Source organism: Cupriavidus phytohabitans (genome assembly GCF_017815025.1).
Taxonomy (GTDB): Bacteria; Pseudomonadota; Gammaproteobacteria; order Burkholderiales; family Burkholderiaceae; genus Cupriavidus.
On sequence record NZ_JAGIQB010000014.1, the window covers coordinates 1 to 55844 of the forward strand.

57 protein-coding genes and 1 pseudogene (1 of these 58 running past the window's edge) are annotated in these 55844 nt (G+C 67.4%); 38 read left to right on the forward strand and 20 right to left on the reverse strand.

Translation table 11 applies throughout. The features are described 5' to 3' along the window. Both J8I34_RS11735 and J8I34_RS11740 read right to left on the reverse strand, forming a co-directional pair. Positions 1 to 641 (reverse strand): acyl-CoA dehydrogenase family protein (locus J8I34_RS11735; RefSeq protein WP_209806107.1); only part of this gene is annotated, 641 nt, incomplete at its 3' end. A gap of 45 nt (positions 642 to 686) precedes the next feature. Beyond that, positions 687 to 2423 (reverse strand): AMP-binding protein, encoded by a 1737-nt coding sequence (locus J8I34_RS11740; RefSeq protein WP_209806108.1) that lies wholly within the window; start codon positions 2421 to 2423, stop codon positions 687 to 689. Between the two features lie 286 nt (positions 2424 to 2709). Between J8I34_RS11740 and J8I34_RS11745 the strand changes: the two genes are divergently transcribed. Then, positions 2710 to 3405: a TetR/AcrR family transcriptional regulator gene (locus J8I34_RS11745; protein WP_029049612.1), complete on the forward strand. Its 696-nt coding sequence runs from the start codon at positions 2710 to 2712 to the stop codon at positions 3403 to 3405. Between the two features lie 94 nt (positions 3406 to 3499). On the opposite strand, the gene J8I34_RS11750 is transcribed toward J8I34_RS11745, so the two are convergent. Beyond that, positions 3500 to 4240 (reverse strand): SDR family oxidoreductase, encoded by a 741-nt coding sequence (locus tag J8I34_RS11750; protein ID WP_029049611.1) that lies wholly within the window; start codon positions 4238 to 4240, stop codon positions 3500 to 3502. 111 nt (positions 4241 to 4351) lie between these two features. Between J8I34_RS11750 and J8I34_RS11755 the strand changes: the two genes are divergently transcribed. From J8I34_RS11755 to J8I34_RS11780, 6 genes are all read left to right on the forward strand, one after another. After that, a complete protein-coding gene (locus J8I34_RS11755; protein ID WP_029049610.1) occupies positions 4352 to 5290 on the forward strand; it encodes a LysR family transcriptional regulator in 939 nt (312 codons plus the stop codon). Positions 5291 to 5494: 204 nt separating this feature from the next. Beyond that, the gene (locus tag J8I34_RS11760; RefSeq protein WP_209806109.1) at positions 5495 to 6901 is read left to right on the forward strand and encodes a selenium-binding protein SBP56-related protein; all 1407 of its coding nucleotides are present in this window, start codon (positions 5495 to 5497) and stop codon (positions 6899 to 6901) included. After that, positions 6898 to 7578 (forward strand): hypothetical protein, encoded by a 681-nt coding sequence (locus J8I34_RS11765; protein WP_029049608.1) that lies wholly within the window; start codon positions 6898 to 6900, stop codon positions 7576 to 7578. Before J8I34_RS11760 ends, J8I34_RS11765 begins: the two co-directional genes overlap by 4 nt. A gap of 470 nt (positions 7579 to 8048) precedes the next feature. Next, positions 8049 to 8504 carry a universal stress protein gene (locus J8I34_RS11770; RefSeq protein WP_029049607.1) on the forward strand — a complete coding sequence of 152 codons (456 nt, stop codon included), beginning with the start codon at positions 8049 to 8051 and terminating at the stop codon, positions 8502 to 8504. 31 nt (positions 8505 to 8535) lie between these two features. After that, entirely contained in the window at positions 8536 to 9546 is a 1011-nt protein-coding gene (locus J8I34_RS11775; RefSeq protein WP_209770367.1) for a zinc-dependent alcohol dehydrogenase family protein, read from the forward strand. Positions 9547 to 9562: 16 nt separating this feature from the next. Then, positions 9563 to 10885, forward strand: coding sequence for a phosphoribosyltransferase family protein (locus J8I34_RS11780; protein WP_209806110.1), 1323 nt, complete (start codon positions 9563 to 9565; stop codon positions 10883 to 10885). Positions 10886 to 10954: 69 nt separating this feature from the next. Here the strand turns inward: J8I34_RS11780 and garD are convergent, their stop codons facing one another. Beyond that, on the reverse strand, positions 10955 to 12514 hold the full coding sequence (gene garD, locus J8I34_RS11785; protein ID WP_209806111.1) for a galactarate dehydratase: 1560 nt from the start codon (positions 12512 to 12514) through the stop codon (positions 10955 to 10957). Positions 12515 to 12858: 344 nt separating this feature from the next. Between garD and J8I34_RS11790 the strand changes: the two genes are divergently transcribed. The 7 genes from J8I34_RS11790 to J8I34_RS11820 all read left to right on the forward strand — a co-directional run bounded on the left by J8I34_RS11790 (position 12859) and on the right by J8I34_RS11820 (position 20738). Next, positions 12859 to 13671: an IclR family transcriptional regulator gene (locus J8I34_RS11790; RefSeq protein ID WP_209806112.1), complete on the forward strand. Its 813-nt coding sequence runs from the start codon at positions 12859 to 12861 to the stop codon at positions 13669 to 13671. A 1-nt stretch (position 13672) separates the two neighbouring features. After that, positions 13673 to 14728, forward strand: coding sequence for a cyclase family protein (locus tag J8I34_RS11795; protein ID WP_209806113.1), 1056 nt, complete (start codon positions 13673 to 13675; stop codon positions 14726 to 14728). A gap of 36 nt (positions 14729 to 14764) precedes the next feature. Then, positions 14765 to 16012, forward strand: a complete 1248-nt coding sequence (locus J8I34_RS11800; RefSeq protein ID WP_209806114.1) for an ABC transporter substrate-binding protein — start codon at positions 14765 to 14767, stop codon at positions 16010 to 16012. Position 16013: 1 nt separating this feature from the next. Then, positions 16014 to 17156: a thiolase family protein gene (locus J8I34_RS11805; RefSeq protein ID WP_029049600.1), complete on the forward strand. Its 1143-nt coding sequence runs from the start codon at positions 16014 to 16016 to the stop codon at positions 17154 to 17156. Further along, positions 17153 to 17506 (forward strand): Zn-ribbon domain-containing OB-fold protein, encoded by a 354-nt coding sequence (locus J8I34_RS11810; RefSeq protein WP_029049599.1) that lies wholly within the window; start codon positions 17153 to 17155, stop codon positions 17504 to 17506. Before J8I34_RS11805 ends, J8I34_RS11810 begins: the two co-directional genes overlap by 4 nt. A gap of 76 nt (positions 17507 to 17582) precedes the next feature. Then, positions 17583 to 18569 carry a tripartite tricarboxylate transporter substrate binding protein gene (locus J8I34_RS11815; RefSeq protein WP_209806115.1) on the forward strand — a complete coding sequence of 329 codons (987 nt, stop codon included), beginning with the start codon at positions 17583 to 17585 and terminating at the stop codon, positions 18567 to 18569. A gap of 51 nt (positions 18570 to 18620) precedes the next feature. After that, a complete protein-coding gene (locus J8I34_RS11820; protein ID WP_209806116.1) occupies positions 18621 to 20738 on the forward strand; it encodes an acetate--CoA ligase family protein in 2118 nt (705 codons plus the stop codon). Here the strand turns inward: J8I34_RS11820 and J8I34_RS11825 are convergent. Further along, complete coding sequence (locus tag J8I34_RS11825; RefSeq protein ID WP_371748068.1) at positions 20735 to 21763, reverse strand: YeiH family protein; 1029 nt, start codon at positions 21761 to 21763, stop codon at positions 20735 to 20737. The two genes, J8I34_RS11820 and J8I34_RS11825, sit on opposite strands and share 4 nt — an antisense overlap. Before the next feature lie 409 nt (positions 21764 to 22172). Between J8I34_RS11825 and J8I34_RS11830 the strand changes: the two genes are divergently transcribed. Both J8I34_RS11830 and J8I34_RS11835 read left to right on the forward strand, forming a co-directional pair. Continuing rightward, the gene (locus tag J8I34_RS11830) at positions 22173 to 22850 is read left to right on the forward strand and encodes a membrane protein (protein WP_029049595.1); all 678 of its coding nucleotides are present in this window, start codon (positions 22173 to 22175) and stop codon (positions 22848 to 22850) included. A 17-nt stretch (positions 22851 to 22867) separates the two neighbouring features. Next, a complete protein-coding gene (locus tag J8I34_RS11835; protein ID WP_245175895.1) occupies positions 22868 to 23545 on the forward strand; it encodes a hypothetical protein in 678 nt (225 codons plus the stop codon). 27 nt (positions 23546 to 23572) lie between these two features. Here J8I34_RS11835 and J8I34_RS11840 read toward each other — a convergent pair whose 3' ends face one another. Further along, on the reverse strand, positions 23573 to 24136 hold the full coding sequence (locus J8I34_RS11840) for a GNAT family N-acetyltransferase (RefSeq protein WP_209806118.1): 564 nt from the start codon (positions 24134 to 24136) through the stop codon (positions 23573 to 23575). Positions 24137 to 24338: 202 nt separating this feature from the next. Between J8I34_RS11840 and J8I34_RS11845 the strand changes: the two genes are divergently transcribed. Continuing rightward, complete coding sequence (locus J8I34_RS11845) at positions 24339 to 24698, forward strand: EF-hand domain-containing protein (protein ID WP_029049592.1); 360 nt, start codon at positions 24339 to 24341, stop codon at positions 24696 to 24698. A gap of 362 nt (positions 24699 to 25060) precedes the next feature. Here the strand turns inward: J8I34_RS11845 and fabI are convergent, their stop codons facing one another. The 5 genes from fabI to J8I34_RS11870 all read right to left on the reverse strand — a co-directional run bounded on the left by fabI (position 25061) and on the right by J8I34_RS11870 (position 31174). Further along, on the reverse strand, positions 25061 to 25843 hold the full coding sequence (gene fabI / locus J8I34_RS11850; protein ID WP_209806119.1) for an enoyl-ACP reductase FabI: 783 nt from the start codon (positions 25841 to 25843) through the stop codon (positions 25061 to 25063). 71 nt (positions 25844 to 25914) lie between these two features. Continuing rightward, the gene (locus tag J8I34_RS11855; protein ID WP_209806120.1) at positions 25915 to 27105 is read right to left on the reverse strand and encodes an acetate/propionate family kinase; all 1191 of its coding nucleotides are present in this window, start codon (positions 27103 to 27105) and stop codon (positions 25915 to 25917) included. 4 nt (positions 27106 to 27109) lie between these two features. Then, on the reverse strand, positions 27110 to 28048 hold the full coding sequence (locus J8I34_RS11860; RefSeq protein WP_029044490.1) for a phosphate acetyltransferase: 939 nt from the start codon (positions 28046 to 28048) through the stop codon (positions 27110 to 27112). A gap of 66 nt (positions 28049 to 28114) precedes the next feature. Further along, a complete protein-coding gene (locus tag J8I34_RS11865; protein ID WP_209806121.1) occupies positions 28115 to 30436 on the reverse strand; it encodes a DUF3141 domain-containing protein in 2322 nt (773 codons plus the stop codon). 150 nt (positions 30437 to 30586) lie between these two features. Then, complete coding sequence (locus J8I34_RS11870) at positions 30587 to 31174, reverse strand: hypothetical protein (RefSeq protein WP_209806122.1); 588 nt, start codon at positions 31172 to 31174, stop codon at positions 30587 to 30589. Positions 31175 to 31493: 319 nt separating this feature from the next. On the opposite strand from J8I34_RS11870, the gene J8I34_RS11875 reads away from it, so the two are divergent. From J8I34_RS11875 to J8I34_RS11895, 5 genes are all read left to right on the forward strand, one after another. Then, entirely contained in the window at positions 31494 to 32015 is a 522-nt protein-coding gene (locus J8I34_RS11875; protein WP_209806123.1) for a hypothetical protein, read from the forward strand. Between the two features lie 221 nt (positions 32016 to 32236). Then, on the forward strand, positions 32237 to 32569 hold the full coding sequence (locus J8I34_RS11880) for a hypothetical protein (RefSeq protein WP_209806124.1): 333 nt from the start codon (positions 32237 to 32239) through the stop codon (positions 32567 to 32569). 94 nt (positions 32570 to 32663) lie between these two features. Next, positions 32664 to 32957, forward strand: a complete 294-nt coding sequence (locus J8I34_RS11885) for a CppA family protein (RefSeq protein WP_029044495.1) — start codon at positions 32664 to 32666, stop codon at positions 32955 to 32957. Positions 32958 to 33133: 176 nt separating this feature from the next. Further along, positions 33134 to 34042, forward strand: a complete 909-nt coding sequence (locus J8I34_RS11890; RefSeq protein WP_029044496.1) for a 2-hydroxy-3-oxopropionate reductase — start codon at positions 33134 to 33136, stop codon at positions 34040 to 34042. Between the two features lie 44 nt (positions 34043 to 34086). Beyond that, positions 34087 to 34971, forward strand: a complete 885-nt coding sequence (locus tag J8I34_RS11895) for a DMT family transporter (RefSeq protein ID WP_209770345.1) — start codon at positions 34087 to 34089, stop codon at positions 34969 to 34971. A gap of 158 nt (positions 34972 to 35129) precedes the next feature. Here J8I34_RS11895 and J8I34_RS11900 read toward each other — a convergent pair whose 3' ends face one another. Both J8I34_RS11900 and J8I34_RS11905 read right to left on the reverse strand, forming a co-directional pair. Further along, a complete protein-coding gene (locus tag J8I34_RS11900; protein WP_209770344.1) occupies positions 35130 to 35723 on the reverse strand; it encodes a flavin reductase family protein in 594 nt (197 codons plus the stop codon). Further along, positions 35720 to 36898 (reverse strand): acyl-CoA dehydrogenase family protein, encoded by a 1179-nt coding sequence (locus tag J8I34_RS11905; RefSeq protein ID WP_209770343.1) that lies wholly within the window; start codon positions 36896 to 36898, stop codon positions 35720 to 35722. The genes J8I34_RS11900 and J8I34_RS11905 overlap by 4 nt, the downstream gene beginning before the upstream one ends. Positions 36899 to 37045: 147 nt before the next feature. Here J8I34_RS11905 and J8I34_RS11910 point away from each other — a divergent pair, with 147 nt between their 5' ends. Beyond that, positions 37046 to 38050, forward strand: a complete 1005-nt coding sequence (locus tag J8I34_RS11910) for an AraC family transcriptional regulator (RefSeq protein ID WP_209770342.1) — start codon at positions 37046 to 37048, stop codon at positions 38048 to 38050. 90 nt (positions 38051 to 38140) lie between these two features. Here the strand turns inward: J8I34_RS11910 and J8I34_RS11915 are convergent, their stop codons facing one another. Continuing rightward, positions 38141 to 38284: an entericidin A/B family lipoprotein gene (locus J8I34_RS11915; protein ID WP_029044501.1), complete on the reverse strand. Its 144-nt coding sequence runs from the start codon at positions 38282 to 38284 to the stop codon at positions 38141 to 38143. A gap of 262 nt (positions 38285 to 38546) precedes the next feature. Here J8I34_RS11915 and J8I34_RS11920 point away from each other — a divergent pair, with 262 nt between their 5' ends. From J8I34_RS11920 to J8I34_RS11935, 4 genes are all read left to right on the forward strand, one after another. Continuing rightward, positions 38547 to 38834: a DUF2188 domain-containing protein gene (locus tag J8I34_RS11920; protein WP_209806125.1), complete on the forward strand. Its 288-nt coding sequence runs from the start codon at positions 38547 to 38549 to the stop codon at positions 38832 to 38834. Between the two features lie 191 nt (positions 38835 to 39025). Then, the gene (locus tag J8I34_RS11925; RefSeq protein WP_029044503.1) at positions 39026 to 39223 is read left to right on the forward strand and encodes a hypothetical protein; all 198 of its coding nucleotides are present in this window, start codon (positions 39026 to 39028) and stop codon (positions 39221 to 39223) included. Positions 39224 to 39367: 144 nt separating this feature from the next. After that, the gene (locus J8I34_RS11930) at positions 39368 to 39697 is read left to right on the forward strand and encodes a hypothetical protein (RefSeq protein WP_064737416.1); all 330 of its coding nucleotides are present in this window, start codon (positions 39368 to 39370) and stop codon (positions 39695 to 39697) included. 358 nt (positions 39698 to 40055) lie between these two features. Beyond that, complete coding sequence (locus J8I34_RS11935) at positions 40056 to 42251, forward strand: VTT domain-containing protein (protein WP_371748069.1); 2196 nt, start codon at positions 40056 to 40058, stop codon at positions 42249 to 42251. A 21-nt stretch (positions 42252 to 42272) separates the two neighbouring features. On the opposite strand, the gene J8I34_RS11940 is transcribed toward J8I34_RS11935, so the two are convergent. Continuing rightward, a complete protein-coding gene (locus J8I34_RS11940; RefSeq protein ID WP_209770334.1) occupies positions 42273 to 42755 on the reverse strand; it encodes a DUF1579 domain-containing protein in 483 nt (160 codons plus the stop codon). A 166-nt stretch (positions 42756 to 42921) separates the two neighbouring features. Then, complete coding sequence (locus tag J8I34_RS11945; RefSeq protein ID WP_029044507.1) at positions 42922 to 43287, reverse strand: DUF2880 domain-containing protein; 366 nt, start codon at positions 43285 to 43287, stop codon at positions 42922 to 42924. 156 nt (positions 43288 to 43443) lie between these two features. On the opposite strand from J8I34_RS11945, the gene J8I34_RS11950 reads away from it, so the two are divergent. The 3 genes from J8I34_RS11950 (at position 43444) to J8I34_RS11960 (ending at position 45254) form a co-directional block, all read left to right on the forward strand. Further along, a complete protein-coding gene (locus tag J8I34_RS11950; protein ID WP_029044508.1) occupies positions 43444 to 43935 on the forward strand; it encodes a flavodoxin family protein in 492 nt (163 codons plus the stop codon). An 83-nt stretch (positions 43936 to 44018) separates the two neighbouring features. Then, positions 44019 to 44291 (forward strand): hypothetical protein, encoded by a 273-nt coding sequence (locus J8I34_RS11955; RefSeq protein ID WP_029044509.1) that lies wholly within the window; start codon positions 44019 to 44021, stop codon positions 44289 to 44291. An 84-nt stretch (positions 44292 to 44375) separates the two neighbouring features. Next, positions 44376 to 45254 carry an SDR family NAD(P)-dependent oxidoreductase gene (locus J8I34_RS11960; protein WP_348635708.1) on the forward strand — a complete coding sequence of 293 codons (879 nt, stop codon included), beginning with the start codon at positions 44376 to 44378 and terminating at the stop codon, positions 45252 to 45254. Positions 45255 to 45326: 72 nt separating this feature from the next. Here J8I34_RS11960 and J8I34_RS11965 read toward each other — a convergent pair whose 3' ends face one another. Both J8I34_RS11965 and J8I34_RS11970 read right to left on the reverse strand, forming a co-directional pair. Then, complete coding sequence (locus J8I34_RS11965) at positions 45327 to 46277, reverse strand: BON domain-containing protein (protein WP_209806126.1); 951 nt, start codon at positions 46275 to 46277, stop codon at positions 45327 to 45329. A 263-nt stretch (positions 46278 to 46540) separates the two neighbouring features. Continuing rightward, positions 46541 to 46753: a hypothetical protein gene (locus J8I34_RS11970; protein WP_029044511.1), complete on the reverse strand. Its 213-nt coding sequence runs from the start codon at positions 46751 to 46753 to the stop codon at positions 46541 to 46543. 195 nt (positions 46754 to 46948) lie between these two features. Between J8I34_RS11970 and flhC the strand changes: the two genes are divergently transcribed. The 3 genes from flhC (at position 46949) to J8I34_RS11985 (ending at position 49323) form a co-directional block, all read left to right on the forward strand. Further along, entirely contained in the window at positions 46949 to 47533 is a 585-nt protein-coding gene (flhC, locus tag J8I34_RS11975) for a flagellar transcriptional regulator FlhC (protein ID WP_209770323.1), read from the forward strand. Between the two features lie 133 nt (positions 47534 to 47666). Continuing rightward, positions 47667 to 48047: a hypothetical protein gene (locus J8I34_RS11980; protein WP_029044513.1), complete on the forward strand. Its 381-nt coding sequence runs from the start codon at positions 47667 to 47669 to the stop codon at positions 48045 to 48047. 397 nt (positions 48048 to 48444) lie between these two features. Beyond that, positions 48445 to 49323: a lipid A biosynthesis lauroyl acyltransferase gene (locus J8I34_RS11985; RefSeq protein WP_209806127.1), complete on the forward strand. Its 879-nt coding sequence runs from the start codon at positions 48445 to 48447 to the stop codon at positions 49321 to 49323. Positions 49324 to 49331: 8 nt separating this feature from the next. Here the strand turns inward: J8I34_RS11985 and J8I34_RS11990 are convergent, their stop codons facing one another. Continuing rightward, on the reverse strand, positions 49332 to 50180 hold the full coding sequence (locus J8I34_RS11990) for an IclR family transcriptional regulator (RefSeq protein WP_209806128.1): 849 nt from the start codon (positions 50178 to 50180) through the stop codon (positions 49332 to 49334). Positions 50181 to 50293: 113 nt separating this feature from the next. Between J8I34_RS11990 and J8I34_RS11995 the strand changes: the two genes are divergently transcribed. The 4 genes and pseudogenes from J8I34_RS11995 (at position 50294) to J8I34_RS35490 (ending at position 54526) form a co-directional block, all read left to right on the forward strand. Next, complete coding sequence (locus J8I34_RS11995) at positions 50294 to 51064, forward strand: enoyl-CoA hydratase/isomerase family protein (RefSeq protein ID WP_209806129.1); 771 nt, start codon at positions 50294 to 50296, stop codon at positions 51062 to 51064. A 10-nt stretch (positions 51065 to 51074) separates the two neighbouring features. Then, on the forward strand, positions 51075 to 52289 hold the full coding sequence (locus J8I34_RS12000) for a CaiB/BaiF CoA transferase family protein (RefSeq protein ID WP_209806130.1): 1215 nt from the start codon (positions 51075 to 51077) through the stop codon (positions 52287 to 52289). Positions 52290 to 52302: 13 nt separating this feature from the next. Further along, positions 52303 to 53469: an acyl-CoA dehydrogenase family protein gene (locus tag J8I34_RS12005; protein ID WP_209806131.1), complete on the forward strand. Its 1167-nt coding sequence runs from the start codon at positions 52303 to 52305 to the stop codon at positions 53467 to 53469. A 63-nt stretch (positions 53470 to 53532) separates the two neighbouring features. After that, a pseudogene (locus tag J8I34_RS35490) lies at positions 53533 to 54526 on the forward strand (Bug family tripartite tricarboxylate transporter substrate binding protein). Positions 54527 to 54541: 15 nt separating this feature from the next. Here the strand turns inward: J8I34_RS35490 and J8I34_RS12015 are convergent. Beyond that, the gene (locus J8I34_RS12015) at positions 54542 to 55426 is read right to left on the reverse strand and encodes a LysR family transcriptional regulator (RefSeq protein WP_029044520.1); all 885 of its coding nucleotides are present in this window, start codon (positions 55424 to 55426) and stop codon (positions 54542 to 54544) included. A gap of 119 nt (positions 55427 to 55545) precedes the next feature. Here J8I34_RS12015 and J8I34_RS12020 point away from each other — a divergent pair, with 119 nt between their 5' ends. Beyond that, positions 55546 to 55844, forward strand: the 5' end (the start) of a protein-coding gene (locus J8I34_RS12020; RefSeq protein WP_209806132.1) for an AMP-binding protein. 1255 nt of this gene lie beyond the right edge of the window; only the first 299 of its 1554 coding nucleotides appear in the window; the start codon lies at positions 55546 to 55548; its stop codon lies beyond the right edge, outside the window.

Consider the following 55844-nt stretch of genomic DNA (forward strand, 5'->3'; position numbering starts at 1 on the left):
TGCGAGCCGCGCATGCCCAGCTTGTCCAGCTTCTGTGCCACCGAGAAGCCCTTCATGCCCTTCTCGACGATGAAGGCGGTCATGCCGCGCGCGCCCAGCTCGGGCTCGGTCTTGGCGTAAACCACCAGCACGTCGCAGTCCGGGCCGTTGGTGATCCACATCTTGGTGCCGTTCAGCACGTAGCGATCGCCCTTGAATTCGGCGCGCAGCTTCATGCTGACCACGTCCGAACCCGCGTTGGGCTCGCTCATCGCCAGCGCGCCGATCCACTCGCCCGACACCAGTTTCGGCAGGTACTTCGCCTTCTGCGCTGGCGTGCCGTTGCGGTGGATCTGGTTCACGCACAGGTTCGAATGCGCGCCGTACGACAGGCCCACCGACGCCGAGGCGCGGCTGATCTCTTCCATCGCGATCATGTGCGCCAGGTAGCCCATGTTGGCGCCGCCGTATTCCTCGGCCACGGTGATGCCGAGCACGCCGAGGTCGCCCATCTTCTTCCAGGCGTCCATCGGGAACTGGTCGGTGCGGTCGATCTCGCCCGCGCGCGGGGCCAGTTCGGCCTGGGCCCACGTGCGCACGGAATCGCGCAGCATCTCGATGTCTTCGCCGAGGTCGAATTTCAGGCCGGGCAAGGTAGTCATGGCAGTGTCTTCTTGAAAAATCTATGTCGTACTAGGGCGGCGCGATCAGGCCGTCTTCGATTCGCTGAGGTTCAGGTCGCGCACCATCTGGTCGCGCATCACGAATTTCTGCACCTTGCCGGTCACGGTCAGGGGCATCTCGTTCACGAAGCGGATGTAGCGCGGAATCTTGTAGTGGGCGATCTGGTTGCGGCAGAACTCGCGGATCTCTTCCTCGGTGACGCTCTCGCCCGGCTTGAGCACGATCCACGCGCACACTTCCTCGCCGTACTTCTGGTCCGGCACACCGAACACCTGCACGGCCTGCACCTTGGGATGGCGGAACAGGAATTCCTCGATCTCGCGCGGGTAGATGTTCTCGCCGCCGCGGATCAGCATGTCCTTCACGCGGCCGACGATATTGCAGTAGCCTTCCTCGTCGATGGTGGCGAGGTCGCCGGTATGCATCCAGCCATCGCGGATGGTCTCGGCGGTGCGGGCGTCGTCGTCCCAGTAGCCCAGCATGACCGAGTAGCCGCGCGTGCACAGCTCGCCCTTCTCGCCCACCGGCACCGTGGCGCCGGTGGCGTCCACCAGCTTGACCTCGAGGTGCGGCTGGATGCGTCCCACCGTGGCGGTGCGCTTGTCCAGCGGATCGGTGGTGCTGCTCTGGAACGAGACCGGGCTGGTCTCGGTCATGCCGTAGGCGATCGTCACCTCCGACATATGCATCTGCGACACCACGCGCTTCATGGTCTCGATCGGGCACGGCGAGCCGGCCATGATGCCGGTGCGCAGCGAAGAGAAGTCGTAGTCGCCGAAGCGCGGATGGTCGAGCTGCGCGATAAACATGGTCGGCACGCCGTGCAGCGCGGTGCAGCGTTCCTCGCTGACGGCCTTCATGGTCGCTTCCGGTTCGAACGCTTCGCCCGGGAACACCATCGCGGCGCCCGTGGAGACGCAGGCCAGTACCGCCAGCACCATGCCGAAGCAGTGGTAGAACGGCACCGGGACGCACAGCTTGTCCTGCTCGGTGAAGCGCATCGCCATCGCGATGAAGCGCGCGTTGTTGACGATGTTCCGGTGGGTCAGCGTGGCGCCCTTGGGTGCACCCGTGGTGCCGCTGGTGAACTGCACGTTGATGGGGTCGTTGCGGTCGAGCTGCGCGGTGATGGCGTCGAGCGATTCGCGGGCCACCCCGCGCGCCACGCCTGCGCCGCGCGCCACCACATCGTCATAGCGGATCATGCCAGGGGTTTCGCCCTCGCCCATGCGGATCACCCAGCGCAGCGACGGCAGCCGCGCGGCCTGCAGCGCGCCCGGCTCGCTGGTGGCCAGTTCCGGTGCCAGCGCCTGCAGCATCTCCAGGTAGCGCGAGGTCTTGAACGCCTCGGCCGCGACGATGGCCTTGACGCCAACCTTGTTCAGCGCGTACTCCAGCTCGGCCAGCCGGTAGGCCGGGTTGATATTGACCAGCACCAGCCCGAGCCGCGCCGTGGCGAACTGCGTGACCACCCATTCCACGCGGTTGGGCGACCAGATGCCGACGCGGTCGCCACGGACCAGGCCGAGCCCGTGCAGCCCCGCCGCCAGTGCATCGATGGCTTCAGCAAACTGCTGCCAGGTCCAGCGCACGCCCTGCTCGCGGAAAGCCACCGCGTCGCGCTGCGCAAAGCGGGCGACGGTCTGCGCCAGCAGTTCCGGCACCGTCTGCTCGGACAGCGGGATACTGGTTTCGCCGCGCACATGGGACAGCCCGCCCATGGGCAGGATGGTGGGTTGGGACTCGCCCTGCATCGTCATACTGGTCTCCAAAGCTCGGTGTCGTTCCGTGCGCCGGCGTTTTGTGAGTATCACTCAATTCACGCCGTGTTCATTGTCTGTGGTGGGCTGGCAGCGAGAATCGTCAGGGAAATCCCTTAAATTCATCCCGCCTTTCACTGCCCGCTGGTGCGGGCCGTGGCGCCGACGAGTGAAAAGTACACGCTCGGCAGGCAGAACGCAATAATAATTTTGAGCTTTACTCAAGTTCTGGCCGCCGGCGCACTATAATCCTCGGCACCAGAGAGACGTCCACACCCCCGACAACATGGAAGACACCAGTTCCCGGCGCCGCGTTCCGGCCGGCGCCAAGGCCGAGCAGCGCATCCGCGACATCCTGCGCGTGAGCCGCGACGTGTTCGCCGAGCTTGGCTACGAGCGCGCCACCACCACCGAGATCGCGCAGCGGCTGGGCGTCTCCGAGGGGACGGTCTTCACCTATTTCCACGGCAAGCGCGAGCTGTGCGTGCGCGTGATCGAGGACTGGTACGACGAAATCATCAGCACGCTGGAACAGGGCATGCCGCACGGCCAGCCCACCAAGGCGCAGCTTGAGTTCTACGTGAAGACGCACCTGCGCCTGTTCCTGATCCAGGGGACCGGGCTGTGCGCGCTGGTACTGTCGGAAGGCCGGGCCAAGGGGCCGGGGCTGGGCGAGGTGTTCCTGCCGCTGCAGCGCCGCTATACGGCGCCGCTGATGGACCTGCTGGCGCGGGCGCGCAGCAATGGCGAAATCCGCGGCGACTTGCCGCTGAGCCTGCTGCGCTCGGCCATCCTGGGGCCGATGGAGCACATCCTGTGGGACGCAATCGCGCGGCAGCGCGAGGTCGATATCGAGAAAACCGCACGCGACATGGTGGCGCTGCTGTGGCCGGCGCTGCAGCCGGTGGACCTGGAGCTGGAAAAGCTGCGGGGTTTCTATGGCGAGGTCAGCGCGGCGCTGCGCAAGGCGGCGGAAGACTGAGGCACGCCGGCGCCAAGCCGGCGTGCTGGCTGGAGCAGTGCAAGGCTTGCTGGCCAGGCGCGGCCTGCGTCCTCGCGGGCCGCAGGCACGGCGCTCAGGCGCTGAAGCCGCCGTCGATCATCAGGCTGGCACCCGTGACGAAGCCAGCTTCCGGACCCGCAACATAGGCCACCATGCCGGCAATCTCCTCCGGCGTGGCATGCCGCTGCAGCGCCATCAGGCCATGCAGCGCCGCGCCGAACTCACCGGCTTCCGGGTTCATGTCGGTATTGGTCGGTCCCGGCTGGATGTTGTTCACGGTGATGCCGCGCGGCCCCAGGTCGCGCGCCATGCCCTGCACCAACCCCAGCAGCGCGGACTTGCTCATCGCATACGCGCTGCCGCCCGGGAACGGCATGCGTTCTGCGTTGGTGCTGCCGATGTTAATGATGCGGCCGCCTTCGCCCATATGCGCCAGCGCTGCCTTGGCCGCGACGAACACCGCGCGCACGTTTACGGCCAGGGTTTCGTCGAAGTCTTCCAGCGACAGGGTCTCTACCGATCCCAGCCGCAGCACGCCGGCATTGTTGACCAGGATGTCGAGCTTGCCGAACTGGCGCGCGGCGCCGTCGATGGCGCGGGTCAGTGCGGCGGGATCGGCGGCGTCGGCTTGCAGCGCCAGCGCGCGGCCGCCGGCGGCTTCCACTTCCGCGGCCAGCGCATTGGCGCCCGCGGCGGAATTCTGGAAGGTGAAGGCAACGGCAGCGCCTTCGCGCGCCAGCCGGCGCACGATTGCCGCGCCAATGCCGCGGGCGCCGCCGGTAACGAATGCAGTTTTTCCTGTCAGGGTGGCCATGGATAGCTCCGGGAAATGGTTGGTTTGTGAACGCAGTATCGTTCGTCCATTGCCCCTTCGGTAGCTACAAGTCAGCATCAACTTTTTCAACCATTGGTATAAGCTAGGGCGATGGAAGCCCTCAACTTGCTCGAATCCTTTGTCCGAAGTGCCGAGGTCGGCAGTTTCTCTGCCGCAGCGCGCCAGCTCGGCATGACGCCCGCGGCGGTCAGCAAGAACGTGGCGCGGCTGGAGTCGCACCTGGGCGTACGGCTGTTCCAGCGCAGCACGCGCCAGCTGACGCTGACCGCCAGCGGCGAACAGTTCCTACGGCAGGTCTCGGACCCGTTCTCGACCCTGCGCGATGCCTTTGCCAGTGCGTCGCAAGACGCGGGCAAGCCCGCGGGCACGCTCAAGGTCAGCATGGCCCTCGCCTTCGGCCGCGAACACCTGGTGCCGCTGCTGGGCGAGTTCCTGCAACGCTATCCGGCGATCGTGCCGGACTGGCATTTCGACAACCGCCCCGCGGACCTGATCCAGGACGGCTATGACGCGGCCATCGGTGGCGGCATCGAACTGACCGACGGCGTGGTCGCGCGCGAACTGGCGCGGACTTGCATCGTGGCCACGGCATCGCCGTCTTATATGGCGGGCAGGCCCATGCCGGCCCACCCCAGCGAGCTGGCCGCGATGGACGGCATCGTGCGGCGCTCGGGCCCGACCGGCAGGCTGCGCGCATGGACGCTGCGCAGCGAGTCGGGCGAAGAGGCGCCGGTCACGCAGCGCACGCGCATGATCTTCGACGACCCCGAGGCCATGGCGCACGCGGCCATGCTCGGCTACGGCGTGGCGCTGCTGCCGACGCCACACGCGGCGCGATGGCTGGAAAGCGGCGCGCTGGTGAGGCTGCTGCCCGGATGGCATGCCGACAACGGGCCGATCTCGCTGTACTACCCGAACAAGACGCTGCTGCCGCCGAAGACGCGCGTGTTCATCGACTTCGTGGTGGCGGCGTTCCGCGACCGAGGGCTGGCGGCGCGCTTTGATGCCGGCATCCAGGCGGCGCATTGACGCGCGCGGCCGGCGCTCGCCCACTCGCCATGCATCCCTGGCGTGACGAGAACGGCCCTGCGCCGGGGTGCCGGCCCGTTTGACTAGGGATAGAGAACGACCTAGGCTAAGTAGGCTCGAAGTCCACTTCCGTGCGCGGACGCTGCCATGCCGGCCTGCGCGATCTCGCGGCATGTGACCGGCGTAGAACAAGGAGGGCTAACCATGAACATGCGGCCGGATCCCACGTTTTACCCGTCGCCACAGCTCGCGATGAGCGCGCCGCCGGAAGAATTCGCCTACACCCTGCTGCTGAGCCCTGACGGCTCGCGCCCCGACGCGCTGGCCGTGATCGACGTCAAACCCGGCTCGCCCACCTACAGCACGGTGGTGCATACCGTGCCGATGACCAACAAGGGCGACGAGCTGCATCACTTCGGCTGGAATGCCTGCTCGTCCGCACTGTCGCCGCTGAGCGGCCATGCGTTCCTGGAGCGGCGCTACCTGATCATTCCCGGCATGCGCTCGTCGCGCATCTATATCATCGACACGAAGCCGCATCCCACGCAGGCGCGCATCCACAAGATCATCGAGCCGGACGAGATCATCAGCAAGACCGGTTACTCGCGGCCACACACCGTGCATTGCGGCCCGGAAGGGATCTACGTCAGCACGCTCGGCGGTGCGGCGCAGGACGGCACCGACGGGCTGCCCGGCATCTTCATCATGGACTGCGAGACCTTCGAGGTGCTCGGCCGCTGGGAAATCGACCGCGGCGAGCAGGAGAAGCACTACGACTTCTGGTGGAACCTGCCGCGCGACTACATGGTGTCGAGCGAGTGGGCCTTGCCGCCGCAGTTCGAGAACGGCCTGGTAGCCGAAGACCTGCTCTCCAACAAGTACGGCCACAAGCTGCATTTCTGGGACCTGCGCGCGCGGCGCAACGTGCAGACCATCGACCTGGGCGCCAACCACCAGATGGCGCTGGAAGTCAGGCCCGCGCACGATCCGGTGCGGGAATACGGCTTTGTCGGCGTGGTGGTCGACACCACGAACCTGGAAGGCTCGATCTGGACCTGGTGGCGCGAGGGCGGCAAGTTCCATGCGGAAAAGACCGCTACCATCCCAGCCGAGCCGGCCTCGGCCGACCTGCTGCCGCCGTTGCTGCAGGGCTTCGGTGCCGTACCGCCGCTGATCACCGACATTGACCTGTCGCTCGATGACAAATTCCTCTACGTGTCCTGCTGGGGCACCGGCGAGATGCGCCAGTACGACGTCACCGACCCGCGCAAGCCGCGGTTGTCGGGCTCGGTCCATCTCGGCGGCATTGCACGGCGCACGCCGCATCCGAACGGCAAGGCCTTCGCCGGCGGCCCCCAGATGGTCGAGATCAGCCGCGACGGCAAGCGCGTTTACTGGACCAACTCGCTCTACTCCACCTGGGACAACCAGTTCTATCCCGACGGGGTGCCCGGCGTGCAGGTGATGGGACGGGCCGATCCGGAGGGCGGGCTGGCGCTGGCCGATGACTTCTGGCTGGAATTCCCCGACGGCTACCGCGCGCACCAGGTGCGCCTGGAAGGCGGCGACTGCTCGACTGACTCGTTCTGCTATCCGTCGGTCCGGTCTTGACGGCATTCTCCTGGGAGCATGCCGGCCTGTGGTCGGCGGTCCTGGCAAGCGGCATCTATCACGGCCTGAATCCCGCGATGGGATGGCCGCTGGCGGTGTCGAACGGATTGCTGGCGCGGCAGGACCGCGCCGTGGTGTCGGCGCTCGGATGGCTGGCGCTGGGCCACCTGCTGGCGATGATCGCCGTCATGCTGCCGTTCGGCGTGCTGGCCATGGTGGTCCGCTGGCAGGCGCCGCTGCAGTTTGCCGCAGGGCTGCTGGTGATCGGCTGGGGGCTGGCGCTGCTGGCCTGGCGCCGCCATCCGCGCGCACTGGCGCGCATTGCGCCGTCGCGCCTGGCGCTATGGTCCTTCGCCGTGGCAATCGCGCATGGCGCCGGGCTGATGCTGGTGCCGATCTATCTCGGGCTGTGCCGCGCCGACGAGGATGCCGGCCACGAGGCCGCCGCCACGCTGATGGGCGCCAATGTCTCGATGGCGCTGCTGGTGTCCGTCGTGCATGCCACGGCCATGATCGCGACCGGCGGCCTGGTGGCGTGGCTGGTCTACCGCTATGTCGGGCTTAAGTTCGTGTCGCGCACCTGGTTCAACCTCGACGTGGTGTGGGCGCTCAGCCTGGTGCTTGTAGGTGGGCTGGCACTGGCATTCAGCGGTATCCAGCTGCCATCGCCGCGCTAGCGCTTCAAACGAGCCGAACCACCAGCACGGCATCGGCCTGGAGTGGTTTCCGCGCCGACTCGACAGCGAGCGGCCACTCAATGGCGTAGGTCTCGCCTGCCTCTATTAATCCGGAGCCGGCCAAGGGCGCACTGACGCGCCTGGCGGCTCCGGAATTCCCCTCAGATAGCGACTCATCCCCCGTTGTTTGCCTCATCGGGATTGCATACCCCTCGAGTTGAACAATTGCCGCTCTTGCCACTGAAACTGCATGGATTCCTGTCGGGTGCAGCAGGCGGCACCGCCCCAGGGCGCCGCCGCCAGGAATGGGACCTGGCAAGCGCTTGGCCGCTGCACCGGCCTGCATCGCGATGCGGGGGCCGCGCATTGGTTTGACCAATATCAAGTTCCATTCAGCACTGCCGTCTAGGCTGGACGGATCAGACCTTCAGACCCAGGGACCATGCAGTCCCACCTCACAGGAGCATCGCATGTACCAGCGCATCCTGCTCGCCGTGGACGGCAGCCACTCCTCCGACCTGGCGCTTAGCCAGGCCATCGCAATTGCCGCCGCCACCGGCGCCGAAGTCAAGGCGTTGTTTGTGGTCGATGACAGCAATGTATACTTTGAGGCAGGCTATTTCGATCCCCGCGAACTGGCGAACCAGCAGATTTCTTATGGCGGCAAGGCGCTTGACGCCGCGACGGCACGCCTCAGCCAGGCAGGAATCCGATGCCACGCGCAATTGGACGAAAAGCCGGTGGCTCCGGGCCGAATCTCCACGACCATCGCCGTCGAAGCCGACAGATGGGATGCCGACATGATTGTCATGGGCACGCATGGGCGGCGCGGCGTCAGGCGGCTGCTAATGGGCAGCGTGGCGGAAGGCGTTCTGTCTCAGACCAGCAAGCCCGTACTGCTGGTCCGCAGCGAGATCGAAGGGTGACCCACGTCCGGGCGCCGCGAAGGACTACACCATGCCAGAGACCATGCGAGCCATGCAATACGGGGGCGCGGGGCAGCCTCTGGTCCTGGTGCGTGTGCCAGTACCCGAGCCCGGGCCGGGCGAGGTGCGCATCACTGTTGCTGCCTGCGGCGTATGCCGGACCGACCTGCATATCGTCGATGGCGACCTGCGTCATCCCAAACCGGCGCTCATCCCCGGACACGAGATCGTTGGACGGGTGGATGCTTGCGGAACGGGTGTCACCGGCTTCGAACCGGGCGACCGCGTGGGTGTGCCTTGGCTTGGCCATACCTGCGGCCACTGTCGCTACTGCCTGCGTCATCACGAAAACCTCTGCGATGCACCGCTCTTTACGGGCTATACGCGCGATGGCGGCTACGCCGAGTATGTTGTCGCAGACAGCAGGTATTGCTTCCGGATTCCGCCTGCCTACGATGACGAACACGCCGCCCCCCTTCTCTGTGCCGGCCTGATCGGCTACCGGACGCTGCGCATGGCAGGCCCTGCCGCCGGGGCACGCCGCATCGGCATCTACGGCTTCGGCGCAGCCGCCCACCTGGTTTCACAAATTGCCGTGGCACAAGGCCGGGAGGTCTACGCTTTCACCCGCACGGGCGACACAGGCGCCCAGCAACTGGCATACCAGACCGGGGCGTGCTGGGCCGGCTCAAGCGACCTCCTGCCTCCGGCGCTTCTGGACGCCGCGCTGATTTTCGCGCCGGTGGGCGCACTGGTGCCCAAAGCGCTACGCGCCGTCGATAAGGGTGGCACCGTGGTCTGCGGCGGCATTCACATGAGCGATATCCCAGGCATGCCTTACGAACTGCTGTGGGAAGAGAGGCGCCTGTGCTCCGTAGCCAACCTGACGCGCGCCGACGGGATTGCGCTGATGGAAATCGCCGCCCGCACCTTGCTGCATACACACACCACCGCTTATCCGCTGGAGCAGGCCAATGAGGCATTGGCCGATCTGCGTGACGGCCGCCTTTCCGGCGCCGCGGTCCTACAGATTCACCGTTGATTCTCTTCAGTTCTCAATGCGCCCTTATCAAACACGTTTTCAGACCCGTGAACATGCCGGAACGGAACTGGCGCGGGCTTTGCGTGCGTATCGGCGAACCGGCGCCCTGGTCCTGGCGATCCCTCGTGGCGGGGTGCCAGTCGGGCGCGTCGTCGCCGACGCGCTGGACGCCGAATTCGATCTCGTGATGGCGCGCCGCATCGTCCCGGGGGTGGCACTGGACGACACAGGCATGACGTGGTGCACCGGCGAAGCGAACGCGCATGGCGACGCCAGCCGACAACGTGACGCCCAGTTGGACCAGCTTCGCAGGCAGCGCGCCGTCTATAAGCCGGTTCGCAAGCAGGCGGATCCGGGCGGTCGCGTAGTGATTGTCGTGGATGACGGCCTGGTGAGCGGCGCGACGATGTATGCGGCCCTCTCCAGCCTGCGCAAGCGGCAGCCCGCCCGACTCGTATGCGCGCTTCCGATCGCCTCAAGAGCAGGACTGGACCGGATCCGAGCGCTGGCGGATGAAGTCATCTGCCTGGATACCCCGGATTGCATCGAAAACCTCGCGCATTTCTATCACGAGTTCAGTCTGGTCACCGACGATTTTGTCCGGCAGGTGACGGCCAAGCTGCCAGTGCAATCCCCCGGCCATGCCCGGCCAGGTGGGGAGGCGCGGGTGCCGGCAATCAGCAGAGCGATGCTCGTTCCGTATGAGACGACCTGCCTGCGGGTAATATTCGAAACCGCCGCGAACCCCATCGGGGTCGCGGTGATGGTTCATGCCGGTGGCGCGCAACGCCGCGACGTCCGCAGTCATTACCTCGCACGCAAGCTGCGCGCGAAAAGATTCGCCACCATGCTTGTGGACCTGCAGCCTGACAGCCGCTTCGACGACGCGCCCGAATCGGATGTCGATGAGCTGGTGGCAAGATTGAACCGGACGCTGAGCTTCCTGCATGCGGGAACACCCTGCGCAGACCTGCCTGTCGGCCTGCTTAGTACCGGCACCGCCGCAGCTGCGGCCTTGCGCTCGGCCGCGTCCGGCGCGGCACAACTTCGCGCGGTGGCCTGTGTTGCAGGACGACCGGATCTCGCGGGTGCCGCCAGCCTGCAGCGCCTCGAGATCCCTGCCTTGCTGATCAGTGCAAGCGGCGACCCGCAGAACATACAGGTCAACAATCTTGCGTTTGAGCAAATGCATTGCCCGCGGCAGTTGAGGATCATCCCAACGAATGGCCGAGGCTTCGAAGACCGCAAGGCCCTGGAAGACGTCGCAACACTCACGATAGCCTGGTTCGAGAGGCACCTTACGACCCAGTCGTGTTCCAGGCTGGGGTACGGCGGATGACAACAACGTTGTTGTCATCATCCTCCTCTCCTCCCCCTGCTGCTGCTGCGGACTTCCGAGGCCGGGGCCTCAGGTCACCGGCGCCGGATTGAACAGCACCAGCGCGTTCCTGATCTTCCAGTGTTCCGCCCACGACTTCTTGCCGCTGGCCACCGCCAGCAGCGTGTGGAACAACTCCCAGCCCACCTCTTCGATGGTGGCCTCGCCGGTGGCGATGCGCCCGGCGTTGACGTCCATCAGGTCGTGCCAGCGGCGTGCCAGGTCATTGCGCGTCGAGACCTTGATCACCGGCACTTCGGCCAGGCCGTAGGGCGTGCCGCGGCCGGTGGTAAAGACGTGCAGGTTCATGCCGGCGGCCAGCTGCAGCGTGCCGCAGACAAAATCGCCGGCCGGCGTGGCGGCGTAGATCAGGCCCTTCTGCGTGACCTTCTCGCCCGGGCCGCTGACGCCATGGATCGGGCCGGTGCCGGACTTGACGATCGAGCCCATCGCCTTTTCCACGATATTGGACAGGCCGCCCTTCTTGTTGCCAGGCGTGGTGTTGGCGCTGCGGTCGACCTTGCCTTTTTCGAGATAGGCGTCGTACCAGGCCATCTGCTTCATCAGCGCCTCGGCCACTTCGGGCGTGGCCGCGCGCGCGGTGAGCTGGTCGATGCCGTCGCGGACCTCGGTGACTTCGGAGAACATCACCGTGCCACCGGCGCGCACCAGCAGGTCGGTGGCGAAGCCCACTGCGGGATTGGCCGTAACGCCCGAGAAGGCATCGCTGCCGCCGCACTGCACGCCCACCACCAGGTCCGATGCGGGGCAGGTCTCGCGCCGGCGTGCGTTCAGGCGTTGCAGGTGCTTCTCGGCCGTGACCATGATCGAATCGATCATCGAGGCGAAGCCCACGTGCTGTTCGTCCTGCAGGCAGACCACATCGGGCTCGCCTTCCTTCTGGATCGGGATGGTGCCGGCGCTGACCAGCCGTGTGGGCTGCAGCTTTTCGCAACCCAGGCTGACGATCATCACTTCCCCGCCGAAGTTGGGGTTCAGCGCGATATTGCGGATCGTGCGGATGGGGATGCCGGCGTCCGGCGCGTCGATCGCCACGCCGCAGCCGTAGGTGTGCTCCAGGCCCACCACGTCATCGACGTTGGGATACTTCGGCAGCAGCTCTTCCTTGATGCGCCGCACGGCAAACTCGACCACGCCCTCCACGCACTGCACGGTGGTGGTGATGCCGAGGATATTGCGCGTGCCGACCGAGCCGTCGGCATTGCGATAGCCCTCGAAGGTGTAGCCCTCCAGCGGCGGCAGCGGCTTGACGCGCGTGCCGACCGGCAGGTCGTGCAGCTCCGGCGCGGCCGGCATGCGGATCACGCGCTCGTTGATCCAGCTGCCGCGCGGCAGGTCCTTCAGCGCGTAGCCGATCACCACGTTGTAGCGGACCACCTCCTCGCCTTCGCGCAGGTCCGTCAATGCCACCTTGTGGCCCTGGGGCACGCCTTCAACCAGCGTCAGGCCGCACGGAAACGTGGTGCCGGCCGGCAGCCCGCCGTCGTTGGCGACGATGGCGACGTTGTCGTCGGGGTGCATCGTGATGTAGAGGGGGCGCGATGCCGGCGCTGGGGTCGCTTCACTCATGATTGCAGGCTTTCTTCAGGGGGCGGCGATATGCCAACCATGTGTTACGTTGTCTGACGACATTGTAGAGGCTATGGAGCGCGCTGGTGCTCGGGCTTACCCTGATTAGAGCAGCTTATGCGCCACATATTCCATTAAATTGGTTGCATGAGTGCGATCCTTGCGTTGCCAGCCACCAATCTTTGGCATTGTTGTACGACAACTATCGCGCATCCGCTCGTCAGTGCCAATCAATTTCATCCGGCAAAACTTTCTGGCGGCGCAGAATGACGGCCCGCATCGGATAGCCTATAACTGCTCCAACCGGTTTCACGTGACGAAAACCGGGCAAGGAGACCACCGGCGTGACCACCCCGAGCACCTCGCTGCAGAAGGCCTGCCGCCTGCTGCGCGCGCTGACCGATGTCCGCAACACCCGCCTGACCGACCTCGCGCTGGCCGCCGGCGTCGACAAGGCCTCGGCGCTGCGCCTGCTGGAAACGCTGGCGGCCGAGGGACTGGTCGAGCGCGATCCCGCCACCAAGGCCTTTGCGCCGGGACGCGAATGGCTGGCGCTGCATGCCGCCACCCTGGCGCGCACCGACCTGCGCCCGCTGGTACGCCCGGCGCTGATCCGGCTGGCCAATGCCTTCGAGGACAGCGCCATCCTGTCGGTGCCGAGCGGCTGCGAATCGGTCTGCATCGAATTGCGGCTGGGCACCTTCCCGATCCGCGCCAACTACCTGGACATCGGCAGCCGCCGGCCGCTGGGCATCGGCGCCGGCAGCCTGGCGCTGCTGGCCGCGCTGCCCGATGCGGAGGTCGACGCGGTGCTCGACGGCATTGCCCCGGCCATGCGCCGCTACCCACTCTTCAGCCGCGACATGCTGCTGGGCCATGTGAATGCCACGCGCAAGCGCGGCTACGCCGTATTGCTGGACGTCGTGGTCGAGCGCATGGGCGGCATCGCCATCGCCCTGCCCGGACCCGACGGCTACCCGCTGGGGGCGATCAGCATTGCGGCGCTCAACGAGCGCATCACCAGCCGGGAGGCCGCGATGGCGCGCGCGCTGCGGCGCGAGGCCGACGCCATCTGCGAGCACTGGCGCTCGCACGCCGGCAACAAGCCCGACATCCAACGGCCGTCCGTCCGGCCACGTACGCGAGAGGAGGCATGACATGCGCTGGAAGCAACGTCCGCAGGGTTCCAACTGGGGCGATTTCGGGCCCGACGACCAGCTGGGCCGCGTCAACCTGATCGGCCCCGAACAGGTCGTCAAGGGCGCGCGCGAGGTGCAGGCCGGCATCAGCTTCTGCCTGTCGCTGCCGCTGGACTATCCGGGCGGCAACAAGCTCAACCCGCGCCGCCACCCGCCGCAGCTGCGCCCCACCTTCCGCGACGACAGTCCCTACCTCAACTTCCCGCTGGCCCGGGTCGATCCCGCCGCCACCGACGTGATCAGCGACGACCAGGTGCTGATGTGCCTGCAGTACAGCACGCAGTGGGATGCGCTGGCGCACGTGGGCGCGCTGTTCGATGCCGACGGCGACGGCCGGCCCGAGCGCGTCTATTACAACGGCTTCCGCGCCAACGAGCATATCGTCGGCCCGGTGGACTATGCCGACGACGACCACTTCGCCGCCCATCCCTGCGGGCACGACCACAGCGCCGCGCAGGCGCTCGGCATCGAGAACTTCGCCGTCAAGGGCATGCAGGGGCGCGGCGTGCTGGTGGACCTGGCGCACGTATACGGCCAGGACTTCCGCAACGTCGGCTATGACGAGCTGATGCGCGCGCTGGACGCCGGCAAGGCCGAGGTCGAGCCCGGCGACATGCTGCTGTTGCGCACCGGCTTTGCCGAGGTGGTGCTGTCGATGCAGCGCGAGCCCGACGAAGCCGTGCTGCACCACAGCTGCTGCGCGCTCGACGGGCGCGACGACCGCCTGCTGCAATGGATCACCGATGCCGGCATCGCCGCGCTGATCGCCGACAACTACGCGGTGGAGCGCTACCCGGCCCGCCCCGCGCCCGATGGCGACAAGCACCACCCGCTGCTGCCGCTGCACCACCACTGCCTGTTCAAGCTGGGGCTGCCGCTGGGCGAACTGTGGTACCTGCGCGAGCTGGCCGACTGGCTGCGCGCCAACGGCCGCTCCCGCTTCCAGCTGACCGCGCCGCCGTTGCGGCTGCCGGGGGCGGTGGGTTCGCCGGTGACGCCGATCGCCACGGTCTAGCCAAAACAAGAGACACAACAAGCCAGAGGAGACACCATGAAGCTTCGCCATTCGATCCGACGCCGGGCCGCCGGCGTCCTCACCGTGGCGCTGGCCGCGGCGCTTGCCTGCGGCGCCGCGCACGCACAGCCCAAGGCAGCGATCTCCGACGACGTGGTCAAGATCGGCATGCTGCTCGACATGAGCGGCCTGTACGCCGACGTCACCGGCCGCGGCAGCGCCACGGCGGCGCAGATGGCCATCGACGATTTCGGCGGCAAGGTGCTGGGCAAGAAGATCGAGCTGGTGGTGGTCGATCACCAGAACAAGGCCGATATCGCCGCCAACAAGGCGCGCGAGTGGTACGACACCGGCAATGTCGATGCCATCCTCGACGTGGCCGCCTCGGCGCCGGCGCTGGCCGTGCTGGAAGTGGCGCGGCAGAAGAACCGCATCGTGGTGTTCTCGGGGCCGGGCACCGAGCGCATTACCAACGACCTGTGCACGCCGGTGTCGGTGCACTACGCCTACGACACCTACGCGCTCGCCAACACCACCGCGCGTGCCACGGTGCAGCGCGGCGGCAAGAGCTGGTTCTTCCTGACCGCCGACTACGCTTTCGGACACACGCTGCAGGACTCCGCCACCGCGGTCATCAACGAAACCGGCGGCAAGGTGCTCGGCGCCGCGCGCCACCCGATCGGCGCCAGCGACTTTGCCTCGTACCTGCTGCAGGCGCAGGCCAGCAAGGCGCAGGTCGTGGGACTGGCCAATGCCGGCGGCGACACCATCAACGCGATCAAGGCGGCGTCGGAGTTCGGCCTCACGCGCAACAACGCGCAGCGCATGGCGGGCCTGCTGCTGTACATCAACGACATCCACGCCATCGGGCTGAAGACCGCGGGCGGCCTGGTGCTGACCGAAGCCTTCTACTGGGACATGAACGATGCCACCCGCGCGTGGTCGCGCCGCTATTTCGAGAAGCTGAAGAAGATGCCCAACATGAGCCAGGCCGGCGCGTATTCGTCGGTGATGCACTACCTGAAGGCCGTGCAGGCGGCGGGCACCGACGAGACTGCGGCAGTGATGAAGAAGATGAAGTCGATGCCGGTCAACGACTTCTTCGCGAAGAACGGCCGCATCCGCGAGGACGGCCGCATGATCCACGACATGTACCTGTTCGAGGTGAAGACGCCAGCCGAATCCAAATACCCATGGGACTACTACAAGGTCGTGGCGACGGTGCCCGGCGAGCAGGCCTTCATGCCGGCCTCGAAGTCGCAATGCCCGCTGCTCCGGCACTGACATGAAGGCCACCTATGTACGCGGCACCGGCAACACGCGCTTCGGCCGCATCGAGGGCAGCACGCCGCTGACGCTGATGGCGCAGGCCGCCGATGCTGCACTGGCCGATGCCGGGCTGGCGCGTGCCGACCTCGACGGCGTGCTGTGCGGCTATGCCACCACGCTGCCGCACCTGATGCTGGCGGACCGCTTCTGCGAATACGCCTCCCTCCGGCCCGCCTACGCCCACGGCGTGGCCGCGGGCGGCGCCACCGGCGGCGTAATGGCGATGCTGGCGCACGAGCTGGTGCGCGCCGGCCGCTGCCGCCATGTACTGGTGGTCGCGGGCGAGAACCGCCTCAGCGGCCAGAGCCGCGACCAGTCGATCCAGACGCTGGCGCAGGTAGGCGAACCGCATGCCGAGGTGCCCAACGGCGCCTCGGTGCCGGCCTACTACGCGCTGCTGGCATCGCGCTACCTGCATGAGACCGGCATGGATGCCGATGCGCTGTCCGGCTTTGCGGTGCTGATGCGCGAGCATGCCGCCGGCCATCCGGATGCGCACCTGCGCGAGCCCCTGTCGCTTGCCGACGCCCGTGCCGCCCGCCCGATCGCCACCCCGCTGAGACTGTCCGACTGCTGCCCGATTTCCGATGGCGCGGTAGCGGTGATCGTCTCCGCGGAACGCGGCGCCGGCACGCCGGTGCGCATCGCCGGCGCGGGCCAGGCACACCGGCACCAGCACCTGGGCGCGATCGATGACGTGATGCAGACCGGCGCCGCCGACGCCGCGCGGCGCGCCTTTGCCGAAGCCGGCGGCGACGTGGAAAGCATCGATTGCCTGGCGATCTACGACTCGTTCACCATCACCCTGGTCATGCTGCTCGAAGAACTTGGACTGGCGCCGCGCGGCCAAGCGCACGCGCGGCTGCACGCCGGCGAATTCGGCCGCGCTGGTGCGCTGCCGCTCAATACGCATGGCGGGCTGCTCGCGTTCGGCCACTCCGGCGTGGCAGGCGGGCTGATGCATCTTGCCGAAGCCGCGCGCCAGCTGGCCGGACGCGCCGGGGAACGTCAACTGAGCAAGCGCCGCCGCGCGCTGTTCCATGCCGACGGCGGCGTGCTGTCATCGCATGTCAGCCTGGTGCTGGAAGCTATGCCATGAGCCATGCCTATACCGACGGACTCGATGCCGGCGTGGTGCGCTACCAGTGCTGCGACGACTGCGGCGCATGGCAGCCGCTGGAGCGCCACGCCTGCCGCGCCTGCGGCAGCCTGCAATTGCACTGGCGCGACGCAGGCGGGCTGGCCACGGTCTATGCGGTCACCGAGATCAGCCGTGCCCCGGCCGACGCCTTCCGCCCCCTGGCGCCCTACACGCTGGTGCTGGCCACGCTGGACGAAGGGCCGCGCGTGATGGGCCATGCCGAGCCCGGCGTGGCGATCGGCGATCGCGTGCGTGCAGGGTTCCTGCGCTTCGGCGAAGGGACGCTGCTGCGTTTCCTGCGCGAGTAGCGGCCTTCAGGCGCCAGCCACCATCCCTGCCGGCGCCCCTCCACCCCAGCCGGCATCCACAACCCGGAGAACTCCCTTGGCACCGAATCGATCCCGGCGGCACGCGCTCGCCCTGCTTTCCTGCCTCGCCTTGTCCGCGGCGGCCATGCCGCCAGCGCTGGCGCAGTCCTTCCCGGCCAAGCCGATCCGGCTGGTGGTGCCCTACCCGCCCGGCGGCCCCACCGACATTGTCGCGCGCGTGGTCGGCCAGAAGCTGGCGGACAAGCTCGGCCAGCCGCTGGTGGTGGAGAACCGTCCCGGCGCCGGCGGCAATATCGGCGCCGAGGCGGTGGCCAGGGCCGCGCCCGACGGCTACACGCTGCTGGTGGCCACCACCGCGCATGCCATCAACATGACGCTATTCCGCAAGCCCGGCTACGACACGCGCAAGGACTTCGCACCGGTGAGCCTGCTCACGCGCGGCCCCCTGGTGCTGGTTACTGCGCCCGCCACGCCCGCGGGCAATGTCGCCGAGCTGATCGCGCTGGCCAGGACCAGGCCGGGCCAGGTCACCTTTGCCAGCTCCGGCAATGGCCAGTCCACCCATCTTGCCGCGGAACTGTTCAACAGCATGGCCGGTGTGCGCATGACGCACGTGCCATACAAGGGCAGCGCGCCCGCGCTGACCGACGTGATGGGCGGCCAGGCCACCGTGATGTTCGACACCATGCTGTCGGCCATGCCGTTCGTGCGCGACGGCAAGCTCAAGGCGCTGGCCGTCACGGGCGCGGCGCGCTCGCCGGCCGCGCCGGACACGCCGACCATGGCGCAGTCGGGCCTGCCTGGCTACGAGGCCAGCGCCTGGAACGCGCTGCTGGCCCCCGCCGGCACGCCCCCCGCGGTGCTCGATACGCTCGGCACGGCGCTCAAATCCGTGCTCGACGATGCGGAGGTGCGCGCGCGCTTTGCCACGCAGGGCTTTGCCGCGGAATGGACCCCGCCACCAGCGACCGCGAAGTTCCTCGACCAGGAAATCGATAAATGGTCCCGGGTCGTCAAGGCGTCCGGCGCCACCATCGACTGATCGCTACGCACAACTCACGCATCCCCCACGCATCCCTCACGCCCCCCAGTCATGACCGCTCCCCTCCAGTCCCTGCTCGCGCCCCGCTCCATCGCCGTGATCGGCGCCTCCGACAACATCCACAAGATCGGCGGCCGCCCCATCCACTACATGAAGACACACGGCTACGCCGGCACGCTCTACCCGGTCAACCCGCAGCGCGACACCATCCAGGGCCTGCGCGCCTGTCCCACTCTGGACGCACTGCCGGAAGTCCCCGAACTCGCCATCATCATCGTCGCCGGCGACGCCGCCGTGCAGGCCGTGCGGGACTGCGCGCGGCTGGGCGTGGCGGCGGCCATCGTGATCGCCTCTGGCTTCGGCGAAGCCGGTGCCGAAGGCAGGCGCCAGCAGGATGAAATGGTGCGCGCCGCGCGCGCCAGCGGGCTGCGGCTGGTCGGACCCAACAGCCAGGGGCTGGCAAATTTCGGCAGCGGCGCCATCGCCTGCTTTTCGACCATGTTCATCGAGGTGCCGCCGCAGGACGGCCCTGTCGCCGTGGTCAGCCAGAGCGGCGGCGTGGCGGCGATGGTCTACGGGCTGCTGCGCGGCCAGGGCATCGGCGTGCGCCACATGCATGCCACCGGCAACCAGGCCGACATCACCGTCAGCGAGCTGGCGCTGGCGGTGGCGCACGATCCCGGCGTGCGGCTGGTGCTGCTGTACCTGGAAAGCCTGTCCGACCCCGAGGTACTCGCCGAGGCCGCGCGCGTGGCGCGGGCGCGCAATGTGCCGGTGGTGGCGGTCAAGGCCGGACGCTCGCAGGACGGGCAGCGCGCCGCCGCGTCGCACACCGGCGCCATCGCCAACGAGGACCGCGCGGTTGATGCCTTCCTGCGGCGCCATGGCATCTGGCGCGTGGACGATGCGCACGCGCTGGCGCGCTGCGCGCCGATGTACCTGCGCGGCTGGCAGGCCGAGGGCCGGCGGCTGGTGGTCGTCAGCAATTCCGGCGCGAGCTGCGTGATGGCCGCCGATGCCGCGCCGTCGTGCGGGCTGACGCTGGCGCCGCTGTCCGATGCCACGCGGGCCGCGCTGGCGGAGCGCCTGCCCGGCTTTGCCGCCACCGCCAACCCGGTCGACGTCACCGCGGCGCTGCTGACCAACAGCGCGTTGTTCGGCGAGGTGCTGCCGGTGGTGGCGCGCGATCCCGCCGCCGACCTGTTCCTGCTGGATGTTCCCGTCTCCGGCATGGGCTACGACGTGCCGCGCTTTGCCCGCGATGCCGCGGCGTTTGCCGACACCGCCGGCAAGCCCATCGCGGTGGCCGTATGGCAAGCGCCTGTGGCCGACGCTTTCCGGCAGGCCAACGTTCCGACCTACGCCAGCACAGCCGAAGCGCTGGGAGCCTTCTCGCAACTGGTCTCGCACCAGCAACGGCTGCGGCAGATCACGGCCGAAGGGGAGCCGCCACGACCCGCCGCACCTGCCTTGCCCGCGTCACCGGAGCAGAGCACGACGCTGAGCGAAGCCGCCAGTCTTGCGCGTCTCGCGGCAGCAGGCATGCCGGTGGCCGAACACTATCTTTGCCGCGACGTGGACGCCGCGGTGGCCGCGTGGCGGCGCATCGGCGCACCGGTGGCGGTCAAGGCAAGCTCGCCGCAGGTGCCGCACAAGAGCAAGCATGGGCTGGTCGCGCTGCACTGCAATGACCCCGAGGCGGTAGCTAGCGCATTCACGGCCCAGACGCGCACCCTGCGGGCAATGGAAGCGCATTGCGAAGGCATGGTGGTCGCCCGCATGACGCGTGGCCAGCGCGAATGCATGATTGGCGCGAACTGGGATCCCGTGTTCGGCGCGGTGCTGGTGATCGGAGACGGCGGCAAGTATGTCGAGACGCTGCGCGATACCGCCGTGCTGCTGGCGCCGTGCAGCGAAGCCGACGTCGCCCGCGAGCTGGGCGGGTTACGGATCGCGCCGCTGCTGCGCGGCGTGCGCAATGAGCCGGCGGTCGATATCGCCGCGCTGTGCCGGCTGGCGGTGCAGGTCGCCGACCTGGTCCATGCGGCCGGCGGCGCGATCCGCTCGGTCGACCTCAACCCCGTGATGGCGGGCGCCGACGGCGTGGTCGTGGTCGATGCGCTGATCGAGGTGGTGGAGGTGGAGGCGGAGCCTGTGCTTGCGCACTAGGATTGCATGACCACCAGCATGCCGTAGAACAGGATGGCCAGGAACAGCGTCTCAAGGACCATCAGCGCCACCGGCTTCCAGCCGACGGACAGGATCTCCTTGAGATGCGTCTTCATGCCGATTGCCACCATCGCCATGACCAGACACCACTGCGAGGCGAACTGCCCCGCCTTGACCAGTGCCGCAGGCAGCCAGCCCGTGCTGTTGATCGCCACCAGCACCGCAAACGCCACGGCAAACCACGGCAGCAGCGGCGGACGCGGCCCCTTTCCGGCGTCCCCTTGCGCCCGCTGATGCCGCTGCGACAGCCATGCGGCCAGCGCGATCACCGGCAGCAGCATGGCCACCCGCATCAGCTTGACCAGCGTAGCCGCATCCCCGGCTTCTTGCGAGATGCTGTAGCCCGCACCCACAACCTGCGCCACATCATGGATTGTCCCGCCGATGAAGGCTCCGGCCTGCAGCGAAGGCAGCGCCAGCAATTGCGCCAGCATCGGGTATAGCACCATCGCCACCGTGGACAGCGTGCTGACGGAGATCACCGTAAACAGCGTCGCACGCTCCTTCAAGGGATGCTGGGGCATGGCCGCCGACAGGGCAAGCGCCGCGGACGCGCCGCAGATTGCGACAGCGCCTCCGGTGAGCAAGCCGAAGAAGGTCTGGAACCCCATCATTCGCGCCAGCACGATGCCGCACAATATCGTCAGCGCCACCGCCAATACCACCATGGCAAGGGAGTGCCAACCCAGCGCGGCCACCTGCGAGGCGGTAATCCGCAATCCCAGCAGGGCCACGCCCAGCCGGAGCACCTGCTTGGCGCTGAAGTCAATGCCGGAAGCAGCGGAAGATTCCTGGGACAGGAAGTTCAGCGCCATGCCCAACAGCAAGGCGAACAGCATCACCGGCGCCTGGTAATGCCCGGCAAGCGACATGGCGGCCACGGTTACCACCGCGCTGATGGCCATGCCGGGCAAATAGCCCCGGAAGGTGCTTAGCAGGCTCGGGTTCAGGAATCTTGTGGGCAAGGAGGTCTCTCCGATGCATCGATGAAGGTGGCCACCCATCTCGATATCAGGCCCGCCATCTGCGCCATCCGGGAAACGCTGGCGGACACACTATGCAATTTCCCACGTAGCAAGCATGCCGCAACAAGTCCAGCATAGCCTGTGCAAACGATGCCAGTGGCTTTGCATTACATGCCACCGCCGGCAACACCCAACACCCCGAGTGCACGCGGCGCTACCGGCGGTGTGAATCTTTGCCTACAGTAAAGGGGGCGGCCGTTGGCCAGTCTGCCGGCGCCGCCTCGCCGTCCGGTCTCACCCGGAGAGTGCCTGCCGCCCGGGATCCCAGGATCGATGCCATCGCACCCGACACGGTGGGCGGGCATCGTTGTAGACCTTCGCCATGGGCAGGCCGCCGGGGTGCACGCCAGTGTTGACCACTTCCCTCGATTCCGAAGCCACCGATGCGCGGCCGCGCTTGCTCGATACCGTCGACCGCGTGTGTGAGATGTGCTTCGGCCTGTTTATGGCATTGACGTTCGTGGGCGCGGTGTCGGTCGTTGGCGCGCCAGCCGATGCCTCACGCACGATGTTCTACACGGCGCTGGGCTGCAACCTGGCCTGGGGGCTGGCTGACGCAGTGATGTACCTGGTGCGCACGCTGACGGAACGCGGCCGCAGGCTGTCCCTGGTCAAGGCGGTGCACAATGCCGGCGACCCGGCTGACGCCATCGGGCGCTTGCGCGAGGCGCTTTCGCCGGCCTTGCGCACCCTGGTCGACGATGCCCAGCTGGAAGCGGTGCGAGGCCGCATCGAGCAACACCCCGGCTTGCCCGCGCGTCCTGCACTGGTCCCACAGGATTTCCTGGCAGCCGCCGGGATCTTCGTGTTAGTGGTGCTTGCCACCTTCCCGGTAGCCTTGCCCTTCATGTTGTTCTCGGACGTCCCGACCGCGCTGCTGGTCTCGCGCGTGCTGACCATCCTGATGCTGTTCGGGGCTGGCATCGCCCTTGGTCGCCATGCCGGCTTCGGCGGATGGATAGCGGGGGTGGCGATGACAGTGGTCGGCATCGCGCTGACCATGGCCATCATCGCGCTTGGGGGCTGACCATGCATGCCGAGAGAATGGCAGCACGGCTGGCCGCCCCCTGGCTGCTGCTGGCCGCGGTAACCGCGCCGCTACCGTTGCGCGCTGCCGAAGACGGCGCGCCGTCTGCGACCGCCTCTGAGACCGCTCCTGCGACCGCTCCTGCGACCGCGGAGACGCCGGGCTGGAGCGGCGGGGTTTCGGCCTACCTCAACCTGCCGCGCGGCAGCGAATCCTACGTCACCGGCATCGCCATCGCCAAGCGCGGCGCGTTGCACCTGGAGGCGCGCAGCAATTACGAAGGCATGGATGCCTATTCGTTCTTCGTCGGCTACAACCTCGGCTGGGGGGACGCGTTGCGCCTGGACTTCACCCCGATCCTGGGCGTGGTCACCGGCAGCGTACACAGCGTCGTCGGCGGCTTCGAGGCCACGCTGACCGGCCGCCATTTCGATGCCTATGTCGAGTTCGAGTACGTGCCTGACGCCGAGCCGTCCGGCTATGCCTATGCGTGGAGCGAGCTGGCCTGGCGTCCACGTGACTGGCTGCGGCTGGGCCTTGCGGCCCAGCGCACGCGCGTGCCGGACAACGACCGCAACTTGCAGCGGGGCGTGTTTGCGCAAGTAAAGGGCAAGCACATCTCGGGCGCAGTCTATTGGTTCAATCCCGCCGCGGATGATCAGATCGCCGTGGTCTCGGTAGCGCTGAGCTTCTGACGCGGCCGACAGCCTTCCGCAAGCTGCTTACACATCGCCTCTACCTACACCCTCTTCGAGCGCCAGGGTCACCACGCGCAGCGTGGCATCGCCTGGACACTGTACGTCGGCAAATCCAAGTCGTTTTGCCAGTCGCCGCATGCCGGTATTCGACGACAAGACATAGCCTTCCATGTGCCGGAAGCCGCGGCGCCGTGCGATGGCGATCAGTGTCCCCAGCAGTGTGCTGGCCAGGCCAAGCCTGTGCCAGTCGTCGGCAACGGTCACGGCAAACTCGCAGGTATCGCTGCCCGGCGCCGCGGCGTAGCGCGCGCCGCCCACGATAGATGGCCCCTCTTTTCCCGTGGCTAGCGCTACCAGCGCAAACTCCCGCTCTAGCGCGGGATGCGTCGCATGTTCGAGCATCGCCTCCGGAAGCTCTCGCATGGCGGCCATAAACCTGGTGTAACGCGCGTCTGCCGAAAGCCTGTTGAATGCCGCCAGCAAGCCGGGCTTGTCGTCTTCGGTAATCTCCCGCACCAGCACTTCCCGGCCATCGCCCAGGGGCACGTTGAATGGCGCGAAGTTTGTCGCTTCAGACTTGTCTTGCATGGCAATAGTGCTCGTAAAGAAGAAAGCGAATCTGTTGAATCGATCCCGCAGCATCTGATATTAGAACTTCTGGCGCAATTTGACGCGCGGTTTCGGCTGCGAGCGCCTAGAATGCTGAGTGAGCCAAGGCTCACAGAAGTTCGATTAGAAACTTTTCCTACGCCAGAAATTCAGGCACACATAATGTCTTGAGGAGAGCGATATGACCGCACGCAAATTGCCCGCAGTTGGTTGCGCAGTCCTGATGGCACTGGTTTCCATTGGCGCGGCTGCCCAGCCCGCCTCGGCCCCACAGGGGGCGGCGTCAGCCGAGGTGCCCAAGGCCCCGCCGACTACGGCCCAGGCCAAGGCCCTGATTGCCGAGCGGTTCAAGGCGGCCGACGCCAATCATGACGGCAAGCTGAGCCGTGACGAAGCGCAGGCGGGAATGCCCCAGGTCTACCAGAACTTCGACAAGATCGACGTCAAGAAAAAGGGCAATGTCACGGAGCGCCAGATCGGTGCGTACTGGATGAAGAAAACCAAGGATCAGATGCAAAAGGAAGATCCGATCTGGAATTGAAGGCACTGCAGCAATTAGCGGGAAATACTCAAAGGACGATGGGGCGGGAGGAATGGAGTAGTACCGCCCGCCCCCTGTCGGCCGGGGCTTGCATAACCCAGGGATGCGAGCGCGAGCGCCGCCCGGCTTCTAATATTTAATGTCCCGAGCGGTCTCGCGGCCCTGTTGCGCCTGCTCCGTCGCCCATGACACGCTGATAAATGTGGCATTGGCAAGCACCGAAGCTGCCACCAGAGAAATCAGCCGCACAGAATAGTAATGGCGCATATCACCTCCCCGATGGATCACCCTTCTTCCGTCAAACTACTTTAGTTTCCGCATGGAAGCCTGGCTAGCTGGTACGGTCGCGCATAGCCCCCGTTTCACGCCATGATATTGACGCCGCCATCCACATACAGCGTTTCGCCCGACAGCCGCCGGGCGTACGGCGTAGCCAGGAAGGCGCAGGTGTACCCGACATCCATGATGTCGACCAGCTCGCCTAGCGGAGCGCGTTCCACGGCGTCGGCAAGCATCAGGTCGAATCCCTTCAGCCCTGATGCTGCGCGGGTCTGCAGCGGCCCGGGCGAGATCGCATGCACGCGGATGCCGCGTGGGCCCAGCTCGTACGCGAGGTAGCGTGACACCGCTTCCAGCGCCGCCTTCACCGGACCCATGACGTTGTAGTTCGGCACAACCTTGTTGGCGCCGTGGTAGCTCATGGTAAGCATGGTGCCGCCATCGGCCATCAGCGGCGCTGCCAGCCGGGCCATGCGCACGAAGGAGTGGCAGGACACATCCATGGCCCTGGCAAAGCCTTCGGCGGAGCAATCGAGCAGGCCGCCCTGCAGATCTTCCTTCGGCGCCCAGGCGACCGAATGCACCAGGATGTCGAGCTTTCCCCATTGCTCTGCAATTCGCGCGAACAACGCGTCCATTTCCGCCTGGCTCGTGACATCCAGCGGGAGAAAGATGGAAGCGTCAAGCTGCTGCGCGAGCGGCTCGACATACTGGCGCGCCTTTTCGCCGGCATAAGTCATCGCGATCTCCGCGCCCAGTTCGCGGAAGGCCTTGGCGCACCCATAGGCAATGGAATGTTCGTTCGCAATCCCGCAGACCAGTGCGCGGGCGTTGGCGAGGATCGGATGTTGCTGCGCTGCAGTCATGTCACTCTCCGGATTCATCATTGCCAGTGAGCCGTCGGACCATGCCGGTCCCTGATCGGCAACGGCGGCGGTCATTGTGCGGGCGCTGCGAGGACCTCCCTGGTATGCCGGGCAATCATCAGCTCCTCGTTGGTCGGGATGACCCAGACCGGGACCTTGCCCGAAGCCGGGCTGATGCGCGGCCCGTCGCTGGCGTTCGCCGCAGAATCGACGCTAACCCCCAGCCATGCCGCCAGCTGGCATACGCGCTCGCGGATCGGCGCGGCATGCTCGCCAATGCCCGCGGTAAAGACCAGCGCGTCCAGCCCCTGCGCGGCGGCGGCCAGCGAGCCAAGCTCACGGGCGATGCGGTACGTGTACAACTCCACCGCAAAGCGGGCCTGCGCATCGTCGCTGGCGAGCAGCGCGCGCATGTCGCTCGACAAGCCGGAGACGCCAAGCAGCCCGGATTTTCGGTAAATCATGTCCTCGATGGCGTGGGCATCCATGCCCAGCTCGCTGATCAGGTACAGGATCACGCCCGGATCGAGGCTGCCGCATCGGGTCCCCATCGGCAGGCCGTCCACCGCGGTAAAGCCCATGGTGCTGGCGACGCTGCGCCCTGCCACCAGCGCGCACATGCTGCTGCCGTTGCCGAGGTGCGCCACCACCGTGCGGCCCGCGGCAGCGCCCGCATCGACACTTGGGAGGACGCTGGCGATGTACTCGTAGGACAGTCCGTGGAAGCCATAGCGCCTGACGCCGCGCGCGGTGATCTCCGCCGGCAAGGCGAATGCCTGTGCCACTTCCGGCTGCGCCCGATGGAAGGCGGTATCGAAACAGGCGACCTGCGGAAGCTCCGGACGCCGCTCGGCGAGGATGCGGATCGGCTTCAGGTTGTGGGGCTGGTGCAAGGGAGCGAGCGGGCAAAGCGTGTCCAGCTCGGCCAGCAGCGCATCGGTCACCCTTGCCGGCTGGGTGAAGCGTACTCCGCCATGCACCACCCGGTGCCCCACCGCGCTCAGCGTATGCCCTTCCCCGTGGCCACGCAGGAAGTCCGCCAGGAAGGCGATGGCCCCCTCGTGCCCGAGCTCGGTGCCGGCGTCCCACCGCCTGGATTCGATCTCGGCGCCCGCCGCGTCGGTCGCGCGAAAGGCCGGCGCCGTATAGAGACCTTCGAGGCTGCCGCGCAGGACGAGCCTCAGTGCGTCCTCATGGATGTCATAGGCGCAATACTTGATGCTCGACGAACCCGCATTCAGGACCAGGATCAGTTCGGCCATGGCATCACCCCGAAACCTGGCCGGAATCCCGGCGTGCCTTGGCCACCAGTGCGGCCACCGCGCACGAAGCCAGCCGGGTCGTGACGGAGTCGGCGCGACTGGTCAGGATGATCGGGACCCGCGCACCGAGCACGATGCCGGCGGCATCGGCGCCGGCCAGGAAGGTCAGGCTCTTGGCCAGCATGTTGCCGGCGTCCAGATCCGGCACCAGCAAGACATTGGCGCGCCCGGCCACCGGCGAATCGATCTTCTTGATCCGTGCCGCATCCAGGTTGATGGCGTTGTCCAGGGCAAGCGGCCCGTCGACGACGGCACCGGTAATCTGGTGGCGATCGACCATCTTGCACAACGCGGCGGCATCGAGCGTGGATGGCACCTTGGGGTTGACCGTCTCCATCGCCGAAAGAATCGCCACGCGCACCTCCTTGACCCGCAAGGCATGGGCCAGGTCAATCGCGTTCTGCAGGATGTCGGCCTTTTCGGCCAGCGTCGGGGCTATATTGACGGCGGCGTCTGTGACGATCAACGCGTCCTCGTGCCCGGGCACATCCATCACGAAGCAGTGGCTGATGCGCCGGGCGGTGCGCAAGCCGCTGTCGCCCCTGACCACGGCTCCCATGAGCTCGTCGGTGTGCAGGCTGCCTTTCATCAGCGCCTCGGCCTTGCTTTCGCGCACCAGTTGCACGGCGGCAGTCGCCGCCGCATGGCTATGCTCGGCGTCGACGATCGGATACTCGCGGATGTCGATGCCGGCGGCCCGCGCGGCGTCCTCGATCCGCGAACGTGGCCCCACCAGGATCGGTGCGATCAGGCCCAGCCGGGCGGCCTCTACCGCCCCTTCCAGCGAAGCCTGGTCGCACGGGTGCGCCACCGCGGTTGGCGTAGGCGGCATGGTCTTGCAGTAATCAATCAGACGCTGGTACTTCTCATGCTTGGCATTCATGGGTTACTCCTGCGCCAGGATCGTCGGTTTCGGTAGGCTGCGCGGCATGTGCCCGCTGCCCGCTCGCTAGGAGGCGCGGCTGAGCGGCACGGCCGCACCGCGCGCGCGCTCCGGCCTGGCGCCCAGCACCGTGCGGATCCGCTCCAGCATTGCCGCCTGCTCGGCAGTGGGCGTCGCGCCAAGCAGGCGCTCATCGGCATGCAGCTTCTCCGCCAGCGCCTGCAGCCGCTGGCGGTCGGCCTGATGCCTGAGCAAGGCCGGCAGCGCCGCGAGCGCCTGCTCGGGCGCGTACCGCGTGATCAGTTCCTGCTGGCCGCGGATCTTGCGCCAGGCGTGCGGCTCCAGTTCCGGCAGCAGATCCGCATAGTCCGTGACCAGTTCCTTGCGCAACTCGAGCCGGGACAGCGGCAGGGGCTCACCCTTGCGGCTCAGCAGGCATGCCAGCCGGGCCGTGGCCTCGGCGTATCCGCCCTCTCCCACGGCGGCCAGCGCCGCCTGGACTTCCGGCAGGTCCTGCGGCGCGGTGGCCGCTGGCGCACCCGTGCGGGCGGGAGTCTCGCTCCTGGGCTTGAACGGGAACAGGTTGGCGTACACATTGAAGAAGGTGTATTCGGTCATCGCATCGCGCACGGCACGGTATGCGTCCAGTCCGGCGCTGAGCATTTCCGCGCCTGCCTGCTCCTGCTGCCGCAGCGGATGCTCCGGTTCCAGCGTTTGCCGGTTGGCGCGGACCATGTCGGCGGCTGGCTTAAGCCACGCCATCCACGGATTCAGGTCCGAAAACAGCCAGTTCTGCACGCGCAACGGATGGAATTCGCGCAGCACGCGCGCTGTCATGTCATTGGAAAGCGCCTGGACGTAAGGCTGCGCGAACAGCTCGTAGGCGCGCTGCGTGAAGTCCGACAGGTTGGCGACCGTCTCGAACGGCTTCTCGTCGACGCGCTCGAAGCGGTTAAGCCTGCTGGCAATCTCCTCGAGCGAGTGCTCCTCGAATTCAACCTCATACTCCACGCCCTCGCTGCCCTTGCGCTCGTGGATAACCATGCCGTAGAGCCCCGGCGGCAGCAGTTCGATGCTCTTGAGCACCGAGACGATCTGCGCATGCTCCTTCTGCGCGACCTTGCCGGAGACAAAGATGCCGAGATGGCCGACACTCCGGTGCATCATGCCGACAATCACCTGGCCGCGAGCCTTGATCTCCTCGGTACTGCCGTAGATGTCAACAACCCAGTTGAAGGCCTGCTGTGGCGGGGTGATGTTGTCGCCCATCGAGGCAAACAGGACGATAGGCGCGCGGATCTCGCGCAGATCGAACGCCTTGCCGCTGGCCGCCTTGACGTCTCCGCTCCAAAGCCTGTTGCCGACGAACAGATTGCGCGTGATCCATTCGATCTCCTCGCGGTTCATCAGGTAGTAGCCGCCCCACCAGCGTTCGAACTCCAGAAAGCGCGGCGGCTCGGTATCGGCCTTTTTGTACAGGTTGTAGTACTTGTCCCAGAGACTGTTGGCCGGATTCAGGTTCTCGAAGTTCTGGACCAGCCAGGCGCCGTCGAACTTGCCGTTGCCAAGGTCCGCCGTGTACGAAGCGAGCCATGTTCCACCCAGGAGCCCGCCGGAATAGCGCATCGGGTTGTCGCCCTCGCCCTCGCTCCAGGCACCGCTCCAGTACGACATCGGCGCGCCGTTGATCACGATCGGTCCGGTGTCATCCGGGTCCGAGGCGCCGAGCATCATCGCAGCCCAGCCGCCCTGGCAATTGCCGATGATGGCCGGCTTGGCGCTGTGCGGATGCAGCGAACGCACCTTCTTGATGAACTGTTGCTCGGCCTCGCATACGTCCAGCAGGGTCTGTCCCGGCTCGGGATCGCGAAAGAAGATGACGAAGTACACCGGATGACCCGCACGCATTGCCACGCCCACCTGCGAGTCGTCCTTGAAACCGCCGATGCCTGGGCCATGGCCCGCGCGCGGATCGATGATGACGTAGGGGCGGCGGCTGTCATCGATCTTCACGCCATCGGGCGGCGTGATCTTCAGAAGCGCATAGTTGACGGGCCGTTCGAACTGGCGCCCATCCAGGACCGTCTCGTAGCCGAAATGCAGGACCGGCTTGAGGCCCTGCATGGTGTTTTCGACAAAGTTGTTGCCCCGTTGCCTGAGCGTGTCCCAGAACAGGATGGCACGCTGCATGCTGTCGATGGCATAGGCATAGCCGCTCATCGGGTCCATGCCGGCCATCGCCCTGGACGGACCGGTGCCCGGATCTCCAACGGCTTGCTGCATGCGGCCACTATAGGCCTCCTGCGCATGCTTCAGCCGCTTTTGCAGCACCATGCCGGTCTTGAGACCAACTTCACGCGCGTGAACCAGTTGCTTTGCTGCGTCCATGCCGTTCTCCGCTAGACAATTCTGTGACAGGGGAGCCAAGGAAGCGGGGCGGCCCCGGTTCGACACGATTCCGCGCCCCGACCGCGGCCACCAGAAGGGGGCCAGGGGGCCACATGGTTGGCGCGCCTGGCCTGGGATAATCCTGCGCTGCTACTTGCCTGCGGCCGGCTGGACGGACACAGCAACGGCCTCGGTATAGACCGCTTCGACCCGGTCGCCCTTCTTGATTTCCTTGAGACGTTCCGGATCCTCCACCATAAGGTCCACGGTGCGTCCTTTCGGACCTTTCAGGGTTACGGTCCTGGCGCTGGTGTTGACCGCGACAACGTCCGCTGTGACGGTAACTTCCCGCCCGACCGTGCCGCCTGGCTTGGCTCCCGGCGCGGCACGGTCCGAGATCTCGCGCTCAGTCATTGCAAGCGGGCCCTTCCCCTTCTTGAGGCTCATGGTCAGCGCTTCCTTGTACTCGATCGTGACGGTATCGCCGACCTTGAGTTGCTCGAAGTTCCTCGCCTCCGGTCCCACGACAAGATCCGTGGTCTTGCCATCGGCGGATTTGAGCGAGACCGTTCGCGTCGGCGCATCGATCTTGACGATCCTGGCGGTGAGCTTCGCCGTGCCGGTCGCTGTCGCCTGTCCGGGTGACTGCGTGACACCCACGCGGGTTTCGGGTTGCGCCCACGCAGAAGCGGCCGCCGCCACCATCACCGCCGCAGCCAATAGGGTTGTCCGTTTCATGCTGATTTCCTCTGATCAGGTTTGCACTACGCTCATCCGAAATTGCCGCCCCTCGCTTCAGGTGAAGCGCTCTCTCGGCACGAGGGCGGTGATCTTGTGGCTTTTCCGGAACATGTCGGGGATGCGCCCGCGGGGCGTGTCCAGGGTGTCAGCTCCAAACTCTAGCGTCAGCCGCGATGGCAGCCGTACTGAATCTTTTCGGACGATGAGATAAGAAAAGTTTCCGTCTCGGGAGGCCCAATGAATGAGTGAGCATCCGATTGGACTCTGCCTGCTCTAAGCTGAACTGGCGAGGAGACCAATCGACTGGAGAATGATCATGCGTTATCGCCTGTGCGCCTGCTTGACCGCTATCTTGGCGACCCTTGTGCTGGGCGCCTGCGCTAGCCTTCGGCCCCTTGAAACGGCACAGGGGATGCTCGGCGGCCCGCAGAGTGCCGTGCGAGATACGTTCGGGGCTCCCACGGAAACCTTCCAGCTCGCTGACGGCACTACCCGGTGGATCTATTCGAAGCAGCCGCTCGGCTTTGAAGTCTACGCGGCAGACTTCGACGCAAACGGCAAGCTGACAAGGTTTCGGCAGATGCTGACCGAGAAAGAGATTTACGAGGCGCGCCCCGGGGTGTGGACCAAGCAGGATATTGCCGAGCGCTTTGGCCATCCGCGCGAGCCCATCGAGTATTACCCGCTGATGAAGCGCGAAGCCTGGTCCTACCGGCTCTATGCGGGTGCTTACATGCCGGCGCATTTCAGCGCCTACTTTGATGAACGCGGCGTGCTCGACCGGACCATGATCATTGTCGACGCGATCGGAGGCGACGCGCGCGACAGTAGCAAGTAGGTACGGCCTTGGCATCGCTAACGCGCTTTGCCTGCCGCATCCGATGTTGCCTGCGGCAACAACTTTAGTGTCAGGCTACATGCGGCGAAACGTCGGAGCGGGTCCGTTTCTTGTCAAAGATGGCCACCAGTATCAGGCCAAGGGACGGGCTGAACAGCATCGAGAATGCCGTCCAGGCGACACCGGAGCGTCCCAGCGCATTGGCAACGAACCCGACTGAAATGGAGAAGATCAACCAGCAAGCGATAGCGAACATGACTCAAGCACGAATGGGATCCGAGGGGGCGTCGCCGAAACGGGGGAAGGAGAGCGACGGCTTCCACCAGTTTCGGAAATCCTGGCCCATGCGTTTGATTTCCCGGGACAAAATCTTTGCAATTCGGGACAGCCGGGAAAGTACTACACCGGCTTCCCGCGCCACCGGGCGTTCTCGCTATCGCCGCCGCGATCACTCCATGGCGTGTCCTGGCTGCCAGGAGATCACCAGCAACGGCTTCAACCCGCCGGAAGCCAGCCCGCCCGACATCCCGAGCAGCGAGCCTGCCCCGATATGAGCTCGTAGCCAGAACGGCACAGACTTTTCTTGCATCCACCAGAATACTGTATATATTTACAGTACCTGTATGGATAAACAGTAGGAGTCTGGCCATGGAACACCTGATCCGCGTGCAAAACGACTACGACCGCCAGGTGCTGGGCTGGCTGCGCGGGCGCATCGGCGATGCCGCGCTGCAGACCGTGGCCCTGCGCCTGGGCCGCGAGCGCAAGCCTTACCTGTCGACGATCTGCCGCAGCCTCGGCATCCGCCCGCCTGGCCGGCGCCAGTTCGCCGCAGAGGCAGCGCGCATGCACCGGACCGTGGGCGACCAGTACCTGGCCCGCATCCGCGAGATCCTGGGCCAGCGTCCGGGCGATCCGGCCAAGGATGCCGCATGCCGCTGAACCCGCCAGCGCGGCGCACCAACGTGCGATAAGCCCCGTTGCCAGCATTGGCTCGGGGCTTTTTCTTTGGTCCGGCCGGCGCACCTATCCGCAGCCTCGTCGGCGCGCGACTGACTATGATCAGAGTTATGCGCCCGCCCATGCGCGGCGCTCCTACGCAACCACCGGACACTGTCATGAGCAAGATCGGATTTATCGGGCTTGGCGTGATGGGCAAGCCCATGGCGCAGCACATCGTCGACGGCGGGCATACCGTGTTCGCCCATACCCGCAGCGGCGTGCCGCAGGCCCTGCTGGACGCGGGCGTGCAGGCATGCAGCAGCGCCGAGGAATTGGCGCGGCAGTCGGAAACCATCATCCTGATGCTGCCCGACACGCCCGACGTGGAGCAGGTCCTGTTTGGCAAGGAAGGTGTCGCCGACGGCCTTGCCGAGACGGCGGGCGGCGTCACGGTGATCGACATGAGCTCGATCTCGCCGATTGCCACGCGCGAGTTCGCGCGCTGCATCGAGGCGCTGGGCGTGGACTATGTCGATGCGCCGGTGTCCGGCGGCGAGGTTGGCGCCAAGGCCGGCACGCTGTCTATCATGGCTGGCGGCAAGCAGGAAGTGTTCGACCGCGTGCTGCCGCTGCTGCAGCTGATGGGCAAGAACATTGTGCGCGTGGGCGAAGTTGGCGCGGGCCAGGTGGCCAAGGTGGCCAACCAGGTGATCGTGGCGCTGACCATCGAGGCCGTCGCCGAGGCACTGGTGCTGGCCGCGCGCGCCGGCGCCGATCCCGCGCGCGTGCGCGAGGCGCTGATGGGCGGCTTTGCCAGCTCGCGCATCCTTGAGGTCCATGGCGAACGCATGATCAAGCGGACCTTCGATCCGGGCTTCCGCATCGCCTTGCACCAGAAGGACCTGGAACTGGCGCTATCCACCGCGCGCCAGCTGGGCGTGGGCTTGCCCAATACGGCGTCGTGCCAGCAGCTGTTCAATGTGTGCGACGGCCTGGGCGGCAGCGGCTGGGACCATTCCGCGCTGGTGCGGGCAATCGAGCACCTGTCGTCGTTCGCCATCGGCGACACGCCGCCGGCAGCCTGAGCCCGGCCGCCGCTTTGTCTGGCCTGCATAGACCCCTGGCCCGCATGCCGAGTGCGAACACCGTCCTGCAGACCACGCTGGCCATGCTGGCCTTCGCCGGCAATTCCCTGCTATGCCGGCTGGCTCTGGAAGGCACCACCATCGACGCGGCCAGCTTTACGCTGGCGCGCGTCACCGCGGCGGCCGCGGTGCTGTGGATCATCGTGGTGGTGCAGCACCGTCTGCTGCGCTCTGACACCATGGCGCGGTTCCCGCCCCTGGCCGGCAACTGGGTCTCCGCGCTGGCGCTGTTCTGTTATGCCGCGGCGTTTTCGTTCGCCTACCTGCGCCTGGGCGCCGGCACAGGCGCGCTGCTGCTGTTCGCTGCCGTGCAGGCCACCATGACGGGCTACGGACTGGCGGCCGGCGAGTCGCTGCGCATGCAGCAATGGATCGGCCTGGCGCTCGCGCTTGCCGGGCTGGTGTGGCTGTTGCTGCCGGGACTGGCCACGCCGCCGCTGTTGTCGTCGCTGCTGATGATCCTGGCTGGCGTCGCCTGGGGCATCTATTCGCTGCACGGCCGGCGCAATGCCGATCCGGTAACGACCACAGCTGGCAATTTCCTGCGCGCCGTGCCGCTGGCGCTGGCGCTGGCCGCGGTGATGCAGGCGCAGCGTTCGCTGGACCAGGCTGGCCTGGTGTACGCGCTGCTGTCCGGCGCGGTGACGTCCGGGCTTGGCTACGTGGTCTGGTATGCGGTGGTGCCGCGCCTGCGCGCGGCCACCGCCGCAACGGTGCAGCTGAGCGTGCCGATCATCGCCGCGGCGGGCGGCATCGTCCTGCTGGATGAAGCGCTGACGCTACGGCTCGCCGTCAGCGCCGTGGCAGTGCTCGGCGGCATTGCGCTGGTGATTGCCGGCAAGTCCCGCGGAGCAAGGGTGCTGCGCTAGTGTCCTGTCCCGGAAATAGCTTGCCAAACTGAAATCGTCCAGTTGGCCGTCAGGCTAGGCGCGAGGAGGCGCCATAGCCGTAGCTATGGCAACGACGAGCAACGACGCATGGCGGACAACCGGGCGATTTCAGGGTGAGCTATTTGCGGGACAGGACACTACGCCGCGCCGGCGTCGATGCTCGCCATCCCTTCGCCAAACCCGCCGCCATGGAACACCAGCGGCGCACCGGGCGACGCGCCGTAGGCCACCACCTCGACCACAAACACCACGTGATCGCCGAACCTGCGCAACGCGCGGTGCCGGCAGATAAACGTCGCCAGCGCGCCGGCCAGCAGCACTGTTCCGCACGGCCCGGGGCGGCAATCAACGCCGGCAAAGCGGTCGATATCACGCCCGGCAAAACGCCGGCACAAGGCCAGTTGTCCGCTGCCCAGCACGTTGATGGCATGGCAGGGCGCGGCGCGCAGCGCCGGCAGGCTGCCGGATTCGCGCGCCAGGCACCAGAGCAGCAGCGGTGGCGCCAGCGATACGGAAGTGAAGGCGTTGATCGTCACGCCGACCGGCCTGCCTTCCGCATCGGCCGCGGTCACCACCGTCACGCCGGTGGCGAACTGCCCGAGCGCGTCGCGCAACGCGCGCCGTGCCCCGGCGTCGTGGCCCATGCCGCCGGAGGCCCCGCCCAGGTCATCGCAGCCGCTGTCGTTGCAGGCCTCGGTGGCATACGGCAGCGGGGCCAGTGCGGGCATCATTGCGCGGCCTGCCGCACCTCGCCGGAAGGCGCATCGATATCCAGGCCCAGCGCCATGCGCCCGGCGTACTCCTGCTGCGCACCGGCCTGCAACGGATGGAAGCGCGCGCCCTGCGCATCGCGGAAGCGCCGCTCCAGCCCGGCGTCGCGATAGAAGCCCGCGCCGCCGGCCACGTCCATGGCCGCTTCCACTGTCGCCAGCACCGCGCGCGCCGCCAGCGTGCGTGCGCACATGATGCGGTTGGTGGTCACCGCACCCGGCGCTTGCCCCGCCGCTGCGTCGAACATCGTATCGAGCGCGATGCGCGCGGCTTCCGCTTCGTTGCAAAGGCGGCCGGCCGCCTCCACCGCATGCGCGTTGAGGCGGCGCTGCCGCGCCAGCCGCAGCGCGATGTCGCGCGCCGCTTCGGCAATGCCAACGTAGACCGCATAGATCAGCGGCAACGCAATCATCGAGACGGTATGCATCATCGGATGCCAGACGCCCTGCGGGCGGCGCGCGGCGACGGCGGTGTCGGGCACCAGCACGCCTTCGAGCAGCACATCATGCGAGCCCGTGCCGCGCATGCCCAGCGTGTGCCAGTTCGACATCACGCTTACACCGGGGCTCTTCATCGGCAGCGCGAAATGCAGCACCGTGGGCCCCGCGTCGGGATCGTCGTACACCGCGCAGGTCATGAACAGGTCCGCCGCCGGCGCGCCGCTGGCGAAGATCTTGCGCCCGTCCACGCGGAAGCCGCCATCGACACGCGTGGCCTTGCCGCTGCCCTGCAGCCAGTCCGAACCACCGCTGCCCAGCAGCACCATCTGCTCGCCCGCCACGCGCTTGAGCAGCCCTTCCACCGGCGCCTTCTGGTTGCGCCAGCGCCATGCCGCGGTGGCCACCGGGTGCGTGTGCATGGCAAAGGCCAGCGCGGTCGATCCGCAGTACTTGCCCAGCTCGCGCAGCACGGCGCCCAGCTCCTGGTGCGACAGGCCGGCACCGCCCAGCTCCTGCGGCACGGCGGCGGCAAAGAATCGGTGCGCACGCAGGTCGTCGTAGTTCGCGCTGACGAACTGCTCGCTCGCGTCGATCTCGGGGGCGCGGGTGTCGAAGGTGCGGCCCAGCGCCGCGGCAAGTGCGAGCCAGTCGGCCTGCGCACCTGCGCTGGCATCGGGGGCGGTAACTGTTTCCATGGTGTTGTCTCCGGCTTGTCTGAACCGTGCCCCGCTGTCGTTGTCCGGCCCGTGGCACGGTGCTAGTATCGGAGCCCGGTCCCCTTGCCCGTATGATCGGGCGTCCGGCTTTCTTGCGCGAAACACCGGATCAGGAGGAAAGTGACCATGGATGCCTTGTCCGACCTGCTGCGCGCCGTGCAACTGAGCGGCGCCGTCTTCCTCAACGGCGAATTCAAGTCGCCGTGGTGCCTGGTGTCTGAAGCGGATGCTGAATTGCGCGCCGCCTTCCTGCCCGGCACCGATCGCGTCGTCTCCTACCACCTGATCACCGAAGGCGTTTGCTGGGCCCGTCTTCTCGGAAGCACGGGGCCGGGCGTGCGCGTCGAGAGCGGCGAGCTGCTGGTGGTGCCGCAGGGCGAGCCGCACGTGCTGGGCAGCGACCTGCACCTGCAGCCGGTGCAGTCCGCACCGCTGGTCGCCGACATGCTGCGCAACAGCCCGGGCGAAGTCATGCGCGTGTCATACGGCGGCGGCGGCGAGACCACGCGCATGGTGTGCGGCTTTCTCGGGTTCGACGACACCATGGGCAACCCGCTGCTGACCTCGCTGCCGCGCCTGTTCAAGGTGGGACTCGACAACGGCATCGAGTCGGCGTGGCTTGCCACCGCGCTGGCCTTCGCCACATCGGAAGCCGCCGAGCCGCGGGCGGGCACCGCCACGGTGCTGGCCAAGCTGTCGGAACTGCTCTTCGTGCAGGCGGTGCGGCGCTGCATCGACACGCTGCCGGAAAACGAAAGCGGCTGGCTCGCCGCGCTGCGCGATCGCTACGTGGGGCGTGCGCTGTCGCGCATGCACGCGCGCCCGGCCTACCCGTGGACGGTGGACGAGCTGGCCGGCAACGTCGGGCTCTCGCGCTCGGCGCTGGCGCAGCGCTTTACCGACCTGCTCGGCCAGCCGCCAATGCAGTACCTCGCGCACTGGCGCCTGCGCACCGCGGCGGCGGAACTGCGCAGCGGCAACCGCTCGATCGGCGAAATCGCCGGGGCGGTCGGGTATGACTCAGAGGCGGCGTTCAGCCGCGCTTTCAAGCGCGAGTTCGGCCTGCCGCCGGCGAGCTGGCGCCGCAGCCGCACCGACGAAGAGCGCGTGGCCGTGACGGCCGCGCATTAGACCCGCTCTCAGAGATTCCCTGCGAACGAAAACGGCCCGTGCCTGGGGCACGGGCCGTTGGCCTCCGCGTCGCCTGCGATCCGCAGGCGATTACATTTTCTGCTTGGTGTTTTCCGCCGCGCCTTGCACTTTCTCGCCGCCGCGTTCGATATCCTTGCCTGCACCGGCCATGGTGTTGCAACCCGTGACCAGCATCACGCCAGCGAGGGCAAACAGAGCAAATAGCTTTCTCATGACGATCTCCTTGCTTCTTGTGGAAGCGGCATGCGCCGCAGGATGGAATAGCTCGGGATGGCTTGACCGGGCAGCTTCATGCCCAACCGGCAATTGGATCGTAGCAACCGGCAACCGCGCGAAAAGTCGGCTTTCGTCCTACCCCGATGTCAGCCGACGGCGCGACCTGTCCGCGCGGTGTAGGACAGCGACCGATACCCGCGCGGCGCGGCTTCGCTTAGAAATGTAGGGCCACACTTGTCCACTTCCCTGGGAGACCACCATGACGTCACGCAGTATCCACGTGCTTCCTGCCGCCACCGAGAACGACAACGACAATGCCGCCCGCGACGGCGAATGGGCCCTGACCATCGAAGGCATGGACGGCATGGGCGCTGACGAGGAAGCCACGGCGCTGCACTTTCCCACCCAGGAAGCCGCCATCGCCGCGGGCTGGGTGCGGGCGCGCCGGGATGGCGTGCCACTGTGCATCCATGGGCGCGATGGCCTCGTGCGCGAGCGCAAGATCTATTGCCGCGACGCCAGCACGATGTCCGGCCTCAGGCATTGAATACGGTCCAGCGGACTGGAAACGGCGGCCCGCACCCGGCATTCGCACCCGTCTGGCTGTAGCTGGCAATCGTTCACTGGTTCATTGCGCAGTCAAGATTAAGCCAGATCGATCAACGGCGTGGAAATTGGTGGATGCAATCGACGGGTTCAGTGCCAATACTAAGAGCAGGCACTTACAGAGATCCCGTCATGTCCCGCATCCTCAGGTTCCGTCCGCTCGACATCTATCCCGACCCGCTTGAGGCCAGGATCGCCGAACTGCGCGAAATGGCCACCGACGTGCACGACAGGCAGGTCCGCCGATGGCGCCGCCAGAACGACGCCGCCGGGTCGGCCGGCGGCCCGGACCACCGGTTTCCGTGTGGCGATCCGCAAACCCGGCACTGAAGGCGTTCCCGACGACGCGCCGCAAATGTGAACAAGTGTCATATCCGGTTGGCAAAGATATGACCCCTGCGAAAGAATGGATTCCCGCATCCGGCATGGCCCGAAAAGGGTCAGGCGGATGCACCAATCCTCTGACGCAGCGACATGGATCGAACCACCCGGGAATGCGTGCTGGCTCTGATGAACTGCCTGCGTGCCAAGGGGCCCATGCCCCGGCACCGGCTTGCCGCCGCCAGCCGCCTGAGTGCCGCGGAACTGACCCGCGCCCTGAAATCGGCCCGCCAGATGGGCGTGGTCGCCTATGCCGGCGAACCAGATGTGGCCGCGCAGGCCGATACCTTGCTGGTACTGACCGGCAGGCCGCTGCCGCCGCCGCGCAAGGTCACTCCGGCCGTACGCGAGAACACGCCGCACTTCCAGCCGTTGCTAGACGCCTGGGGCATCGCACGCCCGGCGCGCCGCCCGGCATCGTAAGAACTGCCGGCGCCGCTTCGCCGGCAGTGCGGTTCTTACAAAGGCGGCTACGGCGAACAAAACAAGCGACGCACACGCGCCGCACATCCAGCGCCCCACCGCACCGTCAATCCCCTAGCGGCGTGCGCCGCTTCCATTGCGCCAACGCTCGCCGGCCTCCCGGCACGCCCCTCCGGTATGGAATTTGCGTGACGCTTAAGGCTTATCCCCGTGAGCGCGCGACATGAGGCCAACGAATCCGCCCGGCACCCCGGCGCAGCCAACGCCGGACACTCCGCATCCATTGCATGAACCGCCTCCCTTTACGCTGGAACCGGGGCGCAACTGCTGGCGTGTCGAACCTTGCCGCCGCTTTGCCATGCTCGTCGACGGCGACGCCTATTTCCGCGCGCTGCGCGAAGCATTGCCGCGCGCCGAGCACACCATCTTTATCCTCGGCTGGGACATCGACAGCCGCATGGAACTGGTGCCTGAAGGCGCGCAGGACGGCCTGCCCGACGGGCTGCGCGACTTCCTCTGCGCACTGGCCGACCGCCGTCCCAATTTGCGCATCTACATCCTGAGCTGGGACTACGCCATGGTGATGGCGATGGAGCGCGAATGGCTGCCTTCGGCCAGCGCGCACTGGCAGGCGCACCGGCACCTGTCGTTCCGCCTCGACGGCAACCATCCCCCAGGCGCCTCGCACCACCAGAAGGTGGTGGTGATCGACAGCAAGGTCGCTTTTGTGGGCGGGCTGGACCTGACGCTGCGCCGCTGGGACGACAACAGCCACGCGCCATGCGCGCCGCTGCGCGTTGCCGAAGGCAAGTCCTATCCGCCTTTCCATGACGTCCAGTGCGCCCTCGATGGCGAGGCCGCCACCGCGCTCGCCATCCTGTGCGCGGCGCGCTGGCTGCGCGCGACCGGGCGCAAGCCGCGTCCGCCAGCGGCAACATCCTCGGATCCCTGGCCGCCCAGCCTGGCGCCGGAACTGACCGACGTGCGCGTCGGCATTGCCCGCACCATGCCGGTGTGCGAGGACGAGCCAGGCGTGAGCGAGATCCGCAGGCTGATGCGCGACGCCATTGCGTCAGCCCGGCACAGCATCTACATGGAAAACCAGTACTTCAGCTCGGGCGAGATCGCCAAGGCGCTGGCCGCGCGGCTGGGGCGAGAAGACGGGCCGGACATCGTGCTGGTGTCGCGGCGCAACGAAAGCGGCTGGCTGGAGGCGCACAGCATGGGGGTGCTGCGCGCGCGCCTGTACCGGCGCCTGCGCGCGGCGGACAGCGGCGACCGTTTCCACCTGTACTGCCCCGAGATCCCTGGCCTGCTGCCGGAATGCGTCAACATCCACAGCAAGGTCACGGTGATCGACGACGATATCCTGACCATCGGCTCATCCAACCTCAGCAACCGTTCGTTGGGCCTGGATACCGAATGCAACGTGGTCGTGACCTCGGGCGGCGACCCGCGCGTGCGTGAAGCCATCGCGGCGATGCGGGCCCGGCTGCTGGGCGAGCACCTGGACGTCGCGCCCGAGGCATTCCAGGCCAAGGTGGCCGAAACGCGCAGCCTGCTGGCGGCCATCCGCGCACTGCAGCGAACCGATGGCCGCACGCTGCAAGACTACGCGCCGCCGCTCCCGGACGACCTTGATGCCGCCTCGCCGGCCAACCACCTGCTGGACCCCATCGAGCCCATCGATACCGACCAGGTGCTGGCCGAGTTCGTCAGCCACGAAGCGCGCCCGCGCGTGATGGGCCGTGTCGGCGTGATGGTGGCGCTGGCGCTGGGGCTGGCGGGGCTGGCTTTCGCCTGGCGCTACACGCCGCTGCGTGAATGGGCGGATTTCCGCGCGCTGCTGGCCGTCGTCGAGCGCCTGGACGACATGCCCATGGCGCCGCTGGCGATGATGGGGATGTACCTGGCCGGAGCCGTAACCATGCTGCCGGTGACGCTGCTGATCCTCGTGACCGTGGTGGTGTTCGGGCCGCTCTACGGCGCCGCGCTGGCGCTGGGCGGCACCATGCTGAGCACCGGCGCGGGCTACCTGGCGGGCCGCCTGCTCGGCCGCAATACCGTGCGGCGCTTCGGCGGCCGCCGGCTGAACCGGGTCAGCCACCAGCTGAGCAGGCATGGCGTGCTGGCGATGGTGGTGTTGCGGCTGGTGCCGATCGCACCGTTCTCGCTGGTCAACCTGGTGGTCGGCGCCTCTCGCATCAGCCTGCGCGACTGCCTGGCAGGCACGGCGCTGGGGATGCTGCCGGGCATCGCGATCTCGGCCTTCCTGGTCGACCGCGTTGCCGCCGCGGCGCGCGACCCGGGGCTGGCGACTTTTGCCCTGCTGGCGCTGGTGCTGTTGCTGCCCGCATCGCTGCTGCTGTTGCTGCGGCGCCGGCGGCGGCGCAATGCCGAACGCCGCAAGGCGGAACGGCGCCGGCCAGTGAATCGACAGGATGGCCAGCCCGATAGCCCGCCGGACAACCAGCAGGACGACCAGCATCACGGGCCAGGCGGTCCCGGGCGCCGGATGGCGCGCGTCGCCCATGCCGCGGGCGAGCGCACCTGAGCCTCAGGAACGGTCGCCGCGCTAGCGCTTGCGGCGGTAGGTGGCCTTCATGATCTCGGTCCACTCGCCGTTCTCGCCTTGCATGAACGACGTCAGCGTCCGTTCGTTGTCATCCTTGAAGGCGATCACATCGCGGTACTGGACCGTGCGGCCATTGCCCGAACAGTCCGGTCCCTCGGCGCGCAGCGTCAGCTGCTGGCCGCCGGCATCGAGGTCACCCTCGTAGACCCACAGGTAGGTCATCATCGAGCCGATGAAGGTACCGACGAAATGCTTGCGGGCCGGGTCGTAGCCCAGCGTCATCACGGTGGTGGCGGGGCCGCACCCCGGCATGTCGCCCTGCGCCGTGCCCTGTACCCAGAGCTCGCCAATAGCGGTCACGCGCTCGGGGATGTGCCACTTCTGCGCAGGCAGGTCCGGTCCCATCACGGCCTCGCCTTCGGCCATCCATTCGCCTACCAGCCGTTGCAGCCAGCGGTGTTCCTTCTGTGCTTCGGTCTTCATGCAGGGTCTCCTCGCGTTTGCGGCCACTGCGCCCGGCACGGGCGTTTGTGGATGCCGTACACATAGACTAGCAAACGAAATGGACAGCATCCACATTTCTTTGCCAGATGCCGCGTATGCCGCGTATGCCGCGCAGGGAGCGCAGTGCCTGACTGTCCGGCTGGATTTACTGCGGCAGACGCACCTTGGGCACCACGAACTGGTTGCCGGGCGCACGCATGACGTCGCACTGGACCTTGGCCTTGCGCACCGCGCCGTCCTGCGCGAGGTACTCGACATCGCCCACCACGCTGTAGGCGTCTTCCGCGACCTTGCGGGTCTTGCCACTGACCCACTTGAAGCTGCCGGGGTTGGGCAGCGCGGCCTTGACCGCCTTCATGCACGCGATCGGGGCTTCGGGTGCCTCGTCGCGCCCGCGCGGCTTTGGCGCGTCTTCCGCAGCCTGCACAGCCGCTGCGCAGCCAAGCGACAACGCCAGCACCAGCGTGGCGGACAGGGAACGCGGAGACAGCGGCGGGCACGGCGAAAGCATCTTGGAAACTCCTGGGAGCGGGGGCGTAAACTTGCACAGGCGCCACATTCTAACGCCGGCGCCCATGCCGGTCAGTCCGCCGGCGCGTTGTAAAAGTTCCCAGGTCGCCACTGGCGCCCGGCGTGCTACAGTGACCCGGCGCATCCCATTCGCACCATGAAAACGCTGTTGATCGTCTACCACACCATGACCGGCGGCACCCGCCAGATGGCCGAGGCCGCCGCGGCGGCGGCGCGCACACAGGAAGGCGTGGTCGTCGTGCTCAAGCGTGCGGCCGAGGCCGGCCCGGACGATGTGCTGGCTGCCGACGGTTACCTGTTCGCCACGCCGGAAAACCTCGCCGCCATCGCGGGGATGATGAAGGACTTCTTCGACCGCTGTTATTACCCCGCGCTGGACCGGATCAACGGCCGCCCCTACGCCACCATGATCTGCGCCGGCAGTGATGGCCAGAACGCACTGCGCCAGGTCGAGCGCATCGCCACGGGCTGGCGCCTCAACCCCGTTGCGCCCGGGCTGATTGTCTGCACGCACGCGCAGACGCCGGAGCGCATCCTCGCCCCCAAGCAGGTCGAAGCGGACGACCTGGCACGTTGCGCGGCGCTGGGCGAAGGCCTGGCGGCGGGCCTGGCGCTGGGAGTCTTCTGAGCGGCCTGAAGCCCATGCCTGCGTGATTCCGCCCGGGAACGGGACTTGCACGGCAATAGCATCCGCCCCTTGAGCGCAGCGCCATGGAAGATCCCGAAGTCACTGCCGCGGAAGCCCGCCGCGATCCGCTGGACAGCACCGCCCGCGGCTCCATGCGCGTGGTCGAGGCGCTCACGCAGACCGCGCTGGTACTGATGGCGGCCACGCTCGCCTGGGTACTGTGGCGGCGCACCGACGCCTTTGCGTGGTTCGGCTCGCTCGCGCCCGCGGCATGCGCGGCGCTGGCCCTGCTGGCGACGATCGTGGCACTGCTGGGCGTCTGGTTCGGCATACATGCCTGGCGGCGAGTGGGCTGAGGCAGTCCCGGCTGGCAGCATGTGTCGCTAAACCTTACAACGCGGCGGTAAGAATGCCCTCCGCTGCCCGTCCCGGAGGCCATCGTGGCTGATATTTCGTCTCCTTCTCCTTCCCCGGTCCGCACCGGCCTGCTTGCCGTAGTCACCGGTGCCTCGTCAGGCATCGGCTATGAATTGGCGCGCTGCTGCGTGCAGCGCGGCTATGACCTCGTCATTGCCGCCGATGAGCCGCAGATCGAAATTGCCGCCGTGCAACTGCGCGACGAGGGTGCTCAGGTGGAGGCGCTGGTGGCGGACCTCTCCACGCCGGCCGGCGTGGAGCAGTTGTGCGCGGCCTTCGACAACCGCCGCGTCGACGTGCTCTGCGCCAATGCCGGCCGCGGCCTCGGCCACGCGTTCCTGGACCAGGACTTTGCCGACATCCAGCGGGTGCTGGAGACCAACGTGACGGGCACCGTCCACCTGTTGCACCGGGTGGGCCAGCGCATGCGCGAGCAGCGCAGCGGACGCATCCTGATCACGGGTTCGATCGCCGGCTTCATGCCCGGCACCTACCAGGCGGTTTACAACGCCACCAAGGCGTTCCTGGATTCGTTTTCATACGCGCTGCGGCACGAATTGCTGGGCAGCGGCGTCACCGTGACCTGCCTGATGCCCGGCGCAACCGAGACGGAGTTCTTCGAGCGGGCCGACCTGCTTGACACCAGGATCGGCCAGCAGAAGAAGGCCGACCCCAGCGAGGTCGCGCGGATGGGCTTCGATACGATGATGCGCGGCGAAGGCGAAGTCATCACCGGGTGGCAGAACAAGCTGCGCGCGGCGATTGCCATGGTCACGCCAGCCGACGTGCTGGCCGAGCAGCATCGGCGTATGGCGCAGCCGCGCAGCGAGGCCGACGACCGGCTGCCGCCGGAGGAACCGCCTGACACACCATCACCTGGCCAGCCGCGCGGCGACGCTTGAACGCAACGGCGAGCGGGCCGCGCCAGCGGCGCAGCCCTGTGCCATCGCGCGGGAAGCGCAGAAGCGCGGGAATCAGATGCGCGTGGTGCCCCCGGTGCTGTCCCGGCCGGCACCCGGGCCGCCGCTGCCCGCTTCCATGCCGCCACCATAGCTGCTGGCGGTCGACCCGGTCGCGCTGCCGGCACTGCTGACGCCGCTGACATGGCCTTGCCCGCCCCCGGCGGAACCGGTGCGGCGTGTATCCCCGGCACCCTCGGAAATTCCCGAGACGCCGAACGGTCCCGCAGCGCCGAGCCGGATCCCGTTATGGACCTCGCGTACGCCGAACACGTCGTCGGCGATGTCTTCGATGCAGTACTTCTGGCGGCGATCACACACGTTGCCGCTCAGCCGCACTACCCCGCCCTCCACGTCGACCTCGACGTCCTGCACATCGACATGGGGCGCATGGGCCAGGCGCTCGCAGATTTCTTCACGGATACGCTCGTCGCTGCGCTGGTAGCCCCGCGGGCCGACGCGATCGCGCCCGCGCAACTGCTGGCCAATCCTCCCTTCGCCCGGACCCTGCCTGCCGAAATCGGCGGCGCTGCGTCCGGGCGAAGCGTAATCGGAAATGCCGTAACCCTGGCCATGCTCGCTTTGGCGCGAGCCCGTGCCGCCCTGGCGGCCGGTCATAGCCTGGCCGCCGTGACGGCTTTCCCCCCACTCGTCGCGCACGTTGCCGCCCTGGTCCGAGCCGCCGCCGCGCCACGCTTCTTCGTCGTCCCACGGTGCCCGCTGGCCAGACCTCTGCCAGTCTTCGCCGCCGCCCTGACGGCTGCCGTAATAGCCTTGCCCCCGGATATCGCCGCCGTGGCGCTGGCGGCCTTCGTATCGCCCTTCGCCATAGTCGCGGGCCGGCCCGCCCGACTGCCCGTAGCGTCCTTCGCCATGGCCGCGCGGGTCGTCCGCGCGGTCGCGGCGCGGCGCCTCTTCGTCGCGCCACCACGAGCTGCTGCTGCCTTGATTCCGGAATGGATGCATGGTTGGTCTCCTGCCGATCGGAACTGCGGGATGGGAACTGCGGCGCCGGCATGCAGCCGCGCCGCACCGGTTGCCAGAGGGCGCAAGTTCCGTACCACTGAGGCAGACATCCCGGCGCCGCTTGCTGTGATGCAACGCAAGCCAACGCAACGGCGGGCGCCCTGTAAAAAGCGCCCGCCGTTGTAAGGCATCCTTGCGATGCCTGGGAGACCCCGGATGTTCGTCAAGAGGATCCTGGCGTGGATCCCCGATGATGCATCGCCTCAGGCTGCCAGTGACTCCGCAAAGCCCAGCGCGGATTCGCTGCCGTCCTGGTCTTCCTGCATGAGCAGCTCGACGCCACGCCGCTTTGCCGCGGCTTTGCCGATGTTGACGGCGACGTCCCGGTCCTCGCAATGAACCAGGCCCTTGCGTGCACTTTCGACCGTCAGTTCCCAGCCCTGGGGCGTCTGCCTGATGAGGAAGTTCGCAGCCATGGGTAGCTCCCGAGTCGTTTACGTGTTCCTGAAGCGTAGCGCATGGGTGCCAGGGAAAAATCGGCGTCCGTCCTATACCGTGTGGGCACTTCTCCTACACATCCGGCCGAAAAGCGACGTTTGATGCATATCAGAGTTATAACAACACCCCGATTCATAAAATCCATCGCAATTTAGCGAAAACAACCTGAAACGATGGATCTGCGCACCGCCACGGCCCCGCCAAACACGACCCCACTGTCCGCCGGCAAGAGCGTGCTGCATGACGTCGAGCAGACCCAGCTGGCGATCGAACTGATCGGGGTGGGTGCACGCCTGCAAGTGCTGGAATCCGCGCTGTCGTTGCCGCGCGTGCGGCTGGTCCGGCTGTACAAGGAATTGCGCGGGGCATCGCCGCCAAGGGGCATGCTGCCCTTTTCGACCGACTGGTTCGTGACGTGGCGGCCCAATGCGCATGCGTCGATGCTGCTCAATGCCTATCGCTTCATGCGCGACGCCGGCGGGCTGGCGGGTATCCGCGCGGTGCTGTCGGGCTACCGCGTCTACCGGGAGCAACTGTCCGTAACCGGGGAAACCGCGGAACTCAGCTTCACCCGCGCCTGGACGCTGGTGCGCTTCCACGAGAACGGCATGCTGCAGCTGGAGCGCTGCCGGCGCTGCGCAGGCGACTACGTGGTCCACGCCCATGGCCCGCGCCGGCACTATGTTTGCGGCCTGTGCATGCCGCCCGCGCGTGCCGGCAAGGGCCGCAAGGCGGCCGCGCGCAGGACGGTGGCCTGAGCGCGCCGTGGCGGGCATTGTTTCCTGCCGCACTGTCAGCGCCGCCTCGGCCTTCCAAGATTGGCAAGTCAGCCAGACCGGCCAGCCGCGCGCATGCACGCGGTCTTCACGATTGTCCTCGGGGAGCCTGCCGATGTTCAGGATCAACCTGCTGTCCCGCATACTCGGCGCCGCGGCGCCACCCCAGGCCGCCAACGATGCAGGCAACCTGGCGCCCGCGCACGCCGTGCCCACCGCGCCCGCGGCGCCAGCCAGCCCGGACCCGCTGGCCACCAACCTGAAGACCCAGGGTGATGCCATGGTCCAGTACGGCGCGCGCCTGCTGGTGATACGGGAACTGCTCGGCGCCCTGGCCGCCGGGCTGCCGCCGGCGGCCCAGGCCGGGGTGGAGCGGCGCTTCCGCGTGCGCGTCGACCAGTTGCTGACGCTGACCGACGACCGGGGCCTGCCGGCGGAATTCCACGACACGCTGCTGGCGGAAATCAACTACTACCTCGGCGAACTGAAACACTGAGGGCGAAGCGCTTCCGCGGGGCGCCAGCGCAGCCGTACAAGCCTGTGCGTGTGCGCCTGTGCGCCGCCCTTTCGCGCGGTGCGTGACGGGCACTTGTCGTCGTTGTAACACCTCGCTACAAGCCACCCTGCCGCAACGTGCTACAGTGCGCGTTTAGCACCAGGGCAGCGCAAATGCGCGCCATGGTCCGCTTTCCGGCATCTTTCTTGCCATTTCCGACGCGCACACAGTGCGCACCAGGCGGCGCCCATTGACGTGCCGGGGCCGCCGGCCATCGTTCTTGCCGACCGCGCGCGCCCCGCCCGCCCTCGCCCGCCACCTGCCGTGGCGCCGAATCATCGCTGTGCAGCCGCGCGCCTGGACGCCGCGCTGCCGCCATCGCCCCCACAGGATCCACATGACCCATCGGCTCCGGGCCGCACTCACCGTCGCTGTCTTCAAGCTTATTGCCGCGCTGCCTTATGGCGTGACGGCGCGCCTTGGCGACGCGCTAGGCAAGCTGCTGTACCAGATCCCCAGCCGCCGCCGCCGCATTGTGCTGACCAACCTGGCGCTGTGCTTCCCCGACATGGACGAAGCCAGCCGGCAGCAACTGGCACGGTGCCATTTCGGCCACGTCATGCGCAGCTATCTCGAGCGCGGCGTGCAATGGTTCGGCGATGCCGGACGGCTGGACCAGCTGATCGAACTGGACACCCGCATCGACCTGTCCACCTGCACCGAGCAACCCACCATCTTCCTGGGTTTCCATTTCGTCGGGATCGAAGCCGGGTGCATGTTCTATTCGATCCGCCACCCGGTCGCATCGCTGTACACCAAGATGTCGAGCCCGCTGCTGGAAGAGATCGCGCGGACGCAGCGCGGGCGCTTTGGCGCCGAGATGATTCCGCGCAGCGGCAGCGGCAAGCAGGTGGTTCGCACGTTGCGTGCCGGCTGCCCGGTGATGCTGGCGGCGGACATGGACTTCGGCCTGGCCGATTCGGTGTTCGTGCCGTTCTTCGGCGTGCCGGCCTGCACGCTGACGTCGGCCTCGCGGCTGGCCAGCATGACCGGTGCGCGCGTGGTGCCCTTTACCACCGAGGTGCTGCCCGACTACCGCGGCTACCGCCTCCGTATCTTTGACCCGCTGGAGGGCTTTCCGTCCGGGTCCGTGGAGGAGGATTCGCGCCGCATGAATGCCTTCCTGGAAAAGCAGATCGCGACCATGCCGGAGCAGTACTACTGGGTCCACCGCCGCTTCAAGAACCGGCCCGCCGGCATGGCGCCGGTGTACTGAGCCCGGCGCTAGCCACCGCCGGCATGCTGCCACGCCGACTGGATATCGTCCATCAGCCGCGCCAGCTTCGCCGCATAGCGGGCGTTGTCGCGCCTGCGCTCGCTGGCTGAATACGGGAAGCTGATGTTCAGGCCATAGAGCTGCTGGTCGGGGCCGCGGAATGCCGCGCCCACCGCCAGCAAATGCCCCTGCTGGTAAGCGGCGGTGCAGAAGCCGCGCTGTTGCGACTGCTCGATGGCCCCCAGCACGCGCGCGCGCATCGCCGGCCAGGCCTCAGCCTGCCGCGCCGCAATGCCTTCCAGCAGGTCTTCCCGCACGCCGTCCGGCTGCGCCCCCAGCCATGCCAGCCCGATCGATGTCAGCTCCATCGGCACGCGCGTGCCCGGCACCACGCGCCGCGTGCGCGAAACGCTGTCGCGGCTGTGCCGGATCGAGGCCAGGTACACCATGTCGAGCTTGTCGCCCACCGCCAATCCCACGTTGACCTTGCCGGCCTCAGCCACCCTGCGCATCAGCGGCAGCGCAATATCCGCGGCGCGGTTGGCGTGGCGGAAGGCATCGGCCAGGCTCAGCACCACCGGCGCGAGCCGGTAAGCGCGTTCGTTGACGTCGTAGCGCAGGAAGCTGGCGTCCACCAGCGAGCGCGTCAGCCGGCTGACGGTCGGCCGTGGCAGGCCGGTGCGCGCGGCCAGTTCGGCATTGGTCAGGCTGGTGGTGCCCACGCGGAAAGCGCGCAGCAGCACCAGCCCCCGTTCCAGCGACTGGCTGCCGGCGGTGTCGCGGGTAAAGCGGCCGGTCTGGTGGGTCGCGCGGCGCGTCGACACCGCTTCGGGTGCTTCGGGTGCTGTTTCGGCCATCTCCGCATAATTTCATTAAGTGAAATCCGAGTATAGCGGCGAGGCCCGGCAGGGCGAATACTGTGGTCTCTGCCGGCCTTTTCCCCGGCCCACACCACAGAGGAGCGCCCCGCATGTCATCCGACGCCGATATCCAGCTCAGCCGCGACGGCCACGTCGCCCGCATCGTGCTGTCCCGTCCGCCGCACAACTTTGCCGATGCCGACGTGATGCGCCGGCTCGCGGACACCCTGCTGGCGCTGGATGACGACCCGGGCTGCCGCGCCGTCGTGCTGGCCTCCGGAGTCAACGCCTTCTGCGCGGGCGCCGACTTCAGCGGCGCCGGCCAGGGCGAGGTCGCCAACGACCCGGCCAGCTTCTATGTGCATGCAATGAAGCTATACCGCAACCGCAAGCCCATCGTCGCCGCGGTGGAGGGCGCCGCCGTCGGCGCGGGACTCGGCCTGGCATTGGTGGCGGACTTCCGCGTGACCTGCGCCGAGGCGCGCTTCAGCGCCAACTTCAACCGGCTCGGCTTCCACCCCGGCTTCGGCCTCAGCGTGACGCTGCCGCGGCTGGTCGGCGAACAGCAGGCCGCGCTGCTCTTCTACACCGGCCGCCGCATCTCCGGCACCGACGCCGTCGCCATCGGCCTGGCCGATGAACTGGTGGCCAAGGCTGAAGTCAACGGCCGCGCCATGGCGCTGGCGCAGGAGATCGCCAGCTCCGCGCCGCTGGCGGTGGAGACCACGCGCGCCACGCTGCGCGAAGGACTGGCGGACCGGATCGCCGAGGTTAACCAGCGCGAGCTGGCCATCCAGCGCGGGCAGTTCCGCAGCGAAGACTTCCGCGAAGGCGTGGCCGCGATGGCCGAGCGCCGCACTCCGGTGTTCCACCGCCGCTAAGGAGCAACCCGTGCCTGGACAACACACCCGTGCCACGCCCGCAGGCCCGCTCGACGGCATCCGCGTGCTGGACCTCACCGCGGTCGTGCTCGGCCCGCTGGCCACGCAGGTGCTGGCCGACTTTGGCGCCGACGTGATCAAGATCGAAGGCCCCGAAGGCGATCTGATGCGCGCCAACGGCGTCTCGCAGCATGCCGGCATGAGCTCGATCTACCTGGCGCTGAACCGCAACAAGCGCTCGGTCGTGCTCGACCTGAAGACTCCCGAGGGCGCCGAAGCGCTGCGCGCGCTGATCGCCGGCGCCGACGTGCTGGTGCACAACATGCGCGTGGCGGCGATCGAGCGGCTGGGCTTTGGCTACGAGGCGGTCGCCCGCATCAATCCGCGCATCGTCTACTGCGTCGCCACCGGCTTCGGCCAGGACGGCCCGCACCGCGACAAGCCCGCCTTCGACGACATCATCCAGGCCGGCTGCGGACTGGTGGCACTGGGTGCCGGCAACGGCGAGCGGCCGGAATACGTGCCCAGCCTGATCGCCGACAAGACCACCGGGCTGGCGCTGGCCAACGCAGTGCTCGCCGCGCTGCTGCATCGCGAACGACATGGCGTGGGCCAGTCGGTCGAAGTGCCGATGCTGGAGACCATGGCCGCCTTCGTGATGACCGAGCACCTGGGCGGCCTGACCTTCGAGCCCGCTCCCGCCGGCGCGGGCTATGCGCGGCTGCTGCAGGGCGGCCGCCGCCCCGCGCCGACGCGCGACGGCTGGATCTGCGCGCTGCCCTATACCGAGCGCCACTGGCACGCCTTCTTCCGCGCGGTCGGCCGCGACGACCTTGCCGACCGCTACGAAGTCAGCGACCGCGCGCAGCGCAATGCCAATATCCGCGCGCTGTACGGCCATCTTGCCGAGCTGACCCCGGAACGCAACACCGAAGAATGGATGGCGCTGTTCGAATCGCTCGACATCCCCGCCACGCCGATCTACGACCTCGATGCGCTGGTCGACCATCCCCACCTGCGCGCGGTGGGACTGTTCCAGGCCACCCGGCACCCCACCGAAGGTCCGTTGCGCGAAGTACGCCCCGCCGCGCGCTTCTCGGCCACGCCGCTGTCGTTGCGCCGGCATGCGCCAGCACTGGGCGAACACACCGCCGAAGTCTTGCAGGAAGCGGGCATCACCCTGCCCGCCGTGCATGCTGGCACACCCGCCGGCGCCCAGGACTAACAAGGAGACACGCATGAATTTCCAGCTCGATGAAGAACACCGCATGCTCAAGGACCTGGTCGCGCGCTTCGTGCGCGAGCAGCTGATCCCGCTGGAGCCGGCGGTGCTGGCCCGCGAGGCCGAAGGCGGGCAGCACATGCTGCTGCCTGAAGAACACGCGCGACTCGATGGCCTGTCGCGCGAGCTTGGCCTGTGGGGACTGGACGCGCCCACCGAAATGGGCGGCGCCGACCTGCCCGTGGTGGCGATGGTCGGCGTCAACGAAGAACTCGGCAAGACCATCACACCCTACGACCTGCCGCCGGATTCGCCCAACCTGCGCATGCTGATGCTGACCGCGAACGACGCCCAGCGCGAGCGCTACCTGGATCCGTATGCGCGCGGCGAAACGGTATCGGCCATCGCCATTTCCGAGCCCGGCGCCGGCGGCGACCCGGCCATGATGACCACGCGCGCAGAACGCGACGGCGACCACTGGGTGCTCAATGGCCGCAAGATCTGGATCAGCCGCGCGGCGCGCGCCGACTGGACTATCGTGATGGCAGTGTCCGACAAGGCGAAGGGGGCGCGCGGCGGCATCTCGGCCTTTATCGTCGAGCGCGGCACGCCCGGCCTGCGCGTGGAGCGGCGCATCCCGATGATCGGCGGCCATTCCACCTACGAAATCGTGCTGGAGGATTGCCGCGTTCCCGCCACGCAGTTGCTTGGCACCGAAGGCCAGGGCTTTGCACCGATGCAGGCGCGCCTGTCCACGCGCCGCGTGCAGATGGCCGCGTGGTGCATCGGCCGGGCGCAGCGCGCGCTCGACATGATCTGCGAATACGCGCCGCAACGGCAGACCTTCGGCGCCCCGCTGGCACAGCGCCAGGCGATCCAGTGGTGGGTGGCGGACGCCGCCACCCGCATCCACGCCTGCCGCCTGATGACGTACGAAGCCGCCAGCCGCATCGATGCCGGCGAGGAGGCGCGCACACAGGTCTCGATGATCAAGGTCTTCGCCACCGAAATGGCGTGGGAAGTGATCGACCAGGCGATGCAGACCTTTGGCGCGATGGGCATGACCAAGGAACTGCCGCTGCAGCAGATGGCCAACGAGACCCGGCTGATGCGCATCTACGAAGGGCCCAGCGAAGTGCACCGCTGGGTGATCGCGCGCGACCTGCTCGGCCTGCGCCGCTGAGTCTGACCGACCTCTTGCACCGGCGGAGAACACGCCGGGCTTTTCCGACCGAAAGGAGACACCATGCAACAGCCTTACCGTTCGCGCCGCCGCTTCCTCGGGCTCGCCGCCGCGGCACTGGCAGCCGGCATCGCACCGCTGCCGGCGCTTGCCGCCGAGGACGCCTTCCCCTCGCGCCCCATGCGCTTCATCGTGCCGTTCCCGGCCGGCAGCGGCACCGACACCACCGCGCGCATGTTCGCCAAGAAGATCGGCGAGCTGACCGGCCAGGGCGTGGTGGTCGAGAACAAGCCCGGCGGCAACGGCTTTATCGGCGTGCAGACCGCGCTGAACGCGCCGGCGGACGGCTACACGGTGTTCATCGGCAGCAACTCCACGCTGTCGACCAACGCCGCCACCTTCCGCAAGCTGCCGTATGACCCGCTGACGGATTTCGCGCCGATCACGCTGCTGTCGCGCGGGCCGTGCGTGGTCATCCGTGCCGGCCGGCTCGCCCTACCGGACGCTGGCGGAATTGCTGGACGACGCCCGCAAGCGGCCCGGCGCGCTCAACTACGGCACGGGTTCGATCTCGTACACGCTGTACAGCGAATGGCTCAACGAGCTGGCGAAGATCAAGACCACGCCGGTGCCGTACAAGGGCGCGGGCGATGCCATCAACGGCGTGATGGCGGCCAACGTGGACTTTGCCGTGGTCGATGCCACCGGCGCGATCGAACTGGTGCGCGGCGGCAGGATCCGCGCGCTGGCCTATACCGCGCCGCAGCGCTCGCCGCTGTTGCCTGACGTGCCGTCGATCGTCGAGGCGGGCCTGCCCGACTTCCTGGCCTACAACTGGGTGGCCGCGGCGATTTCCGCCAGGACGCCGCCGGCGGTTGTGAAGCGGCTGCAGGACCTGTTCACGCAGGCCGGCAACGCGCCCGACGTGCGCGACTACTACACGCGCCAGTCGACCAAGCTGATCCTGTCTTCGCCGGCGGAAATGCTGCAGTACCAGAAAGACGAGATCGTGCGCTGGAAGCGGCTGGCGGCGGTAGCCAAGATCCCGCTGCAGTAATCCGCCGAAGCCCGCTCAGCGGCTGTGCTCCCGCAGCAGCGCCGTCAGGCGCTGCGCCAGCGGCGACAGATATGCGCCGGCGCGGCTCAGCACGCCGATCCGCCGGCGCAGGTCCAGCTCTTCCACTTCCAGCGGCAACGCGCGCAGGCCGCGCTGCATGGCGTCGCCGCCGGCATTGGCGATGCTCAGCATCTGCGTGCCCTGCATCAGCGCGAACAGCGAGGTGCTGCCGAAATCGATCTCGACGCGCGGCTGCGGCGCCGGCAGGCCGCGCTGGCGGAAGGCGGCATCGACCTGCTGCCGCAGCGTGATGTGCGCCTCCGGCAGCAGCCATTCCTGGTCGGCGAGGTCCGCAAGGCGCAGCCTGCGCCGGCGCAATAGCGCATGGCCCTCGTCGGCGACCACCACCAGCCGGTCGTCAAACAGCGGCTCCACCGCAAAATCCGTCGAAGCCTGCACCGGGGCCACCGCGAGATCGAGTTCGCCCGCGGCGAGCAGGTCCAGCAGGTCACGCGCCAGCCGGCGCCGCAAGCGCAGCCGCGCCACCGGGCGCTCGCGCATCAGCTGCTGGCACGCTCCCAGGATCACGCCTCCCGGAATCGACGGCGAATAGCCCACGCGCAGCACGCCCTGCTCGCCGGTGCGGATGCCGAGCATTTCCTTGATGCCGTCCTCGTATTCCAGCCGGATACGCCGCGCCCGCTCCAGGAAGCGCGCGCCGGCGTAAGTGGCGGTCATGCCGTTGGCAGTACGTTCGAACAGCGGCAGCCCGGCCTGCGCCTCCACCCGCTGCACCGCCTTGGTCAGGGCCGGCTGGCTGATCCCGAGGGCCTCCGCCGCCCTGCCGATACCGCCGTGCGCCGCCACGGCGAGGATGTATTCCAGGTCCCGCGTCTCCATTGCCTCACATTCCTGATAGTTATGGCTTTATAGCCATTGGCGCATTGTGGTGATGGGCGCCATCTTACAGACTTAGGCGCAGAGCCATAGCACAACATCATTCGCATCACGGAGACAGCATGAGTTTCGCGTACTTCCTGCGCCGCGCCGCGCGCTACTGGGGCGACCAGCCCGCCATTCTCTACCAGGACCAGGTGGTGACCTACCGCCAGCTGGACGAGCGCTCCACCCGCCTGGCCAATGCGCTGCTGGCGCTGGGGCTGCAGCGCGGCGACCGCGTGGCGGTGCAGGCGCGCAACCGGCCCGAACTGGTCGAACTGGAATGCGCGCTGTACAAGGCAGGCCTGGTCAAGGCAGCACTGAATCCGCGCTTCACCGCGGCGGAAGCCAGCGACGTGGTCGAGAACTGCACGCCGCG

Coding starts and splice junctions, on each gene's coding strand:
- J8I34_RS11740 (WP_209806108.1), bottom strand. CDS start 2,423: ATGACGATGCAGGGCGAGTCCCAACCCACCATCCTGCCCATGGGCGGG.
- J8I34_RS11745 (WP_029049612.1), top strand. CDS start 2,710: ATGGAAGACACCAGTTCCCGGCGCCGCGTTCCGGCCGGCGCCAAGGCC.
- J8I34_RS11750 (WP_029049611.1), bottom strand. CDS start 4,240: ATGGCCACCCTGACAGGAAAAACTGCATTCGTTACCGGCGGCGCCCGC.
- J8I34_RS11755 (WP_029049610.1), top strand. CDS start 4,352: ATGGAAGCCCTCAACTTGCTCGAATCCTTTGTCCGAAGTGCCGAGGTC.
- J8I34_RS11760 (WP_209806109.1), top strand. CDS start 5,495: ATGAACATGCGGCCGGATCCCACGTTTTACCCGTCGCCACAGCTCGCG.
- J8I34_RS11770 (WP_029049607.1), top strand. CDS start 8,049: ATGTACCAGCGCATCCTGCTCGCCGTGGACGGCAGCCACTCCTCCGAC.
- J8I34_RS11775 (WP_209770367.1), top strand. CDS start 8,536: ATGCCAGAGACCATGCGAGCCATGCAATACGGGGGCGCGGGGCAGCCT.
- J8I34_RS11780 (WP_209806110.1), top strand. CDS start 9,563: ATGCGCCCTTATCAAACACGTTTTCAGACCCGTGAACATGCCGGAACG.
- garD (WP_209806111.1), bottom strand. CDS start 12,514: ATGAGTGAAGCGACCCCAGCGCCGGCATCGCGCCCCCTCTACATCACG.
- J8I34_RS11795 (WP_209806113.1), top strand. CDS start 13,673: ATGCGCTGGAAGCAACGTCCGCAGGGTTCCAACTGGGGCGATTTCGGG.
- J8I34_RS11800 (WP_209806114.1), top strand. CDS start 14,765: ATGAAGCTTCGCCATTCGATCCGACGCCGGGCCGCCGGCGTCCTCACC.
- J8I34_RS11805 (WP_029049600.1), top strand. CDS start 16,014: ATGAAGGCCACCTATGTACGCGGCACCGGCAACACGCGCTTCGGCCGC.
- J8I34_RS11810 (WP_029049599.1), top strand. CDS start 17,153: ATGAGCCATGCCTATACCGACGGACTCGATGCCGGCGTGGTGCGCTAC.
- J8I34_RS11820 (WP_209806116.1), top strand. CDS start 18,621: ATGACCGCTCCCCTCCAGTCCCTGCTCGCGCCCCGCTCCATCGCCGTG.
- J8I34_RS11835 (WP_245175895.1), top strand. CDS start 22,868: ATGGCAGCACGGCTGGCCGCCCCCTGGCTGCTGCTGGCCGCGGTAACC.
- J8I34_RS11840 (WP_209806118.1), bottom strand. CDS start 24,136: ATGCAAGACAAGTCTGAAGCGACAAACTTCGCGCCATTCAACGTGCCC.
- J8I34_RS11845 (WP_029049592.1), top strand. CDS start 24,339: ATGACCGCACGCAAATTGCCCGCAGTTGGTTGCGCAGTCCTGATGGCA.
- fabI (WP_209806119.1), bottom strand. CDS start 25,843: ATGACTGCAGCGCAGCAACATCCGATCCTCGCCAACGCCCGCGCACTG.
- J8I34_RS11855 (WP_209806120.1), bottom strand. CDS start 27,105: ATGGCCGAACTGATCCTGGTCCTGAATGCGGGTTCGTCGAGCATCAAG.
- J8I34_RS11860 (WP_029044490.1), bottom strand. CDS start 28,048: ATGAATGCCAAGCATGAGAAGTACCAGCGTCTGATTGATTACTGCAAG.
- J8I34_RS11865 (WP_209806121.1), bottom strand. CDS start 30,436: ATGGACGCAGCAAAGCAACTGGTTCACGCGCGTGAAGTTGGTCTCAAG.
- J8I34_RS11870 (WP_209806122.1), bottom strand. CDS start 31,174: ATGAAACGGACAACCCTATTGGCTGCGGCGGTGATGGTGGCGGCGGCC.
- J8I34_RS11875 (WP_209806123.1), top strand. CDS start 31,494: ATGCGTTATCGCCTGTGCGCCTGCTTGACCGCTATCTTGGCGACCCTT.
- J8I34_RS11880 (WP_209806124.1), top strand. CDS start 32,237: ATGGAGAAGATCAACCAGCAAGCGATAGCGAACATGACTCAAGCACGA.
- J8I34_RS11885 (WP_029044495.1), top strand. CDS start 32,664: ATGGAACACCTGATCCGCGTGCAAAACGACTACGACCGCCAGGTGCTG.
- J8I34_RS11890 (WP_029044496.1), top strand. CDS start 33,134: ATGAGCAAGATCGGATTTATCGGGCTTGGCGTGATGGGCAAGCCCATG.
- J8I34_RS11895 (WP_209770345.1), top strand. CDS start 34,087: ATGCCGAGTGCGAACACCGTCCTGCAGACCACGCTGGCCATGCTGGCC.
- J8I34_RS11900 (WP_209770344.1), bottom strand. CDS start 35,723: ATGATGCCCGCACTGGCCCCGCTGCCGTATGCCACCGAGGCCTGCAAC.
- J8I34_RS11905 (WP_209770343.1), bottom strand. CDS start 36,898: ATGGAAACAGTTACCGCCCCCGATGCCAGCGCAGGTGCGCAGGCCGAC.
- J8I34_RS11910 (WP_209770342.1), top strand. CDS start 37,046: ATGGATGCCTTGTCCGACCTGCTGCGCGCCGTGCAACTGAGCGGCGCC.
- J8I34_RS11915 (WP_029044501.1), bottom strand. CDS start 38,284: ATGAGAAAGCTATTTGCTCTGTTTGCCCTCGCTGGCGTGATGCTGGTC.
- J8I34_RS11920 (WP_209806125.1), top strand. CDS start 38,547: ATGACGTCACGCAGTATCCACGTGCTTCCTGCCGCCACCGAGAACGAC.
- J8I34_RS11925 (WP_029044503.1), top strand. CDS start 39,026: ATGTCCCGCATCCTCAGGTTCCGTCCGCTCGACATCTATCCCGACCCG.
- J8I34_RS11930 (WP_064737416.1), top strand. CDS start 39,368: ATGGATCGAACCACCCGGGAATGCGTGCTGGCTCTGATGAACTGCCTG.
- J8I34_RS11935 (WP_371748069.1), top strand. CDS start 40,056: ATGCTCGTCGACGGCGACGCCTATTTCCGCGCGCTGCGCGAAGCATTG.
- J8I34_RS11940 (WP_209770334.1), bottom strand. CDS start 42,755: ATGAAGACCGAAGCACAGAAGGAACACCGCTGGCTGCAACGGCTGGTA.
- J8I34_RS11945 (WP_029044507.1), bottom strand. CDS start 43,287: ATGCTTTCGCCGTGCCCGCCGCTGTCTCCGCGTTCCCTGTCCGCCACG.
- J8I34_RS11950 (WP_029044508.1), top strand. CDS start 43,444: ATGAAAACGCTGTTGATCGTCTACCACACCATGACCGGCGGCACCCGC.
- J8I34_RS11955 (WP_029044509.1), top strand. CDS start 44,019: ATGGAAGATCCCGAAGTCACTGCCGCGGAAGCCCGCCGCGATCCGCTG.
- J8I34_RS11965 (WP_209806126.1), bottom strand. CDS start 46,277: ATGCATCCATTCCGGAATCAAGGCAGCAGCAGCTCGTGGTGGCGCGAC.
- J8I34_RS11970 (WP_029044511.1), bottom strand. CDS start 46,753: ATGGCTGCGAACTTCCTCATCAGGCAGACGCCCCAGGGCTGGGAACTG.
- flhC (WP_209770323.1), top strand. CDS start 46,949: ATGGATCTGCGCACCGCCACGGCCCCGCCAAACACGACCCCACTGTCC.
- J8I34_RS11980 (WP_029044513.1), top strand. CDS start 47,667: ATGTTCAGGATCAACCTGCTGTCCCGCATACTCGGCGCCGCGGCGCCA.
- J8I34_RS11985 (WP_209806127.1), top strand. CDS start 48,445: ATGACCCATCGGCTCCGGGCCGCACTCACCGTCGCTGTCTTCAAGCTT.
- J8I34_RS11990 (WP_209806128.1), bottom strand. CDS start 50,180: ATGGCCGAAACAGCACCCGAAGCACCCGAAGCGGTGTCGACGCGCCGC.
- J8I34_RS11995 (WP_209806129.1), top strand. CDS start 50,294: ATGTCATCCGACGCCGATATCCAGCTCAGCCGCGACGGCCACGTCGCC.
- J8I34_RS12005 (WP_209806131.1), top strand. CDS start 52,303: ATGAATTTCCAGCTCGATGAAGAACACCGCATGCTCAAGGACCTGGTC.
- J8I34_RS12015 (WP_029044520.1), bottom strand. CDS start 55,426: ATGGAGACGCGGGACCTGGAATACATCCTCGCCGTGGCGGCGCACGGC.